We start from the raw sequence: 57491 nt of genomic DNA, 5'->3' as shown, positions 1-57491 counted from the left end.
AAGGGGCAAATTCCCCTCCCGCTTGCGGGAGGGGTTAGGGGAGGGGATGGCAGCCGCCAGCCCTACCCAGAGAACTTCAGCCCCTCCCCCGACCCCTCCCGCAAGCGGGAGGGGAGGAAAGAGGGAAGGGAACAAGGAACCGTGATGCGCTACCTGCCCCTTACCCCGGCCGACCGTCAGGCGATGCTTGGCACGATCGGCGCCCAGTCGATCGACGACCTCTTCGTCGACGTGCCCGAAAGCGCCCGCCTGAGCGGGCCGATCGCGGGCCTGCCGATGCACGCGTCGGAACTCGCGGTCGAACGCCACATGACCCGCTTGGCCGCCAAGAACCTCGCCGCCGGCGAGGCGCCGTTCTTCCTGGGGGCAGGGGCCTATCGCCACCATGTGCCGGCCTCGGTCGATCACCTCATCCAGCGCGGCGAGTTCCTCACCGCCTACACGCCCTACCAGCCTGAAATCGCGCAGGGCACGCTGCAGATGATGTTCGAGTTCCAGAGCCAGATCGCCCGGCTGCTGGGCTGCGACGTCGCCAACGCCTCGATGTACGACGGCTCGACCGCGTGCTGGGAGGCAATCTCGATGGCGCGCCGCGTCACCAAGCGCGGCAAGGCGATCCTCTCGGGCGGCCTGCACCCGCATTATGTCTCGGTCGCCAAGACGATGGCGCGCTTCACCGGCGACCAGCTCGTCACCGGCGTGCCGACGTTCAGCCCCGAGCCCGACACGCTCGACCTGATCAACGCGATCGACGCCGACACCTCCTGCGTCGTCGTCCAGTATCCGGACATTCTCGGCCGCATCGAGGACATGTCGGCACTCGCGGACGCCTGCCACGCCAAGAAGGCGCTGCTGATCGCCGTCGTCACCGAGCCGGTGGCGCTGGGGGCGATCAAGGCGCCGGGCGAGATGGGCGCGGACATCGTCGTCGGCGAAGGCCAGTCGCTCGGCGTCGGCCTGCAGTTCGGCGGGCCCTATGTGGGCCTGTTCGCCTGCTCGGAAAAGCTGGTCCGCCAGATGCCGGGCCGCCTGTGTGGCGAGACCGTCGACGCCAGCGGCAAGCGTGGCTTCGTGCTGACGCTCTCCACCCGCGAGCAGCATATCCGCCGCGAAAAGGCGACGTCGAACATCTGCACCAGCTCGGTGCTGTGCGCGCTCGCCATGTCGGTGCACATGACGCTGCTGGGCGAGAAGGGCCTGCGCCAGCTCGCCGAGCTCAACCATGTCGGCGCCAGCGCCGCCGCCGATCGCCTGGCCGAAGTGGACGGGGTGGAGCTGGTCACCGACCGGTTCTTCAACGAATTCACCCTGAAGCTGTCGAAGGAAGCGCGCCCCGTCGTCCGCCAGCTGGCCGACAAGGGCATCCTGGCCGGCGTGTCGCTCGGCCGCCTCTATCCGGGCGTCGAGGAACTCCAGAACGGCCTCGTCGTCGCGGTCACCGAAACCACCACGGAGGAGGACGTCGAGACGCTTGCCTCCGCACTCGAGGAGGTGCTGGCATGAGCACGATCAATCCGTCGGGCTGGCGCCCCACCACGCCGTCGCAGGGCGGCGAGAGCGCCGAGGGCACGTTCACCGGCAACCGCGCGCTGATGCTGGAAGAGGCGCTGATCTTCGAGATCGGTTCGGCCGACACCACCGGCGTCGATTTCGGCCAGGCCCCCGCGGGCAAGTCGCGCCTCGCCGGCATGGAGCGGAGCAAGCCGATCGGCCTGCCGGGTCTCTCCGAGCCGGAGACGGTGCGCCACTATACCCGCCTCAGCCGCCAGAACTATGCGATCGACCTCGGCCTGTTCCCGCTGGGCAGCTGCACGATGAAGCACAATCCGCGCCTCAACGAGCGGATGGCGCGCCTGCCGGGCTTCGCCGACATCCACCCGCTCCAGCCGGTCGATACCGTGCAGGGGGCGCTGGAGGCGATCGACCAGCTCGCGCACTGGCTGATCACCCTCACCGGCATGCAGGCGGTGGCGATGAGCCCCAAGGCCGGCGCCCACGGCGAGCTCTGCGGCGTGCTGGCGATCCGCGCCGCGCTCGACGCCAAGGGCGAGACCGCGCGCCGCATCATGCTGGTGCCTGAGTCCGCGCACGGCACCAACCCGGCGACGGCGGCGTTCGCCGGCTTCGCGGTGGAGGACATCCCGGCTACGCCCGAGGGCCGCGTGGACGTGGCGGCGCTCAAGGCGCGGCTGGGGCCGGACATCGCGGGCGTGATGATCACCAACCCGAACACCTGCGGGCTGTTCGAGCCGGAGCTCAAGGACATTTCCGACGCGGTCCATGCCGCCGGTGGCTATGTCTATTGCGACGGCGCCAACTTCAACGCGATCGTCGGCCGGGTGCGTCCGGGCGACCTCGGCGTCGATGCGATGCACATCAACCTGCACAAGACCTTCTCCACCCCGCACGGCGGCGGTGGCCCGGGTTCGGGCCCCGTCGTGCTGTCGGCGGCGCTGGCGCCCTATGCGCCGCTGCCCTTCGTCGAGAAGACCGAGGCCGGGTATCGCATCGTCGAGGAAGAGACTGCCGAGGAGCATCATGCCGGCACCTTCGGCCGCATGACCGCCTTCCACGGCCAGATGGGCATGTTCACCCGCGCGCTGACCTATATCCTCAGCCACGGTGCCGACGGCCTGCGCCAGGTCGCCGAGGATTCGGTGCTCAACGCCAACTATGTGCTGCGCGCGATGGAGGACGTGCTCGACGCGCCCTTCGCCAAGACCGGCCCGTGCATGCATGAGGCGATCTTCAGCGACAAGGGCCTGCCCGAGGGCTTCTCGACGCTCGACATCGCCAAGGGGCTGATCGACGAGGGCTATCACCCGATGACGGTGTATTTCCCGCTGGTCGTCCACGGCGCGATGCTGGTCGAGCCGACCGAGACCGAGAGCAAGGCGGCGCTCGACCAGTTCATCGGCGCGTTCCGCAACGTCGCGACGAAGGCCAAGCAGGGCGAGGCGGCGCTGAAGAGCGCACCGCACTTCGCCCCCCGCCGCCGCCTCGACGAGACGCTCGCCGCGCGCAAGCCGGTGCTGGCCTACAAGGACGCAGCCCCGGCCGAAGCGGCCGAGTAAGCCTCCGACCCGATACCCCCCGAGAGGGTCGCACACGCCGGCTGGAAGCCCCCGCTTCCAGCCGGCGTTTTGCGTCTGGGGCCGGGTCCGGGACACTTGCGGTCGCGACCGCTGCTCTGCATACAGTATGCGCCCGTCCGCACTGCGCCGGGTCCGCATGGGGGAAGCGGCAGGTCACGCGCCTTGGGCCCTCCTTCCTGCGGCTGGCCGACTCCTCTCCTCGGAAAGTCTCTCGATGCGCCTGATCGCCTGCTGTCTCCTGGCTTCCCTGACCGCCGGCACGGCGACTGCGCAGCAACGCCCGGTACTGACCGACGCCGACTATAGCCGCGCCGCGCACCAGCTGGCGCCCTGGACGGCGCCGCTGATCGACCATGCGGTGCGCTCGGCGCATTGGATCGATGCCCGCCGCTTCTGGTATGTCGACACCGACCACGGCGTGCCGACGATCCAGTTGGTCGATGCCGCCAAGCGCACCAAGAAGGCCGCCTTCGAGACCACGGCACTGCTCACGTCGCTCAACGCTGCCGGGCTGAAGGCGCAGGACGCATCGAAGCTCACCATCAGCGACTTCGCGCCGGACCTCGCAAAGAACAGTGCGATCCTCACCGTCGGCGGCAAGCGCTATGCCTGTGCGATGGTGCAGCCCTATGCGTGCAAGGAGTCGGCAGCGCCGAGCGCGGGGCAGATCGCCGGCTATCTGACGCAGCAGGGCCCGGCCGACGCGGTGCTCTCCCCGGACGGCAAGCGCGCCGCCTTCGTGCGCGACTGGAACCTGTGGGTCCGCGACATGGCGACGGGCGCGGAGCGGCGGCTGACCACCGACGGCGTCAAGGATTTCGGCTACGCGACGGACAATGCCGGCTGGAAGCATTCGGATCAGGCGATCGTAATCTGGTCGCCGGACTCCAAGAAGCTCGCGACCTTTCAGCAGGACCAGCGCAAGGTCGCAGACTTTTCCACCACCACGACCCAGGTCGGCCATTCGCAGGTCGACACGTGGAAGTACCCCTTCGTTGGCGACAAGGAGATCTTTCAGATCCAGCGCGTCATCGTCGATGTCGACGGGGCCCAAGTGATCCGCCTCAAGATGCCGGCCGAGCCGCATCGCTCCTCGCTGTGCGACGACGTGGTGTGCGGCGAGGGGCCGCAGGACATGCAATGGGCCAAGGACGCGAAGACGCTCGCGTTCGTCTCGACCTCGCGCGACCACAAGGTGGAAACCGTGCGCATCGCCGATGCCGCCAGCGGCGCGGTGCGGGACCTGTTCACCGAGACCGTCCCGACCTGGTTCGACAGCGGCTATAACGACGAGGGGATCAACTGGCGATATCTGTCCGAGCGCGGCGAGATCCTGTGGTGGTCGCAGCGCGACGACTGGGGCCATTATTATCTGTACAGCGCCGCCACCGGCAAGCTGATCCGCCAGGTGACCCAGGGCCAGTGGAATGTCGACCACCCGGTCTATATCGACGAGCGCAGCGGCAGGATGCTGGTGGCGGGTGTCGGGCGCGAACCGGGCACCGATCCCTATTACCGCAGCATCTATGCGATCGACCTGAAGGGCGGGGCGCCCAAGCTGCTGACGCCGGAGAAGCAGGACCATATCGCGTTCCCGTCCAGCGACGGGCGCTATTTCGTCGACATCTATTCGACGCCGCAGCAGCCGCAGACGGCGGTGCTGCGCCGTGCCGACGGATCGGTCGTCCAGCAACTGGCGAAGGGCGACGTGACGCGGCTGCAGGCGGCGGGCTGGCAGGCGCCGGAGAGCATCGCCGTCCAGTGCAGCGACGGCAAGACGCTCTGCCACGGCCTGTTGTTCAAGCCGGCGGGGCTCGATCCGCAGCGCAAATATCCGGTGATCGACTATGTCTATCCGGGCCCGTTCATGGGGACGATCCCGTCGCGGCAGTTCGCCGCGGCGCAAGGGGATGCAGGCGCGCTAGCGCAGCTGGGCTTTGCCGTGGTGGAGATCGACGCGCTGGGCACGCCGCGCCGGTCCAAGGCCTTCCAGGACTATTACTACCGCGACATGGGCAAGCAGGCCGTCCCCGACCAGAAGAGCGGCATCCAGGATCTGGGCAAGCGCTATGCCTGGCTCGACCTCGACCGGGTAGGGATCTGGGGCCATTCGGGCGGCGGCAATGCCACCGCGACCGCGATGTTCCTCTATCCCGATTTCTTCAAGGTCGGGATTTCGGAAAGCGGCAACCACGACAACCGCAATTACGAGGACGATTTCTACGAGAAATATCTCGGCCTGCTGGAGCGCCAGGGCGACAAGAGCAATTACGACCTGCAGGCCAACCAGGACATCGCCAAGAACCTGAAGGGCAAGCTGCTGCTGGCGCACGGGATGCTTGACGACAATGTGCCGGTATCGTCGACACTGCTGGTGGTCGATGCGCTGGAAAAGGCCAACAAGGATTTCGACCTCGTCCTGTTCCCCCGCGCGCACCACGGCTATGGCGACCAGTCCTATTACATGATGCGCCGCCGCTGGGACTATTTCGTCGAGAACCTGATGGGCGCTACGCCGCCGAAGGAATACAAGATCGAGCGGCCGGGCAACTGATGTCGACGCGCCCGGACCGCGATCGGCGTCGCGGTCCGGGACAGCGCCTGCAAACCGTGTTTTGACGCGGCCGTGCTTCCCCCTATGCTGCACCGCATCGCTCCCGGGGGGACTCCGCCATGCAGCTCGATACACCGCACCTCATCCAATATGGCATCACCGCACTGGTCGTGGGGCTGATCCTCGCGCTCCGCATCCGCCGCATGTCCAAGGCGCGGCCGCTGACCCTCGAGCGATTGTGGATCGTGCCGACGCTCTATGCGGTGCTGGTGGCGGCCTTGCTCCTGCAGGCGCCGCCGAGCCTCGGCGGCTGGGCGCTGTGCGCCGCCGCGCTGGCGATCGGCGCGGGGCTGGGGTGGCAGCGGGGCAAGCTGATGCACCTTTCGGTTGATCCCGCGACCCACCAGCTCAACCAGAAGGCGTCGCTGGGCGGGCTGCTGTTCATCGTCGTGCTGATCGCGGTCCGCTTCATCGGCAAGGCCGAGGGCTCGGCGCTGCACCTCAACGTGATGCTGCTGACGCAAGCCTTCGGCGTGATGGCGCTGGGGCTGTTCAGCGCGATGCGCGTCGAGATGTACCTCCGCGGCAAGCGCCTCCTCGAACAGGCGCGGGCGGCGGCATGAGCGACCGCGAACGCAGCTGGCTGGCTCCGCCCGAAGGCGTGCGGCGCCACGCGCCTGCGACGCTGCGTAATCGCGCGGCAATCGCGACGATGCTGGGCGAACTGCTTCCGGCCGCCGGTCGCGTGCTCGAAGTGGCGAGCGGCAGCGGCGAGCATTGCGCCTATTTCGCCGAGCATTTCCCCAAGCTGGAATGGCATCCGAGCGACCCGGACCAGGACGCGCTCGCCTCGATCGCGTCCTGGTGCGAGGGGCTGGCCAATATCCGCCCGCCGGTCGCGCTCGATGCGGCGGCGGCGACGTGGCCGGTGGCCCATGCCGATGCGATCCTGTGCATCAACATGGTCCATATCAGCCCCTGGGCGGCGACGCTGGGGCTGATGGCGGGGGCGGGGCGACTGCTGCCGCCGGGCGGCCCGCTGGTCCTTTACGGCCCCTATCGCGAAACGGGTGTGCCCACCGCCCCCTCCAACGAGGAGTTCGATCAGTCGCTGCGTGCGCGCGATCCGGCCTGGGGGCTGCGGCTGCTGGACGACGTGATCGCCTCGGCGGCGGCGCAAGGCCTGGTATTCGAGCGGCGGGTGGCGATGCCCGCCAACAACCTCATAGTGGCGTTTCGGCGTAGCTAGCCTGTCCGCGCGCCAGCTTCTGTTCGCGGTACACGATGTAGAGCCCGCTGGCGATGATCACCGGCGCGCCGAGCCAGGTCGAGAAGGTCGGGAACACGTCGAACAGCAGCCAGCCATAGAGCGTCGCCCAGATCAGACCCGAATAGTCCATCGGCACCACCGCGGAGACGGGCGCGAAACGCATCGCCGCGGTGAGCGCCAGCTGGCCGACGCCGCCGACCAGCCCGGTGGCGATCAGGATCGCCCAGGTGGCGGGATCATGGGGGCGGTAGTGGAAGGCGTAGATCGCGCCCAGCACCGGCACCGAGAGCAACGAGAACCAGAACACCGTGGTGCCGGCGCTTTCCGTCCGCGTGATCTGGCGCAGCGTGATCGCAACGATCGCGACGAACAGCGCCGCCATCAGCCCCACGAACGCGCCGAAGATCGGGATCGCCTCGCGCCCCGGCTGCACCACGATCAGCACGCCGACGAAGCCGAGGATCACTGCGCCCCAGCGATGCCAGCCGGTCGGCTCGCCGAGGATCAGCGCGCCGAGCAGCGTGGCGAAGATGGGGACGGTGAACTGGAAAGTCTGCGCCTCGGCCAGCGGCAGCAGGATCACCGCGCCGAAGGTGAAGATCATGCCGGTGAGACCCACCGCCGTGCGCCAGACATGTGCGCCGAAGCGCTGCGTCTTGAGCGACTTGAGGCCCGGGCCCATCGCCACCCACAGGGTGACCAGCGGCACCGCCCAGAGCTGGCGGTGGAACATCGTCTCGATCAGCGAGGCGCCGCGCAGTTCCGACATCTTGATGAGCGCCGACATGCTCGACATGCAGAAGATGGCGAAGAGGCGGAGCGCCAGGCCGGTGGCAATGCGATCGGGACGGGCTTCGGACACGGGGCGAGCGTTACGGACAAGCGATTGGCGCGGCAACCCTTTGCACTCGCCTTTCGGCACGTCGACTTGATTTGCCGGATTTGTTAGGCGGGGCGCGACTGCCCAACCCATGGCTGGAAAAAGGAACCGCAATGGCCTCGTTGAACAAGCTGATCTGGCTGCAACGGCTAATCGTGCGACTTCGCATCCGCTTCTACAATAAATTCTGGGGTATGGACATTCACCCGACGGTTCGGATCTCGAACACGGCGAAGCTCGACAAGACCTTCCCCAAGGGAATCCATATCGACGAATGGTCCTATGTCGCGTTCGGTGCGGCGATCCTGTCGCACGACATGACCCGCAACCTGAAGACCGACACCTATATCGGCAAGAGCTGCTTCATCGGCGCGCGCAGCCTGATTCTGCCGGGCGTCCGGGTGGGCGACGGCTCGATCGTCGCCGCGGGATCGGTGGTGACCAAGGACGTGCCGCCCAAGTCGATCGTCGCCGGCAATCCGGCGGTCGTGGTGCGATCGGGTATCGAAACCGATATCTGGGGCATCCTGCGCAAGCCCGGGGAACCCTATCTGCGCGATGCGCTGGTCAAATAAGCGGTTCGGCCTTGTCCTTGCCGCGTGCGCGCTCGTGACAGCCGGGATCGGCTGGCGCTTCGTGCCCGCGCTCCGTTGGGGTGGTGCTGCGGCGGTAGGGGCGACTCCGCCGCTCGGCCCCCTCGGCGGCACTTTGGCGGTACCGCGGGGCGGCACGATCCTCTGCGCGGGCGACAGCCTCACCTATGGCGCGCAGCGCTGGGGCGGCACGCTGCCGCCGATCCACGGCGCAGGCGCGCAGCGGGTCGCCACGCCCTATCCGGAGGCGCTGGCACGGGCGCTGGGCGGGCGGGTGACCGTGCGCAACCTGGGCTATCCGGCAGACACGGTGACGATGGGGAGCAAGCGCTGGGCGGCCGAACCCCGTGCCGATCTCGTGCTGCTGATGTACGGCACCAACGACGCCAATCCGCGCGGCTGGCGGACGGCGGTGCCGATCGAAACCTATCGGGTGACGTTGGCGGGCCTGATCCGCCGGTATCGCGCGCAGGGCACGCAGCTGCTGGTGCTCGCGCCGCCGCCTGCCGGAACGGCCTATGCGGAAGCCGCGATTGCGCCGTACCGCGCAGCGGCAAGGGCGGCGGCGGCGGCCGAAGGGGTGGCGTTCGCCGACCCGGCTTCGTTCCTGCAAGACATGCCCGTACCGCTCCAGGCCGATGGGCTGCACCTGCGGGCCGAGGCGACGGCGCGGATTGGCGAGGGGCTCGCGCGGCGGATTAGCGTCCGCTGAGCCTTGCGGTTCAGCCGAGCAGTCGCGCTACGACGACCGCGAGCGAATCCTGCCACGGCGGTGCGCGATAGCCAAAGGTCTCGGCGAAGCGCGTGCAATCGAGCCGGGAGTTGGCCGGGCGCCTGGCCGGGGTGGGGTAGCCCGAGGTCGGGATGCCGGCCACCTCGGCGGTCGGGCCGCCATGCTTCGCGCTTTCGGCGAAGATCGCGCGGGCGAAATCTGCCCAATTCGTCTCGCCCGATCCGGTGAAGTGGTAGAGCCCGCTGGTCGTGCCTTCGCGCTGCCAGTGCTCGACCACCGTGAGGATCGCCGTAGCGATATCGAGCGCCGAGCTCGGGCAGCCGCGCTGGTCCTCGACGACGTTCAGCGCATCACGGGTTTCGGCGAGACGCAGCATCGTTTTGACGAAGTTGGCGCCGAACGGGCTGTACACCCAAGCGAGGCGCAGCACGGCATGCTCGGCGCCCGAGGCCTGCACCGCCTGCTCGCCGGCCAGCTTGGTCGCGCCATAGACGCCAAGCGGGCCGGTGGGGTCGTCCTCGCGCCACGGGCGGTCGAGGCTGCCGTCGAACACATAGTCGGTCGACAGATGGATGATCGGCGCGCTGATCTTCGCGCCCGCGCGCGCGAGCACGCCCGGGCCGTCGCCGTTGATCGCCATCGCCAGCTCGGGCTCGCTCTCCGCCTTGTCGACGGCCGTGTAGGCGGCGGCCGAGACGATCAGCTCGGGCTGGATCCGCGCCACCGCGGCTTCGATCGTTTCCGGCTTGGAGAGGTCGAAATCGGGATAGGTGGTGAAGACCAACTCGTGGCCTACTGCCTGCTCGGCCAGCGCTTGGGCGACCTGGCCGTCATGCCCGGTGACGAGGATGCGCATCAGGCGGTCGCGCCCAGACGCTCGCCGGCATATTTGCCGGAGCGGATCGGGCCCCACCACCATTCATTGTCGAGATACCAGTCGATCGTCCGGGCGATGCCGGTGTCGAAATTCTCCTCGGCCTTCCAGCCCAGTTCGGTCTCGAGCTTGGTCGCGTCGATCGCGTAGCGGCGGTCGTGGCCGGGGCGATCGGTGACGAAGGTGATCAGCTCGCGGCGCTTGCGGCCGTCGGCCAGCGGGATGCGCTGGTCGAGCATGTCGCAGATCGTCTCGACCACCTGCAGGTTCGTGCGCTCGTTGCGGCCGCCGACATTGTAGCTCTGGCCGACCTTGCCGGTGGTCGCGATGGTCGCCAGCGCCTTGGCGTGATCGTCCACATACAGCCAGTCGCGGATATTCTCGCCCTTGCCATAGACGGGCAGGGGCTTGCCCTCGAGCGCATTGAGGATGGTCAGCGGGATCAGCTTTTCGGGGAAGTGGAACGGACCGTAATTGTTCGAGCAGTTCGACAGCACCACCGGCAGGCCATAGGTGTGGCCCCAGGCGCGCACCAGGTGGTCGCTCGCCGCCTTCGACGCCGAATAGGGCGAGGAGGGATCGTAGGGCGTTTCTTCGGTGAAGATGCCGCTGTCGAACGGCAGGTCGCCGAACACCTCGTCGGTGGAGATGTGGTGGAAGCGGAACGCGTCGCGCTTCTCGCCCTCCAGCTCGCGCCAATATTGCAGCGCCGACTGGAGCAGCTTGAAGGTGCCGACGACATTGGTCTCGATGAACTCGCCCGGGCCGTCGATCGAGCGATCGACATGGCTCTCGGCGGCGAGGTGCATCACCACGTCGACCTGCTCCTCGCGCAGCAGCGGCAGGATCGTCGCGGTGTCGGCGATGTCGGCATGGACGAAGCGATAGTTGGGCGCGTTCTCGATCGCGGTCAGCGAGGCCGGGTTGCCGGCATAGGTGAGCTTGTCGAGATTGATCACCCGCGCGCCTTGGCGAACCAGATGGCGCACCACTGCCGAGCCGATGAAGCCGGCACCGCCGGTGACGAGGAAGGTCTGCTGCTGCATGGCTCAGCCCTGATAGAAGAAGGGGGTGTTGAACTCGGCGAAGGACGGTGCGACCGCGTCCTTGCCCGAAAGCACGGGCTCGACGCCGACGTCCGGCCAGGCGATGGCGAGATCGGGATCGTCCCAGCGGATCGCCATTTCCTCGTCGGGCGCATAGCGCGCGCTGACCTTGTAGAGGATCTCGCAATCGGGGACGAGCGTCATGAAGCCGTGCGCATAGCCGACCGGAATCAGCAGCTGGTTCCACTTCTCCGCCGACAGCTCGACGCCGACCCATTTGCCATAGGTGGGCGAGCCGCGGCGGATGTCGACCGCGACGTCGAAGATCGCGCCGCGCAGCACGCGGATCAGCTTGGCCTGGGCGAAGGGGGGCGCCTGCAGGTGCAGGCCGCGCACGGTGCCGGGCTGGGCCGAGAAGCTCTGGTTGTCCTGCACCCAACGCGCCTCGACACCCTCGGCGTCGAGCACCGACTGCTTGAACACCTCGGAGAAGAAGCCGCGATGATCGCCGTGCTTGGGCGGCGTGAACTCGATCACGCCGGACAGTTCGTGGTGGTGGACCTGGGTCATGCCGCGGCAACCAGCTTGCGCAGATAGGCGGCATAGCCGGTCTTGCCGAGCCCGGCGGCGCGCGCGAGCAGGTCCTCGGCGCCGAGCCAGCCCGCATCGAACGCGACTTCCTCGGGGCAGGCGATCTTCACGCCGGTGCGGTGCTCCAGCGTGCGGACGAACGAACCGGCATCGTGCAGGCTGTCGTGCGTGCCGGTGTCGAGCCAGGCATAGCCGCGGCCGAGCCGGGTGATATGCAGGTCGCCGCGCTCCAGATAGGTACGGTTGACGTCGGTGATCTCGAGCTCGCCGCGCGCGGAGGGCTGGATCGACTTGGCGATGTCCACCACGTCCTTGTCGTAGAAATAGAGGCCGGTGATCGCCCAGTTGGACTGGGGATTGGCCGGCTTTTCCTCGACGCTGGTGGCGACGCCCGTCTCCGGATCGAACGCGACCACGCCGTAACGCTCGGGATCATCGACATGATAGGCGAACACATTGGCGCCGCCCTGCGACGCCTGATCGGCGGCGGCCTTGCAGCGCTCGCCCATCTTTTCGCCGTGATAGATATTGTCGCCCAGGATCAGCGCGCTGGGATTGTTGCCGACGAAATCGGCGCCGATCACAAAGGCCTCGGCCAGGCCGTTGGGCGAGGGCTGCTCGGCATAGCTGAGGTTGATGCCGAAGGCCGAACCGTCGCCGAGCAGCGCCTGGAACATCGGCAGGTCGCGCGGCGTCGAGATGATCAGGATGTCGCGGATGCCGGTGAGCATCAGCACGGACAGCGGGTAGAAGATCATCGGCTTGTCATAGACGGGAAGCAGCTGCTTCGAGATCGACAGCGTTGCGGGGTAGAGGCGCGTGCCGCTGCCCCCCGCAAGGATGATTCCCTTCATTCGATAATCCCCCATGGTGCGGACCCGGCCGCAACGACAACGAAACGAGAAACGGAAGCCGGGCCGCTGTCAATCCTTGGGCGGATCGATCCTGCGGCCCGGCGACGTGCGTGGATCAGAACGCGTTGGAGTGGACGATCACCCGCAGCGTCTTGAACAGGATGGTGATGTCGCGCCAGATGTCCCAGCCGTCGATATATTCCATATCCGCCTGGAGGCGGTTGGTCAGGTCGACGCGGCGGTCGGTGGCACCGCGGAAGCCGCGCACCTGCGCCAGGCCGGTCATGCCGGGCTTGAGCGTGTGGCGGTGCCAGTAGCGCTCGTCGATTTCCCAGAACAGATGGTCGGCGGCGCGCGAGCCGAGCGCGTGCGGGCGCGGGCCCACAACGCTCATGTCGCCGCGCAGCACGTTGAGCAGCTGCGGCAGTTCGTCGATGCTGGTCTTGCGGATGAAGCGGCCGACCTTGGTGATGCGATCATCGTCGCGGCTGGCCGAGACATTGCCGTTGGCATCGCACAAGGTGACGCGCATCGAGCGGAACTTGAGGATCTTGAACAGCCGGTTGCCGCGGCCGACGCGGTCCTGCGCGAACAGCACCGGGCCGGGGCTCTCCAGCTTGATCAGGATCGCGACGAGGATCATCAGCGGGGCAAGCGCCAGCACCGCGGGCACGGTGATCGCCAGGTCGAGCGCGCGCTTCTTGGCGCGGTTCGGCATGCTGAGCGGGCCTTGCGAGACGACCAGCGTATCCTTGCCGTCATAGGAGTCGACACCGATCGCGCCCAGCGCGTTGAACTGGGGGACGAGGATCTCGCCCTTGATGTTCATGCCCTTGAGCAGCAGCGCCCAGACCGCACGATGCTCCTCGGTGCAGGCGACGACCACGCGATCGAAGCCGATCACGGTGGTGCCGAGGCGGTGGAGCATCTGCGGGTCGCGCGGGTTCGGCGTCAGGTTGATGATCCGCGCGTCGAGCGCGACCGCGTCCCCGGCGACGTCGAGCGCCACGCCATCGACGATCACCAGCTCGTCGAGCAGCCGCCCGCCGGTCGCCGCGCGGACGTGGCGGCGGAACACCAGTCGGCCGGTGATGAGGAAGAAGAGCGAGAGCAGCGTACCCTCGGCCAGCTGCACGCGCGACAGCGGCAGCTCGGCGGTGAGCAGGTAGCTGCCGAGCAGCACGACGAAGACCGAGAAGAAGAACGCCGAGAAGATGTTCTTCACGCCGCTCACCGGATGGCGCAGGCAAGCCAGTGAATAGGTGCCGCTGGCAAGCGCGGTGCCCAGCGTGATCGGCAGCAGGAAGACGCCGACGTTGATGCCGGCGAGCGACAGCCAGTTGCCGTCGCGGGTGCAGGCGGCGAGATAGAAGGCAGCAAGGATCGCGATGCTGTCGAGCAGCAGGAGCTCGGTATATAGCACCATGCGCAGGGTCGAACGCCGCCAGACTGGAGCGATCGACCGGTCGATCCGGGCATGCGCCCGAAGCTGCTCTTCAAAGGCGCGCTGTGCTTCAAAAGCGTTCATGGCCTCACCGGGCTCCCTCAACGGAATTTGCACGCTGACAGCGGCCGAGTCGGCCTGTTGCACTGCATTATAATGAGACGGCTTGCGATGCGATAGTCTCGGTATCGATCAAATGGTCTGTTTTCGGGACCGGGATTCAACAAGATCGCACCCTGGATTGTTGGTCGTGACGAGAGCCTAACCCGCACGAACGCGCGAAGCCCGTGCAAATATCCCTCCGAAACCGACACTATTTGCCGTATTTTCGGGGCTGAGCGACCGAACGCGACTTATCCCCAGGATTGTGGTCGGATCAAGGGCGGGGATGCGGCGGCAGCAGCCAATGCGCCGGTTTGTTCGCGCTTGCAGCGCGATTTCGGCGCTAAATTGTTGCGGTGCACCCCAATATCCCCTCGGCCCGTCGCTGTCTTTTTCGGGGAGACCGTAGCGAGGCCGACTTAAGGATCGTCTAACCAGGCAAGCGAGCGGCGCGCCGCGCCTACGCATAAACCACAGAAACATCTCGATTAATCGAGTCTTTACCAGCCTTCTTCATCATGGCCTCGACGAGTAGCGCCATGGAGGCAGAGTTCCGGAAATGACACGCGACGAAATGCAGGCGACCCTGCAGAGCGCTTTTGCGGGCCCGTCGGCCGCCGAGCGCGAGGCCGAATTGCGCGAATCCGGGCTGGTGGCGCTGTCGCTGCTGCTTGGCGTCCATAATATCGCTATCACCCCCGAACAGCTCCGCCATGCGCTGGGGCATGGCGAATCGCCGACGATCGACGACCTGATCCTGCTCGCCAAGCGCCAGCAGGGCGTGCGCGCCAAGGCGGTGGACGTGCCGCGCGGCGGCCTTGCCCGCCAGCCGCTGCCTGCCATCGCCGACGGCCCCGAGGGCTGGTTCGTGATCGGCGGCCTTACCGAACATGGCGTGATCATCCAGCGCCCCGGCCATGCGCCCGAGCAGGTTGATCGCGACGGGCTCGATTCGCTCTGGTCGGGCACGCTGGTGCTGCTCACCACCCGGGCGGTGGCGGGGCGGCCGCTGCGCTTCGGCTTCTCCTGGTTCACCGCGCAGTTCAAGCGCTACCGCCGACTGTTCCTCGAGGTGCTGGGGGTCACCTTCGCGCTCAACCTGCTCGGCCTCGCCGCGCCGCTGCTCTTCCAAAGCGTGATCGACAAGGTACTGATCCACAACAGCATGAGCACGCTGAGCGTGCTCGCCTTCGCCTTCCTGATCGTTTCGGTCTGGGAAGTGGCGCTGGGCTGGATCCGCACCCGACTGTTCACCGAGACGACGCAGAAGATCGACGTCGAGCTCGGCGCGCGGCTGTTCCACCATCTGCTGGCACTGCCGCTCAGCTATTTCGAGAAGCGCCGGGTGGGCGACACCGTCACCCGCGTCCGCCAGCTCGAGACGATTCGCGAGTTCCTGACCAACGCCTCGCTCACCGTGCTGGTCGATCCGCTGTTCACCCTCGTCTTCCTCGCTGCGATGCTGTTCTATTCGCCGATGCTCTCGGTGATCGTGGTGGCGTCGCTGGTGCTGTACGCGATCGTCTCGTTCAGCATCGCGGGTCCGCTGCGCGCGCTGGTCGAGGACAAGTTCGAGAAAAGCTCGGCCAGCAACGCGCTGCTGGTCGAGAGCGTGTCGGGCATCCACACGATCAAGGCGACCGCGGTGGAACCGCACTGGCAGAATGGCTGGGAGCGCCAGCTCGCCGCCTATACCGGCGCCTCGCAGCGGCTGATCAACACCGCCAATACCGGCAGCCAGGCGATCGAGCTGATCTCCAAGCTGAGCTTCGCCGCGATCCTGTTCTTCGGCGCGCAGGCGGTGATCGGCGGCGCGATGAGCGTCGGCGCGCTGGTGGCGTTCAACATGTTCGCGCAGCGTGTCTCGGGTCCGGTGATCCGCATGGCGCAGCTGTGGCAGGATTTCCAGCAGGTCCGCATCGCGATCGAGCGCCTGGGCGACGTGCTCAACCATCCGGTCGAGCCGCGCCCCGCCTCGGCGGCGACGCTGCCGGTGCTGCACGGCGCGATCCGCTTCGAAAATGTCAGCTTCCGCTATGCCGAGGACCAGCCGCCGGTGCTGAGCGACATCACGCTCGACATCCCGGCGGGCAGTTCGCTCGGCATCGTCGGTTCCTCGGGCTCGGGCAAGTCGACGCTGGCCAAGCTGCTCCAGCGACTGAACCTGCCGAGCAACGGCCGCGTGCTGGTCGACGAGGTCGATGTCGCGCAGCTCGATGCGTCGTGGCTGCGCCGCCAGATCGGCGTGGTGCTGCAGGAGAACCTCCTGTTCAGCCGCACGATCCGCGAGAATATCGCACTGTCCAACCCCGCCATGCCGTTCGAGCATGTCGTGGCGGCCGCCCAGCTTGCCGGCGCGCACGACTTCATCCTGCGCCAGCCGCGCGGCTATGACACCGAGATCGTCGAGCGCGGCGTGAACCTGTCTGGCGGCCAGCGCCAGCGGCTCGCCATCGCCCGCGCGCTGGTCGGCAATCCGCGCATCCTGGTGTTCGACGAGGCGACCTCGGCGCTCGACGCCGAGAGCGAGGAGCTGATCCAGAACAACCTGCGCGCGATCTCCGCCGGCCGCACCCTCGTCATCATTGCCCATCGCCTGTCGGCGGTGCGCGGCTGCGACCGGATCATCACGCTCGAACAGGGCCGCGTCGTCGAGAGCGGCCGTCATGACGAATTGCTGCGCCTGGGCGGCCGCTATGCCGACCTGCACCGCCGCCAAAGCGGCTTCGGGGAGATTGCCGCATGAACGCCGTCGTCACCATGCGGCCTCGCGGCCCGCTCGCCCGGCTCCGCGGCACCGTGCTGCCCGCGCGCAGCACCGACTATGACACCACCTTCCTGCCCGCCGCCCTCGAGATCATCGAGCGGCCGGTGTCGCCCACCGCGCGGCTTACCGCCAAGGTGATGGTGGCGGGGTTGGCGATCACCACCGCCTGGCTGGCGATCGGCAAGGTCGAGGTCGTCGCGCCGACGCAAGGCCGGATCGCGCCGATCGGCGAAACCAAGATCGTCCAGTCGCCCGAATCGGGCATCGTCCGCCGTATCCTGGTGGGCGAGGGGCAGAAGGTGACCAAGGGCCAGGTGCTGGTCACGCTCGACCCGACCATGTCGGCGGCGGAGGCCAACCAGGCCAAGGTCGCGCTGCTCAGTGCGCAGCTTGAGGTCGCGCGCAACCAGGCAATCGTCGACGCGCTCGACGGCAAGGGCTTCCACTTCGTCGCCCCCGCCGGGGCCAGCCCGGCCGAAGCGGCGACCCACCGCGACCTCGCCCGTGCCCGGCTCGGCCAGATCGAGGCGGCGTATGCCGGCGGCCGGTCGGACAGCGGCGCTGCCGTCTCCGCCGCCGCCGAGGCGCAGGCGCAGGTGCAGAAGCTGGAACAATCGCTGCCGCTGCTCGAACAGCAGGTCGCCGCCAACGAGGCGATGGCCGCCAAGGGCTATGTCTCCAAGCTGCGCGTCGTCGAGCTGCGCCGCCAGCTGATCTCCGAGCGCCAGGACCTGGCCGCCGCACGCGCCAGCGTCGCCAAGCTGGGCCAGCAGTCGCACAGCGCGAGCAGCCTTTCGGCCAAGACCCGCGAAGAGGCACGCGCGCAGGTGCTGCAGGATCTCGTGAAGGCCGAGGGCGAGGTGCGCGGCCGCAGCGAAGACGTTGCCAAGGCGAGCCTGCGCAGCAGCTTCCGCGAGCTCCGCGCGCCGGTGAGCGGCACCGTCTCGCAGCTCCAGGTGCATACCGAGGGCGGCGTGGTGGAGGGTGTGAAGCCGCTGCTCTCGATCGTGCCCGACAAGGCGCGGCTCGAGGCCGAGGTGATGATCGACAACAGCGACATCGGTTTCGTCCGCACCGGCATGCCGGTGAAGGTCAAGCTCCAGGCCTTCCCGTACACGCGCTACGGCATGATCCCCGGCACGGTGGTGGGCATCAGCCCCGAGGCGGTGCAGGTGAAGGATGGCCAGCCGCCGGTCTACAAGGCGCGGATCGCGCTGGACCGCAACTACGTGAATGCGCACGGCGCGCAGGTGCCGCTGCGCCCGGGGATGATCGCGAGTGCGGATATCGTCACCGGCAAGAGGACATTGCTCAGCTATCTGGTCGGCCCGGTGCTGGAGACGGGGAGCGACGCGCTGCACGAACGGTGAGGCGAGGGGCAGGGCGGTAGCGCGCGTCGCTACCGCCAAGGCTCCAGCCGACCGGCGCGGCTGAGCAGGTCCAGCACCTCCGCGACCTGCGCCGGTGCGGCGGCTTCAAGCGCCGCCGCGTCGTCGCCCATCAGCGCGCGCATCTGGGGGCGCGCGAACGTCAGATCGATGAACGTGGCTGCAACCGGCAGCGCGCGGGCCATGGCCTCCGGCGCCGGATCGGGATGGCCCAGCATCGCCGTCGCGGCGCGCGCGATAGCGACGTCGCGGCCCATTTGATCGGCGAGCCGTGCCAGGTCGGGCATACGGTGCGCCGTGGTGAGCACTACCCGCATCAGCGCGACCACCTCCGGCCGCAGCGAGTGCGCCAGGATCGATCGGGCCGTCTCCGCCAGCCTGGCTTCGAGCGGCAGGTGCCACGGGATGTCGATCGAGGGCGCGAGCGCCGCCGCGACATGCTGCCGCACCACCGCCGTGAACAGCGCCTCCTTGTTGGCGTAGCGCGCATAGATGCTCGCCTTGCCCGCGCCCGCCAGCGCGGCAATCTGGTCGCAGCTGGTCGCGTCGAAACCCTGCCGAAGGAACAGGCTCGTCGCCGCGTCCAGGATGCGACGATCGACCTCGCCGGCCTTGTCCGCCGGCGGGCGGCCGCCGCGGCGACGTGGCGGATTGTCGTGATCGGAGGGGGAGGGGTCCGCAGTCATCGGAATCTCCTAATCGCGTCCTGTCCAAAAGTGAACTAGACGGTACCGTTCAGTTTATGTAGGCAGCGTGCATGACCAACATCGTTCTGGCCGGTGCGACCGGCGACCTGGGCCATCGAATTGCCATCGCGCTGACCAGGCGGGGTGCCGCAGTGAAGGCCCTTCTCCGCAGGGGCACAGCCGACGCCCGGCAGCAGCAGGTCCGCGCCACCGGCGCGGTGCCGGTGGAAGTCGCCTTCGACGATCCGGCGGCGCTGGCGGACGCCTGTGCCGGTGCCGCCTGCGTCGTCTCCGCGCTCAACGGCGTGGTGCCGACGATCCTGGACGTGCAGGGCCGCCTGCTCGACGCGGCCGTGGCGGCGGGCGTGCCGCGGTTCATGCCGTCGGACTTCTCGCTGGATTTCACGCGGACGCGACCGGGGGACAATCGCAACATGGACCTGCGGCGCGCTTTCATGGTGCGGGTCGATGCCGCGCCGATCCGCGCAACCTCGATCCTCAACGGCGCCTTCGGGGAGCTGCTGACCGGCGAGGCGCCGATCGTGCTGCACAAGCCCCGCCGCATCCTGTGCTGGGGGGATCCCGGCCAGCCGTTCGACTTCACCACCAAGGACGATGTGGCGGACTATGCCGCCGCGGCCGCGCTCGATGCCGATGCACCGCGCTTCCTGCGGATCGCCGGCGACGTCGTCAGCCCGCGCGATCTCGCCGCGCGGATGACGCAGCTCGAGGGGCGGCGCTGGCGCACCTTCCGCGTCGGCGGGCTCGGCCTGCTCGGTGCGCTGATCCAGGTCACGCGTGCGCTATCCCCGGCGAGCGACGCGCCGTTCCCGGCCTGGCAGGGCATGCAATATATCCGCGACATGTCGAGCGGGCGCGGCAAGCTGATCGGGCTCGACAATGATCGTTACGGCAAGACCGACTGGACCAGGGCCCGCGACATCCTCGCACCGACCGTCTGACCCTCATGGGAGCCCCCGACATGACCGATACGATCGAACCCTTTCACTTGGCCGTGCCGCAATCCGATCTGGACGATCTCGCCCGCCGCCTCGCCGCGATCCGTTGGCCCGATCCTGAGACGGTGGACGACACCAGCCAGGGGCCGCCGATCGCCAAGCTCCAGGCGCTGGTCGCGCGCTGGCGGGACGGGTATGACTGGCGCGCGTGCGAGGCGATGCTCAACGGCTGGGGCCAGTACCGCACCATGATCGACGGCCTCGGCATCCACTTCCTCCACATCCGCTCGCCCGAGCCCGAGGCGCTGCCGCTGCTGATGACGCACGGCTGGCCGGGGTCGGTGCTGGAGTTTCGCGACGTCATCGGGCCGCTGACCGATCCGGTCGCGCATGGCGGCAAGGCATCCGACGCCTTCCACCTCGTCCTGCCGACGCTGCCGGGCTTCGGCTTTTCGGACAAGCCGACGGGGACGGGCTGGGACATCGGCCGGATCGCAGCTGCCTGGGCGGTGCTGATGCAGCGGCTCGGCTATGATCGCTGGGCGGCACAGGGCGGGGACTGGGGCGCGGCCGTTACCACCACGCTGGGCCATATGGCGCCGCCGGGATTGGTCGGCATCCATCTCAACATGGTGCTGTTCCAGCCGACCGAGGCGGAGCGCGCCGGGGCGGACGCGGCCGAACGGCAGATGCTGGCGGATGCGGCGCGCTACGACCAGCAGTTCGCCGGCTATTTCAAGCTCCAGTCGACCCGGCCGCAATCGGTGGCCTTCGCGCTGGCGGATTCGCCGGTGGGGCTGGCCGCCTGGATCTATGCGCTGTTCCAGGACGTGTCGGACAGTGGTGGCGATCCCGAGCAGGTCTTTGCGCTCGACGCGATGCTCGACGACATCATGCTCTACTGGCTGCCCAATGCCGGGCCGAGTTCGGCGCGCCTCTACTGGGAGGCGGCGCAGGCGATGCGGCGCGGGGGCTTCCCGATGGCGCCGATGGCGATCCCGGCCGGCATCAGCATGTTCCCGGGGGAGCAGCTGCGGCTCTCGCGGCGCTGGGCCGAGGCGCGGTTCGCCAGGCTGGTCCATTTCGGCGAGCCGGAGCGTGGCGGGCATTTCGCGGCACTGGAGCAGCCGGCCCGCTTTACCGAGGAAGTCCGCCGGACCTTCCGCACCTTGCGCTGATGGAACGCACCGGCACGGTGCCGCTGCCAGGGAGGGGGCGGTGCCGAGCACCGTCCCCCCGCTGTATTCAGGACCCGGCCTGGTGGTGGGGTTCGATCGCCGCGGTCATCTGCGTGCCGAGCAGCGGGCGCAGCACCCGCGGATCGAGCACCTTGACCAACTCGCGCGCGAAATCGAGGTTCGCCGCCAGACCTTCCGCTGCCTCGCTGTTGACCGTCGAGATGCGCACCAACACGCCGTCGACGATCCAGCCGGCCATCTGGCTCTTCAGCCGCGCCATCAGCTGTTCGTTGCCCGACTGGGGCAGATATTCGCCCACCCGCGCCCAGTAGAGGATCTGCTCGGTGCGGTTGTAATTGGTCGCGGTCAGCGCGCGGCCCGGGATCGCCACCTTGTCGGCGACCGGGATCATTTCCGGATGGCTCTCCAGCACGGTGAAGCCGAAGAACGGGTAGCAGACCTCGGGCCGGTGCAGCTGGAGCAGATCGGTCTGGGCATTGCCATAGGCGATCAGCAGCATCACCGTGGTGCCGTCGGGCCGCGAAAAGGCGCGGCTGACCACCTGGTTGTACAGCTTGTCTTCCAGGCTGCCTTCGCGCGGTGGCGCGATCAGGGCGCCGGTATCCTCCGCCTTCCACTGGCCGAACGCCTTGGGCATCAGCGTGTCCAGCTTGGTCGCGCCGAGCAGGTCCATGCGACGGCGCGGCTTGAGGCCGAGCGAGGCGCCGGCCGCGGCGAAGCAGGCGCTGCCGATCAGCAGGTCACGCCGGTTGAACATGGGACCTCCGACGCAGGAACAACTGGGCCTGCTCGACCGCCCAGTCGATCGCGAAGATGCCGAGCAGCGCCACCACGAACATCACCATGCCGGTGGAGACGTGGAGGAAGCTCTGCGCCGCCTCGTCACCCATATGATAGGTGATCAGCACCAGGATGACGATGCGCAGGATGTTGGTGAACACCGCCACCGGGATGACGAGTGCTGCGATGAACAGGGCGTAGCGCCAGGACGGCTTGTTCTTGATGTAGATGTAGAGCAGCGTCACCACGACCAGGCTGGAAAGCGAGCGAAGGCCCGAACAGGCATCCTCGACCAGCAACTGATAGGGGCCGACGAACAGCGTCACGCCCTGGCGCAGGATCGGATAGTCGAGCCACGACAGGAAACCGGTCGCGGCATAGGAGACGAACTCCTTGAGCGGCGCCGTGACCCGGTCGACCGCCCAGCCCGGCGGCGGCACCAGGAAGAACAGCCACAGCACCGGGAACCAGGCCGCACGCAGCGCCCGTCCACCGAAACAGAGATAGCCCGCGCTGATCACCGCGCCGACCAGCCCGAAGGTCTCGATGCTGATGAAGTCGAAGATCCGGCCCAGCGCATAGATCGCCAGCGCCGCGAGCAGTGCCAGCCCGCCGATCGCGAGATTGCCCGGCGCGCGCAGCGCCTCGATCGAGCTGCGCTGGCGGGCGAGCATCCAGGCGCCGGTGGCGAGCACGATCGGGCCGTGCACGCCGCCCTCGGCGCTCCACACCTGGCGGCCCAGGGTGATGAAGGTCGGGATAGCCAGCGCCAGCAGGCCGGCGATGGCAAACCAATAGCCACCGCCCGTCCTGCCTTGCTGCCGCTCGAGAGCGGTCGCGGTCATATGGTCCAAATCAATATCCGTTCAGCACGCAACCGACGACGTTGGTACGGTCTGCACGCAATGTACGGGTGAGCGTGTTTACGTCGCGTATATAGCTGTTGTCCTTGCGGGCGACGATCATCGCATAGCCGGCGACGTTGGCGACGCGCTGCGCATCGGCGCAGGTGTTGGCAGCGGTCGTGTCGAAGATGGTGATGTCGAACTCGCGGAGCAGCTGCGTCGTGACGTCGCGAAACTGTTCGGACGAGAGCAGTTCCTGCGGGCTGTGCTCGACATGGCCGGCGGGAATGACCGAGAGCTGGTCGAGGCCGGTCGGGTGGATGATCGAGGCGAGCTCGACTTCGCCCGACGCGAGATAGTCGGCCAGACCCGACTTGGCCGGATCGATCCCGAAGGCGGGGCCGACGGCCGGCGCGCGCAGATTGGCATCGACCAGCGCGGTCTTGATGCCGATCTGGGCGAGCGCGGTCGCCAGGTTAATCGCGATGAAGCTGCAGCCGGCGCCTTCGGCGGCGGCGCAGATCGCCAGTGCGCGGCGCCCCTCGCGCAGGTGCTGTGCGATGATGCGGGTGCGCAGCGCGCGGATCGCTTCGGCCTCGATCCCGGTGGGGTCGGACAGAACGAGCTGATATTCGAGCGCAGCGGTGGTGTCCGGCGTCGTCGGAACGGCGCTCGGACGATCGCCTTCGGGCAGCGGTTCGGGCGTGGTCATCGCGTCCATCAGTTTACTGCAGCTCCGTGCGATTCGGCGGTTTCGCCGAGAGTTTCATGGGCGCGGCGCAGCCGGGCGGCGAGTGCGGCGCGGCTCTGCACCACGCCCAGCACCGGCGCGTCGACGGCGGTTTCGAGATCCTCGGGGCTGCGCACGCGGCGGCCGAGCAGCTCGACGAGCAGCGCGATGAGCAGGCCCAGGCCCAGGCCGAAGCCCGCGGCACCGCCGATGATCATCGGCACCTTGGGATAATAGGGGCTGTCCGGCGCGCTGGCTTCGCTCAGCGTCGACATGCCGGTGTCGTTGCTGCTCGCCTCGAGGCGAAGATCGGCGACGCGCTGTGCGGCCTTCATGTACTGGTCCTGCTTCAGCGTCACGTCACGCTGCAGCTGGTTCAGCTGGTCCACGTCCTGCCGGTTGCCGAGCACGCGGGCGCGCTGCGCGTTGGCCGCGCTCTGGAGCTGGCTTTGCGCCGAGCCGGCGCCGCCGCCGGCCTGGGCACGTTCCTGCGCCGCCGCCTTGGCATAGACCGCACGCTGGCGCTGGAGCGCCTGGAAGGCCGGGTGGTTCGGGCCGAGATTGGTCGCGGCCTGCTGGATCTGCTGGTCGATCTGCGCGAGCTGGAGCTGCGCCGGGCCCATGCCGCCGCCCACGGCCGGTGCTGCCGGTACCGCGGACTGGCCGGTCAGCTGGGTGAGCTTCTGCGTATCGAGGTCGGAGCCGGTATCGGTGAGGACGATGCCCGACTTCTTGACGAAGGCGGTGCGCGCCTCGACCGCGGCGAGCAGCGCCTGGCGCGCCGATTCCGCCTGCTGGGTGTACCAGTCGGCCGACTTGGCTGCCGCCGCGCGCTTGTTCGCCAGCGACTGGGCGAGGAACGCGGTGCGGATCATGTTGGCGATCCGCTCGGCACGATCGGGCGAGCTGTCCGAATAGGAGATCTCGAGGATGTTGCTCCCCTCGATCACGCTCGCATTGGTGTTGCCGATGATCTGCTTGGCCAGCCAGCGACGGATGTCGCCGGTGGCCGCCGCGGGCGAGGCGTTGAACGCGGCGATGTTCGCCGGGTCATTGGCCCAGCCCAGTTCGTCGACCACGCGGCCGGCGGTGGCATAGTCCTCGATCAGCTCGGTCTGGGTCTGCACATAGGCGCGCATGAACTGCGAGTTCATTACCTGCCCGGTGACCGGATCCGGCTTGAAGGTGTCGAGCACCAGCCGGGTCGTCGCCCGGTAGCGCTCGGGCAGGAACTGCACCACCAGCGTGGCGGTGGTGACGCAGACGAGGAACGCCGGGAGGATGATCCACCGGCGCGCCCAGAGAATGCGGAAGAATTGAATGATGTTCACTGATGCGCCTCGTCCGCTGCCAACATTGCCTGGATCAGAACAACCGCTCGCCGATGACGATCGTGTCGCCCGGCTTGATCGGATCATCCATCTTCAACTTGATCTCCTGGCCATCGCGCGTGACCTTGATCCGCTTGATCGAGCCGGCCGGTCCGAGACCGCCGCCCTGCGCGACCGCGCGGCGGAGAGTCATGTCCGCCCGAATCGGATATACCCCAGGCGCGTTGACTTGACCATAAATGTAGAAACGCTCCACTTCGGGCACGAAAACCTTGTCGCCGGCGGCGACGGTAGGATCGTCCTGCGGCCCGCCCTGGGCGAGCTTCTTGTAGTCGAGCTTGAGATTGGTGCCGTCGGCGCGGGTCAGCATCACGTAATCGGCCGCGTCGGGCTTGAGGCCGCCGGCGCGCGCGATGATCTCGGAGACGTGATAGCCGCGGTCGACCGGCTGCAGACCGGCCGAACCGACCTGGCCGAGCACGGTCACATAGTTGCTCACGAAGGTGACGATGTCGACGCTGACGATCGGCTTGGCATAGTAGCCGCCGGCCTTCAGCAGATCCTCGACCTTCTTGACCAGCGTGATCGCCGTTTCGCCCTTGGCCTGCACCGCGCCCAGATAGGGCAGGGTGATCGTGCCGTCGGACTGGACGCGGGCGCGGGTCTTGAAGTCGCTCTGGCCGAGCACGTCGACCTCGAGCACGTCGTCAACCCCGATGACGTAGCCAACCGGCGCCGATCCGGAGGAGATCGGCGCGGCCGGGGTGCTGGTCTGCACCGGCGTCGCCGGCGCCTGCTGCTGCGGCTGGGCAGCGGCGGGGCGCGAACGTGCTGGGGCAGCGGGACGGGTCGTGGCAATTTGCGCCGCAGCAGGCGCCGCGAGCGCGGTCATGCCGGCGAGCGCCGAGACGAACATAAACCTACCCTTATCGTACATGTATTCGGCCCTTGTCAGAGCGCCAGCGAGGCCGTGAGATTGACCTTCTTGGCGTGGTATTTGAAAAGCCGGAGATTCGACGTCCGTTCGTCATAGCCCGCACCCAGCACGAAGCGCAGGCGCTGAGTCGCGTCGTAGGATGCATTCGCACCCACAGACAACATGTTGTCGTTGCCCGAAATTGGGGCACCGACGAACCGCGTCGACGAAGCATAGTCGCGCCACGTCTTGCTGGCGAACAGCGAAACCTTTGTGCGGCTGGTGATGTCGTGCGTGACCGTCGCGGACAGCGCGGTCATGATCTCGTAGCTGACGAAATAGATCACCGACGGCTGCGCCGCACGCGACCCGGCAAGCTGCACGGTGAACAGGTCGGCGTTGTAGAGCGCCGAAAGATCGAAGCCGATGCCGGAGAAGCTCTCGGTACCCGGCAGCTTCGGATCTACCTTGGTGTAGTTGACCGATCCGCGGAAGTTGAAGCGGCTCGATACGTTGCGCTCGAGCTGGACGCCCGCCGCATAGTTCTTGATGCCGTCGCGACCCGCGCCGGCGGCGTCCGGGCGGTGGACGTACACGCTGTCCGAATAGCGGCCGAACACCGAGATCGTGCCCAGCGAAGGCGACTGAAGCCCGAGCTGCGCGGTGAAGGTGTCGGTATCCGAGTCGGCATATTTGCGGGTGGCCTGGCTGTTGCGCACTTCGGTGCGCGAATAGCCCAGCGTCGGACGCAGGCCATAGGGGCCGCCGCAGCCGATATCAGCGCTGTAGCGCCGCGATTCTTCGGTGTTGTTGAAGCTGTTCGGCGCATCGAGCACATACAGGCTCGACAGGTCGCTGATTCGGCTCTGATAGCCGATTTCGCCGTGCACGAGGCAGGAGGCCAGTCGCTGGTCGGCGCCGCCGGTCAGCGAGATGTTCTCGCGGTTCAGGTTGGTGTATTTGCCATAGAACCGATAGCCGATCGAACCGGCGAGATAGGTGGTGCCGCTTGCCCGCGGCAGCACGACATTCAGGTCGAGGGACGGGGCCGCAAGCACGTCGTCCGCACCGCCGCCGCCGCTGATCCGCGGATCGTTCACGACGACATTGTCGTTATATTCGATCAGCGCGCTTGCCCGCACGTCGATTTGCCGCCCGCTGGTGCTCGGACGCGGCGTGAATGCCGTGCGCTGTGCCAATGCGGGATCGGTCCATGCTGCAGTCGCGAACAAGGCGACCATGCCGCAGGATAGCGTGAAACGGCCAGTAAGGCGCGCTTTTTCAGCCTTTTGAATGTCGTGTTCTCGCACGATGGTCCCCCCGGGTGCTCGCTTCATTATCAATGGCCTCCAATACAAGCAACCGGATCAACGCCTTGGCAAAGGCGCCGGAACCTGCCCTGGCCCTGTCCCCCGACCGTATTTCCTTGCGAAAAAACGTCGAGCCAAGCGCAAACTCCCATTTCGAGGCGGTGGTTGCTTAACGGCCTGTTATCACATTCGCGAGCATCTAGCGAGTTGCTGCGCGCACTGCTAGTGCAGGTGCGAACGCCGCTGGGAAGTCCTTCGATTCCTGCGGTGAATGGAAAGGACATGCATGCAGACGCCATATGATTGGGTCACAATCGCGATATTCGCCGGCCTGATCGTTATCTTCCTGCAACGTTCGCAGGCCGATTCGGTTGTCCGCGACACCATGATCAGCTATTTACCGCCGGCGATAGGCTGCGCCGTCGCGAACTATTTGGGGAACGAGGACTATCATGTCTTCGCGATTCTCACGATTGTTCTGGTGCTTGCGTATATCGCGTTCGTGATCAAGCCGTACGAGTTCATCAAGCGTCGCTGAAAAAGCGATTGCCGATTCGCGAAGAGGATGTCCTGAGGCGCGAGCCCAGGTTCGCCCCGGCTTGCCGGCGGCATTTTTTTAAAGAGGTGGTCGAGTGGCTTTAGGTTCCGCGCTGAAGTTCTTGTGGCCCTTCGGGCGCCGCGAAATGTCTGACGACGAAGGCTATCTCCCGATCGCTGCGACCGTGGTGCCGCATCGGGACGCGCATGGCGCGAGCCGGCTGCGCCCCGATTTCCCGACCTTCCGCGCCTCGGCACTGGATCGCCCGCTGGATCGCCGCCGCGAGGAGCGGCGCGAAATCACCCGGGCGCGCTTCGCCCTGGCGACCTATTTCACCCCGACCCAGCCGGTCGCCGACCGTTCGAGCTTTGCCGGCCGCCTGGGCGTGCTGGCCCGGCTGATCTCGGCGATCGAGGGGCAGCGCAGCCATGTCGTGCTCTATGGCGAGCGCGGCATCGGCAAGACCTCGCTGCTGCACGTTCTGTCCGACGTGGCGCGTGAATCCAGCTACATCGTCAGCTACGCGACCTGCGGCTCGAACGCGAATTTCTCCGATCTCTTCCGCGCGGTGCTGCAGGACGTGCCGCTGCTGTTCCACCGCGAGGTTGCCCCCAATGCCGGTGAGGCGGAGAGCGGCGGCAGCCTTGCCGACCGCCTGCCCGCGGGCAATTTCGGTGCTGGCGAACTCGCCGATCTGTGTGCCGACATCACCGGCACCCGCGTGCTGATCGTTCTCGACGAATATGATCGCGTCGAGGACACTGCTTTCCGCCAGCAGGTTGCCGAGCTGATCAAGAACCTGTCGGACCGCGCTGCGCGGGTCCAGCTGGTGATCGCCGGTGTCGCGTCCAACCTCCAGGAACTGATCGGCTATGTGCCGTCGATCCGCCGCAACGTGATCGGCCTGCCGATGCCGCGACTGGAGGAAACCGAAGTTCAGGAGATGATCGCGCTGGGCGAGACCGCGTCGGGCGTGCGATTCGATCCGAACCTGACCAGAATCATCCACCTGCTTGCGCTGGGCTCGCCCTATTTCGCACGGCTGCTGTGCCACCATGCCGCGGCCGAGGCGCTCGATCAGGGCAGGCTCACCGTCGACCAGGGCCATCTGCGCCGCGCGCTCGATGCCGCGATCGTCGAGATGGAAGGGCGGATGGCGCCGCGGACCGTGCTGGAGATGCGCAAGTTCGTCGGCGGCCGCTATGATCCCCTGCTCGCCGCGCTGGGCGAAGCATCGCGCTCGATCGACGGCTGGTTCGGCGGTCGGGCGGTGGTGGAGCTGCTGCCCGGTGCGCCGATCACCGCGCAGCAGGTCGAGCAGGAACTGGCCGGGCTCACGACGCAGCTGGGTCTCGAAACCGAGATGCAGGACGGTGAGCGCCGCTTCCGCTTCACCGATGACACGCTGCCGATCTATCTGTGGCTGATGGTCGGCCGCCTGCGGCTCGACAGTGGCACGCTCGAGGACGTGCTCGCGACGGTGTGATCCTGCCGGGGAGGGGGCAGGCGCCCCCTCCCCGAAACGCGCTCAGATCGGCAGGCCGATCGCCTGGAGCAGGCCTGCACCGCCGCGCCAGAAGCGAAGCGCGATCAGCGTCCCCAGCGCCTTGGCGCGCGCGCCCTGGGTTTCGGGGGTGCGCAGGATCCGTGCATAGTCGGAGGGGATGAAGGCGGGCTGCATCGCCGAGCGCGCCACCCAGCGCAGCCGGCCGCGCGGCTGCTCCAGGCTGAGCAGGAACAGCTCGCGCTGGATGCGGCGCGTCTTCTTGAGCATCGCGTTCCAGTCGGGCCGGGGCGGATGCCCGACCGAGGCTGCGCCGCAATAGTCGATCTTCATCCCCATGCGGATCGCGCGGTTGCACCATTCGATGTCTTCGGAGACGCCGGTACGGAAGCCGCCGATGCGCTCGAAGTCCGCGCGCATCACGAACAGGTTCGCGGTGACGGTGAATTGCGACTTGCGGACATAGCTTTCATTGTCGAACGCCAGCGCCAGCTCGACCGCGGCGCTGCCGGTGAGCTTGCCCTCCGGGGGCAGCACGAACATGTGGCCGCCCAGGAAGGTGCCCGGCTGCACCATCGCCGCGCCGGCCGCCAGCCAGCCCGGCTGGGCGACGCAGTCGCTGTCGATGAAGGCGAGGATCTCGCCGCGCGCCTGCGCCGCCGCACCGTTGCGGGCGGGCCCGGCGCCCTTCTCGGTCACCGTCACCACGCGCGCGCGACCCGCGACCACGGCCTCGACGGCAGCGAGGCCGCAGGGCGAGGCATTGTCGCCGACGATGATCTCGTAGGCGTCGCGGTCGATGGTCTGCCGGTCGATCGAATCGAGGCAGAGCGCGAGCCCGTGGAGATCGTTGTAATGGGGCAGGACGACGCTGATCCGGGGCGTGCTCACCGCTTTTTCGCTCCCCAGCCCGCGAACAGCTCGCGCAGCCGGTTGGCCAGCGCGGTCTGGTCGGTGGTGGCCAGCTTCGGCTCGGCCGCCTTGGCGGCGGCGACGGCCTCGCCGAGCTTGGTCTCGTCGCGGACGCTCTGCAGCAGGCCGCGATCGGCGAAGGTCTGGGAGATCTCCTCCTGGTGGTCGTCATAATGCTCGCCGAGGTCGAAGCGGCGCGGGAAGGAGATGACGCGGCAGCCCGCGCGCAGCGCGGTGACCAGCGAGCCGCTGCCGCCATGGCAGATCACCATGTCGGCATCGCGCAGCAGCAGCTGCAGTTCATCGAACGGGATGGTCCGGCAGATCTCGACATCGGGGATGCCCGGGTCTTCGAGGTCCTGGTCGCCATGCTGCAGGATCAGCTTGCCCGGCAGCCCGCCGGCGCGCTTCAGATCGAGCACCGCCTTGACCAGCCGCGGGAAGGGCAGGGTGGCGCCGACGGTGGCGAAGGTGAGTTCCTGCTTGGGCGGGCGCGGGGTGTCGAGCATCCGGAACGGATCGAACAGCTCCGCATCGGGCCAGATCTTCTTGAGCGCGGGCGACTGGACGAAGGTGATCGTCGCGACCGGCTTGGCCATCTTGCCGAAGGCGGACGGGTGGTGAAAGCGCGCGAAGCTCTCGACATGGACGAACTTGGCGCCCGACAGCTTGGCGATCAGCGCGGTGAAGAATACCGCGCCGGCGCCGGTCGAGATCACGACGTCGGGCTTCTGCCGGCGGACGATCGCCAGACTTTGCCGGAAATTGCGCCACGCGCCGCCGAGCATGTGCAGCGGATGCCCCAGTCGCGCCTGGCCGAGCGCGTAATGCTCGACGAGCTCGACCGGGTGCTTCTCGCCCAGGCTGCGGCCCAGCGCGGTATCTTCGGTCACGAAGAAGTAATCATGCTCCTTCCAGACCGGTTCCAGATCGAGGATCTGGCGCAGATGGCCGCCGCCCGAGGCGGCAAGGCACACCTTGAGCGGCCTGCCCGCATTTTGTTCCGTCGCGGTCGCGTCTGCCATGTCATCCCCTTCGTACCATCTGTCTCCCGGCGGGAGCCATGCTGCACTGCCAACACTATTGCGGATGCCCGCCCGCCCGAATAGGTTCAAGTAGAAGTTTGTGCCGTGCGCAATTCCGTGCCGGCGGGGAGGTTTTCATGAAGAAATGGTTCCTGGTGACGGCGGCGGCTGCGGCTGCGCTGGCCGTATCCGGATGCGGCAGCAAGGACGGCAAGCTCGACAAGGGCCAGGTCGTCGCCAGCGTCGACGGCGACGAGATCACCATCTTCGAGCTCAACGCGGAAGTGCAGGCTGCACAGGCGCCGGCCGGGACCGATCGCAAGCTGGCGGAGCAGCTTGCGCTGCAGCGCATCATCGAGCGCAAAATCCTCGCGAAGATCGCGCGCGAGCAGAAGCTGGACAAGACTCCGGCCTTCCTGATCCAGCAGCGCCGCGCCGACGAGCTGATTCTGACGACGATGCTGCGCGACAAGATCGCCGGCGGCGTCGCCCAGCCCACCGAAGCCGAGATTACCCAGTATCAGGCGGCGCATCCGGACCGGTTCGCGCAGCGCAAGATCTACACGGTCGAGCAGATCCTGTTCCCGCCGCCCAGCTCGGCAGACAAGTTCAAGCAGTTCGCGCCGCTCAAGACCCTCGATCAGCTCGCCGCCAAGCTGACGGCCGACGGCACCCAGTTCCGCCGTGCGCCGACCCAGCTCGACTCCGCCGCGTTGCCGCCGGAGATCGCCGGCAAGATCGCGGCGCTGCCTGCAGCGGAGATGTTCATCCTGCCGACCCAGCAGGGGCTGACCGCGAACGTGATCACCGCGACGACAGTGCAGCCGCTGCCCGCCGACCAGGCGCATGATCTGGCGCTGAACGCGCTGCGCAACGAGCGCTTCAGCAAGGCGGCCGATGCGCAGCTCAACGAGCGGCTGAAGAAGGCGCGGGCGACCGTGAAGTACCAGCCCGGATATCAGGCGCCGCCGCAGATGCAGGGCGGCGCAGCTTCGCCGGCGGCGAGCCCCGCGGCGCAGTAAGACATGGAAGGGGTGGGGCCGTGCGGCACCACCCCGCTTTTTCTTGCCGGGCTCCAGCTCAGCTGCGGCCCTCGTTCCCGGTGCGATAGCCGTACCACCAGCGCTGCCGCTGCCGGACAATCGGGGTCCACGCGCGGCTCACCGTCGTGAAGCGCTCGCGCTTGCCCGGTATCACGCCGGCCAGCAGCTTGCCGAGCGCAGCATATTTGAGCGCCGCAAGCCAGATCCCCCAGCCCGCTACGACAGCCCCCGTGGGGCTGTAATGCTTGCGGGCATAGTGCATTCGCCCGATCGTCATGAACATGATCCGTCCGGGGGAGAGCGAATGGCCGCTGCCCGCGTCGTGCATGACCTTGACCTCGGGGTTGACCAGCACGGTGTAGCCCTTGTCTCGGATGCGTTTGAACAGGTCAACTTCCTCCGAATAGAGGAAGAAGCTCTCGTCGAAGCCGCCGATCTCGCGCCAGACATCGGCCCGGACCATCATGAACCCGCCGTTGAGCACGTCAACGGGTCCATGTGCCGTGGCGTCCGCAGGCAGACCGCCGCGGCGCAGACGGCCGGCCGATACCACCGACAGTACGAAATCGCCGGGGGTGGGTAGCGCCAGGAAATTGGCAGCATCGAGATTGCCTGCCGGGTCGTAGGAACGGCCGCCCCAGGCGGCAGCCTCCGGCGTCGCCTGGGCAAAGGCCACCAGCCGGTCGATCGCGCCGGGCTGCGGCACGGCGTCCGGGTTGACCAGCAGGAGCAGCGGCGCGCGCGCATGGGCAGCGCAGCGATTATTGCCCGCACCGAAGCCAATATTGCCTTCGGAGGGCACGATCCGCACCTGCGGCAGCTCGGCGCGTACCAGCACTTCGGTATCGCCGCCGCCATTGTCAATCATCAGGATCTCGTGCGGCGTGGTCGGCGCAGCGGCGGCGATCCCGGCCACGCACTGCCGAATGAAATCGGTCGAGTGATAGGCGACCACCAAGACGGAGACGTGCGGCGTTGCTTCGGTGCTCATGCGCACAGCTCTATCGGCAAAGCGTTGCAGCGTCGAGACGCCATGGCTGCCGAAGCACCGGCGAACGAAACGGTCGCCGCGGACGATGAACAACGGTGCGGCGGGGCCCGTTAAGTATTTTTACACCACGCAATTACACCACTTATTTCATGCCGTTGTGGCAGTTTTGGGCGTGAGGGAATCACGCGTCGATTTGGGGTCGACGAGTAACGTAAGGGTAGCTCAACATGCCGGTTGTCACTAATCAGGCCGCGCTCGACGCGGCGATCAAGAACGCGAAGAGCGGCGATGTCATTCTGCTCGCGCCGGGGACGTACAGCTCGATCACGATGACGTCGATCAATCCGGCGGCCAACATCACGATCCAGTCGCTGGATACGAACAACAAGGCGGTGGTGGGCTCGGTGTGGCTTACCAATTCGAGCAACGTCACGCTGAAGGATTTCAACGTCGTCCGCCCGACGATGCCGACCGACGAATTTGCCGTTGCCAACCGGGTGCTCAACTCGAGCAACGTTACCCTCGACGGCGTGCATTTCAGCGGCGGTACCGGCGATCCCAGCAATGCATTGGGTGTCGGCCTCAGCATCCGCGGCGGCACGAACAACAAGATCGTCAACTCGTCGATCGACCATTTCGTGCTCGGCATGGACGTGCGCGGCGTCAACACGATGCTCGTCCGCGGGAACTATTTCCACGACAACCGGCGTGATCACAGCAACTACTCGGAAATGACGAACGTCATCATCGATGACAACAAGTTCGAGGGGTTGTACCCGATCAACGAAGAGCATCCCGATGCTATCCAGTTCATGACCACCGCGCGCGCATACGGCAGCAGCAACATCACGATCACGAACAATGTTGTGCTGCAAGGGGGTGGCCGCGGCACCCAGGGATTCTACATCCAGGACGAAGTCGGCACCATGCCGTACAAGAACGTCACGATCGACAATAATCTGATCTACCTGAGCGGGATGTACCATGGCATCAACGTGATGAATGGCCAGAACGTCAAGGTTACCAACAACTCCGTCCTGTCCGTCGCCGACGAGAAGTCGACCTGGATTCGCGTCGAAAACGTGACGGGCACGGTCGCCAACAATCTGACCGACCAGATCATCAAGGCGGGCACCAATACGCTGACCGAATCGAACAATATCGAACTGGTCAACAATCCCGCCGTGATGCGGCAGATCACCGGGCTCAACCTGGGCGCCAAGGCGACGATCGCCAGCCTGATGTACGACAATGCCGCGTACAAGGTCGGCTATCACACCGGCAAGAATCTCACCGGAAGCGCCAGCCAGTTCGCCAGGGAGGTCACCGCCGAACTGGCGCTGCCCAAGCCTGCGGTAGCGCCCAAGCTGCTCCTCGACCTGACCTTCGGCGCGCAGGGCGTGGTCGACGCGTCGAGCTGGAGCACGGACGAGCCGTCGGCGCCGCTGACGGCCGGCCAGGTCACCAACGGCATGCTGAACGTCAAGACGGGCTCGGGCATGGAGTTGTCGCGCGGCACTTCGCGCCAGCTCTTCAATCTTTCCGCCTTCACCCTGAACTTCGACATGAAGCGCAGCGGCCAGACCGCACCGGCGGGGCAGATCATCGGCATCTACAAGAGCTGGAACATCGCGTTGCGCGCCGATGGCGAGCTGGTGTTCACCATGACCAACGATGCCGGTGTCACGTCGACGATGACGACCAGCGGCGCCAAGATCACCGATACGGCCGTGCACAAGATCGCGCTGAGCTACCAGAGCGGCGGGACCTCGACCCTGTACGTCGACGGCAAGGCGGTCGGCTCAGCGAAAATGACGGGCGCCACGCGCAAGCAGGAGTCCTGGGGCCTTTATGTCGGCAACCAGTTCACTACGGCCTTCACCGGGGCGGTGGGTGACATCGAGATGCGCGATACCGCCCTCAGCCAGTCGCAGATCCTTGCGCTGAACGCCGGCAGCGCGCTGAGCAATCCGGTTACCGCGGCGGACACGCTGAAGGTGATGGTGGCGAAGGGCGTGGCGGACAGCGCCGCAGCGCTGGCTGGCAGCACCGCCTGGGGCGGTGCGATGGCCTCGCCGGCGACGCTGACCCTCACCAGCGCTTTCGGTACGACCGGCAATTCGCAGTCGGCGCTTGCCACGGCGCTCGCTACCGCAAGTGCGAACGGATCGCTCTACACTAGCAGCGCGCCGTTCTCGATGCTCACCACGCCGCGATTGGCGTCGCTCGACCTGTACCATAGCTGAGCCGGGCCGCCCCCAGGCGGCTTGCCCCGTGCGATCGCTTGTCTTAAGCGCGGGGCATCTTCTTGGGGGCGCTCGCTTTGAAGTTTGAGAACTTTCATCTGCGCGGCGTGCGCGGCCAGATGGTGATGGGGTTCGGGGTGAAGGGCCTCGGCGCGGTCACCAGCTTCCTCTTCACTTGGCTGCTCGCCCGTACCGCGGGTGCGGCAGGCGTCGGTGCGTTCGGCGCCTCGCTCACCACGGTACAGATGTGCGTGATCCTGTCGCTGCTCGGGCTCGACGCGATCCTCGTCCGCTCGGTATCGGTCAACCTCTCAATGGAGAAGACCGGCCGCGCCCGTGCTGCAGCGCGGCATGCGATTCGCATGGCGACCTCCGCGGGAATCGCGCTGGCCACGATCATCGTGATCTTCCACTGGCAGATCGCGGCCGAGCTGATCGGCAGCCCCGCGATTGCGCAGAGCCTGATGGTGCTCTCGCTGATCATCCCGATCATGGTCTATTGCCGGCTCGTCTCGACGGTGCTGCGCGGGGTGAAGTGGATCGGCCTTTCCCAGTTCATCGACGGACCGTTGACGACGTCGTTCGGCAGCCTGGTGCTGGGCGTGGTGTTCGTGCTGGGGCTGCCGGTGAGCGCAATCTTCCCCTCGCAGCTCTATCTGGTGGGCTGGATCCTCACCGCGGCGGTGGCGACCTTCCTCTATGCGCGGGCGGTGCGCTCCTGGGCCCCGCATGAGCCGCTGGACGAATCGCTGCTCAAGCCCGGCTTCATGATCCTCGTCGCCAACGCCAACAACCTGTTCACCGACTGGTTCGCGACCATTCTGCTCGCGGCGACGCACGGGCCCGCGGAGGCCGGGCTGTTCCGCGTCGGCTATCAGATCGCGGCGACGCTCAAGCTGTTCTCTGCGACGTCTGAAACCATTTTGCAGCCGGTCTTCGCCGTCGCCTATCGGCAGGGCGACCTCCGGCGGATCGGCAGAATCCTGCGGCTGACCATCTTCGGGCTGCTGCTTGCCTCCGCGCCGCTCGCGATCGGCGTGCTGGTGGTGCCGCAATGGATCATGCGGATCTTTGGTGCGCAGTTCACCGCAGGCGCCACCGCGATGCAGATCATGGTGCTCGGGCAGGTATTCAGCCTGGTCTTCGCGGCCAGCGGCAGCGTGCTGATGATGGCCAGCCGCGAGCGTCTCACCGTCGTGCTGACGACGATCTCGGCGGTGATCGGCACCATACTCGCCTTGCTGTTCATTCCGCCTTATGGTGCATTGGGCGCTGCGGTGGCGATCCTGGGGCCGTTGCTGTTCTTGCGTCTGGCGTCCATGATGGCCGTCCGGCGCCTTGGTGTTCCGATTTTCTGAGGAGGCTTGGTTGGCAGGGGCGGTGCGACGTTCGAAGACGATCCTCGGCCTCGGGGCGCTGCGCCTCGACGCGCCGCTTCGGGGATTGCTGCGCCCCGGGCGGGACGTGCTGCCCGTCTATCACCCTGAGCGTGCCGGCTGGTCGGTAGCGCTGCGCAAGGGCGCGCTGTTCACCGCGATCGTCCTGCTCGCTTTCGTGTACGGCGTGATGGTCGCGATCCTGCCGCCGTCGCTGCTGGTCGGCGCGGCCGCGCCGCTGGGGCTGCTGGCGCTGCTGGTGGTCTGGGCACTGCCCGAGGCGCGGGCAGCGCCGACGCGCGCGCTCAAGCACGCCTATAGCGCGTTCGTGCTGTTCATGATCCTGTGGCCGAATTACCTCGCGATCGCGGTGGCCGGCCTGCCCTGGATCTCGATGCGACGGCTGGTCGGCCTGGTGCTCAGCGCGCTGCTGATGATCTGCCTGTCGACCTCCCGGCCGTTTCGCAAGAGCATGGCGGAGGTTTTCCGCGCTTCGCCCTGGCTGGGCCGGTTGCTGCTCGGCTTCCTCATCATTCAGTTCCTCGCGTCGATCTTCTCGATCGCGCCGAGCGAGACCATCGGCCGCTGGGTCAACGCCACCTTCACCTCGACGGCGGTGTGCTTCACCACGATCTGGCTGTTCGGGCCTGGCGGCAAGACCGTGCCCTGGCTGGTCAACCGCCTCGCCCTTGCGGTCTTCGTCCTGATGGTGATCGGCGTCTTCGAAGCGCGGGCGCAGCACGTGCTGTGGCTCGAGCATATTCCCAGCTTCCTGCGGATCGAGGACGCGGTGCTGCAGCAGCTGATCCAGCCGCACATCCGCAACTGGTACCGCGTCGTCACCACCTACACGACACCGCTCGCTTATGGTGAGCTGCTCGCGCTGACGACGCCCTTCATCCTCTATCGCATGGTCAACGCGAAGACCTGGACGCTGCGGCTGCTGTGGCTGGCCTTCGACGTGTTCATTTTCTACTCGGCGGTGCTGTCGACCGCGCGGCTTGCCCTCGTCGGCTTCCTGACCGCGCACGCGCTGTTCGGACTGCTCTGGGGGCTGCATCGCTGGCGCAACGCCCGCGGCGACATGATCGGCATCTCCGCAACCATGATGTATCCAGCGGTGCTGGTCGCGCTGGCGCTGGCGGTGCTGTTCGTGCCCGCGCTCCACGTGCGCGTATTGGGGGGCGGCGCGGCGCAGGCGAGCACCGATGCGCGCAGCGCGCAGTTCCACATGGCGGTGCCGGTCATCGCCCGACGGCCGCTGCTCGGCTATGGACCGGGCCAGGGCGGCGGCGCGATCAACTGGCGTACGCCGGACGGTACGCTGACGATCGATCTCGGCTTCGTCGCGCTTTGCGCAGACGTCGGCGTGTTCGGGCTGCTCGCCTATCTGGGCATCCTGCTGCTCTCGATCGTCAGCCTCATCCGTGCAGGCCTGCGCGACTTCGCTTCGACGTTCCCAGCGGAGTTTGCGATCGCGATCGCATTGACGGTGCTCATCTCGACGCGCATCGTGCTCGCGCAGGGCGACAACGATCCCCTGTTCATGCTTTTGTTCGGACTGTCCTTGGCGATGCTGTACAAGGCGCGCCAACGCGATCGGGGAGATCGCCTGCCAGTGGGGAACGACGCGAACGGCGGGCGCGCACACTAGTCCGTTTCCACCGCCTATGGGGGGAGAAGCTTGTGATCGATGTCACGCGCAGGGCCGCGGTCGGCGGGCTGTTGGTCGGCTCCTTTGCGCCGGGTGCCTGTTCCGGGGCCAGTTCGGCGAGCGGTGCGGCCCCGGGGGGGCGCGGGAACGGGCTGCGGCCGGGGCGGCGCTGGAACGGCACGGCCGGCAGCGGCGGGACACCGCCGGCGCAGAGCGACATGCCGCGCGGCACCCTCGTTCCGGACGAGCGCTTCATCGGGGGCTTCTCGGCGGCACCCGGGCAGTGGGTGCATGGCGAAGGCATTCGCATCACCGCGCTCGGCCTGCCGCCCCAGTCGGCTGACAGCAGCGAGATCAACTACTTTAAGGAAGCGGTTTTCTACCTGGAGGGGAACAGCGTCACCGTCACCGAGTGGAGCGTCAACCAGACGCCGGTGCGGATGTACGACGGGCGGATGGTACCGCAGGGATCGATCGGCTTCTCGGTAGAGATCGGCGCGGGGGACGGGCCGGTTACCGCGGGCGACGCCATCCTCTATTGTTATCTGCGCGGCGAACACGGGCTGGAGCGCCGCATCGAACTTCCGCTGGTGATCAATGTCGACCGCAGCCTGGATGCGAAGCGGCCGACCCGTTTCGTCGATCCGATCGACGGCGACGATAGTGCCGCCGGCACCCAGACCGCGCCGTGGAGGACGATCGGTCGGGGGCTGTGCGATCGCGGCGTCGGTGATGGCGGGCTGCTGATCCTTGCACGCCCTGGTCGCTATGTCGAAGATCGCAACAGCATCCCGGGCATGCGCCGGATCGACAATGTCCGTACCATCGAAGTGAAGCCGGCCGAGGGGCTCCGCGCCGACCAGGTGGTGATCACACGAAGCGAGCGCTACCTGCCCGATGCGCGCTGGATCATCAACGCGCGACGGGTGCATTTCCATGGCCTGACCGTCGATCTCTCGAAAATCCCCAGGATCATGGGCGCGCAGAGCACCCAGATCGGCTTTTTCGGCTGCCAGCTGCTCGATCGTGGGCGCATGTATGGCGACAAGGATGCGGTGGGGCGGAGCATGGGCCTCAACCTCGGCAATGGCGATCCGCGGCGTCGCGATACCTATCCCGTCTTTCCCTATGCGGGCCAGGGCTTCTATCTGCTGGAAACGCTGTTCGACGCGGCGGCGCCGATGGGCCCCCGCCTGTTTCGCAACGTTACCGCGACGCTGACCACGGACAGCCTGCAGGGCGGCTCGGGCTATGACGATGTCGTGATCGACGGCTATGACGCGACGATCGGCCAGCCCGCGCCCTCACGGCTCCATCTGCCAGCGACGCTGACGATCGAAACCGTCGCGCGCGATGGGCAGGGCAATATCGCGCTGACCGTGCGCGACATGGGCGGCATGGCGCCGATGAAGAAGCAATGGGACCTCAAGGTCCGCGCCGTGTCCGGCGCGGCGACGGGCGGCAAGCCCCTGGCGCTGCTCCTGTCCGATCCCGCCGCGCGCCGCATCGTTGTCGAGGGCGACATGGCTGGCAGGCTGTCGCCGGGCGACGAGATCATGTGCTACCAGATCTGGCACGCCGACTTCATGCAGCAGGGCGGTGTGGTGAAGCCGGGCCAGCGCGGCATGCACAACCTCACGATCTTCCGCTACCGCGCCGAAGGGCCGACGGCGCAGCTGTTCCTCACCCAGGGGCTGGTGGCGCTGCAGCCCGGCACGGTGATCACCACCAGCGGCACGGCGTTCCGGGTGTTCAGCCCGGCCGGGCAGAACGAGATCCTGCCCGACGACCTGCTGCAGCTAGTGGAGGGAGGCGGCCCGCCGGGGGAGTATCGTATCGTCAAGAGCTTCGATGCCGCCACCGGCACGGGGGTGCTGATGGATCCGTTCAGCCGCGACCAGACCAATGTGCCGATCGCACGTTCTAAGGCCGTCACCGATTTCGTGATGGCCCTGTCGATCCTGCGCAAGACCGGCAGTGACTGGGAGATGGGGCAGTTCCAGCACGGTCACCGCAACTTCCTGCTCGCGCAGAACACGTTCATCAGCCAGCCGCTATGCCTCAGCTTCCGCAACAAGGGGCCGGGGCACGGCCACCGCAATCACGTGCAGCTCTTCAACCTGTGCAGCCGCATCGATGCCGACCTGCCCGAGATGCCGCGCTGGGGGCTGCGGATCGAGCATGCCCATCTGCTGGGAGGCAAGCCGCGCGGCAAATTCGGTCGCGTGCGCGAGGTCGCGCTCAGCTTCGGTGCGCAGCAGCGCTACCAGCCTTCGCGCGAGCTGCTGCGGATCGGGCGCAAACCGCTGATCCCCTTCGACAGCTTCGGCAATCCGGTGGACGCCGATTCCGCAGTGGGCGCGCTCTCCGTGTGACGTCGGCGAGCGCCGGCCCTTGCGTCGGCGCGCTTCTGCGCTAAGCGCTGCATCATGATCAAGCACGCCCTTTCCGTCACGCGCGACGGCGATTTCGCGCAATGGTACCAGACCGTCATCAGCGAAGCCGACATGGCCGAGGATTCGGGCGTGCGCGGCTGCATGGTGATCCGGCCCTGGGGCTATGGCATCTGGGAGCGCATCCAGCGCCTGCTCGACGATCGCATCAAGGCGACGGGGCACGAGAACTGCTATTTCCCGCTGTTCATCCCGCTTTCCTATTTCGAGAAGGAAGCCGAGCATGTCGACGGCTTCGCCAAGGAAATGGCGGTCGTCACCCATCACCGCCTCGTCCAGAAGGACGGCCGGCTGGTCCCCGATCCCGAGGCGAAGCTGGAAGAGCCGCTGGTCGTCCGTCCCACTTCGGAGACGGTGATCGGGGCGGCGATGTCGCGCTGGGTGCAGAGCTGGCGCGACCTGCCGGTGCTGATCAACCAATGGGCCAACGTCGTCCGCTGGGAAATGCGCACCCGCATGTTCCTGCGCACCGCCGAGTTCCTGTGGCAGGAAGGGCATACCGCCCACGCCACGGTGGAAGAGGCGCAGGAAGAGACGCTCAAGATGCTCGAGGTCTATCGCAGCTTCGCCGAGGATTGCCTGGCGATGCCGGTGGTCGCGGGCGAGAAGCCGGAGAATGAGCGTTTCCCGGGTGCGGTCTCGACCTTCTCGATCGAGGCGATGATGCAGGACGGCAAGGCGCTGCAGGCCGGCACCTCGCACTTCCTGGGCACCACCTTCTCCTCGGCGCAGGACATCAAGTTCCAGAATTCGGAAGGCCAGTTCGAGCTGGCGCAGACGACCAGCTGGGGCGTCTCCACCCGCATGATCGGCGGGCTGATCATGGTGCATGGCGACGACGACGGCCTGCGCGTGCCGCCGATGGTGGCGCCGTGGCAGATCGTGATCGTGCCGATGCTGCGCGACCAGCCCGAGGACGCGGCGACGATCGAATACTGCAAGTCGCTCCAGGTCGAACTGGCCAAGCTGACCGCGCTGGGCGAGCCGGTGCGCGCGCTGCTCGACCTCAAGGCGGTCAAGGCGCAGACCAAGCGCTGGGGCTGGGTGAAGAAGGGCGCGCCGATCGTGATCGAGGTCGGCGGGCGCGACGTCGCTGGCGGCAATGTCTCGGTGATCCAGCGCAACAAGCTCTACCGCGAGGACGGCAAGCTCGATTCGCAGATCATGCCGCGTGGGGATTTCGTGGCGGAAGCCGCGGCGATCCTCGAGAGCATCCAGCAGGGCCTCTATCTCGATGCGCGCGAGCGGCTGGACAGCAACATCCGCCGCGACGTGACCGACTTCGACGGCCTTGCCGCGATGTTCGCGGATTCGGTGAAGTTCCCCGGCTGGGCCGAGGTGAACTGGGCCAAGCCGACCGGCACCGAGCTCGACGCGGTGGTCGAGCGGCTGAAGGCGCTCAAGCTCACCTTCCGCAACGTGCCGGGTGGTGCGGCGCCGGCGGAGGGCACCTGCCTGTTCACCGGCAAGCCGGCGGTCGAGCGCATCCTGGTCGCCCGGGCATATTGAGTTTTAGATCCTCCCCGGAACGGGGAGGGGGACCGCCGCCGAAGGCGGTGGTGGAGGGGGAGTACAGCGGGCGAGTCCGGTGTGGAGGCCCCCCTCCACCATTCGCTGGCGCGAATGGTCCCCCTCCCCGTGCCGGGGAGGATCTTCATTGACGCTGCGCCGCCATCCAGTAACCACCCTGTTCCCGTAGGGGGAGCAAGCGCATGCGGGTGGTACTGGCAACGCTGGGCACGTTGGGCGACGTGCACCCGTTCATCGCATTGGCACTCGGCATGCAGGCGCGCGGCCACGTGCCTGTGTTCGCGGGGGCAGAATCGGTGCATGGCATCGCCGAGCGGCACGGCATCGAATTCCACCCCGTTCGTCCGGATGGACCCCAGCTGATTGCCGATACCGGCATGGACGAGGGCCAGATCGCGCGGGCAATCGCCACCGACTTCGATTTCATCGTCAACCGGGTGCTCGTTCCCTATGCCGAGGTGACGCTGGCGGACCTGCAGCCGGTGGTCGCCGGCGCCGATATGGTGCTCGCCAGCAGCTTCTCGATCCACGCGCGGATCGCGGCGCAGGCGGCAGGGGTGCCGCTCGCCTCCGCGCTGCTCCAGCCGATCACCTTGCTCTCGGCCGAGGACCCGCCGGTGCTTACCCGCGGCGAGACGGCGCTGGTGACGCTGCGCCGCTGGTTCGGCCCGGGCGCGGTCCGGCCGCTGCTGCGGCTGGCCGAGCGGCGCTACGCCAAGGGGCTCAGGCCCTTCGCCGCCATGCGCAAAGCCGTCGGCGCCCCGCCCTTCGCGGGGAACGAAGTGCTGGCCGGGCCACTCGCGGTGGACCGAGCGATCGGTCTGTGGTCGCCCGCCTTTTTCCCTGCGCCCGGCGATGTCCCGCCGAGCTTCGCGCAGACCGGCTTCGTCTTCTACGATGGCGGGTTCGCCGGGGAGGGGCTCTCCGCCGAGATCGAGGCGTTCCTGGCGGCGGGGCCGCCGCCGCTCGTTTTCACGCTGGGCAGCATGGCGGTCTATGCCGAGGACGGCTTCTATGCGGCCAGCGCCGAGGCGGCGCGGCGGCTGGGGCGGCGGGCGGTGCTGCTGGTCGGCGAGGATCTGATGGAGCGGCACCGGCATCTCGCTGGCGATACGGTGCTCGTGGCAGGCTATGCGCCGCATTCGCAGATCTTCCCGCGTGCCGCCGCAGTGATCGGCCATGGCGGTATCGGCACCACAGGCCAGGCGATCCGCGCCGGGGTGCCGCAGCTCGTCTGCCCGATCTTCGGCGACCAGTTCGACAATGCCGCGCGGATCGAGCGCGCCGGGCTGGGCCTGTCGCTGCCGAAGCGGCGCTACACGTCCGCGCGTGCATCCGCCGCCATCACGCGGCTGCTGGCGAGCGCCACCATCGCCGAGCAGGCGCGAAAAGCGGGGATGGCGATCGCCGCGGAAGACGGAGTGGGGCGGGCGCTCGACGCACTGGGACTCGGCAAGCTCGGCTGAGCGAATCGAGTCGCGCAGCTACCGCGCGGCACCCGATATCGCGTGCTTCCGGCACCGCGCCGGTCCCGTTTCGCAGCGAACCATGGTTACTGCGGAACCGAATCGTCCCGTTCCGCGTCACTCGGGAAAGCCGATGGCGCGGGAATGGCCCTGATTGATGGTAAACGCGCTTTTCATCATCCAAAACCAACCCCATAACGGCGTAAGAGGGGCCGGTCGGGACGGCCCGATGGAGCAGAGGACGGCTGAGCGGTGACCGCATTATCACGTTTCCCGCGTTTCTTCGTGACCAGCCCGTCGCCCTGTCCGTATCTGCCGGGACGCCAGGAACGGAAGATCTTCACCGAACTGTCGGGCGACCATGCCGGCGAACTCAACGATGCGCTGAGCCGCATCGGCTTTCGCCGCAGCCAGTCGGTCGCGTACCGGCCGAGTTGCGCGGGCTGCACGGCCTGTGCTTCGGTGCGGGTGCTGACCAGCGGGTTCGAGCCCAACGCCACCCAGCGGAAGTTGCTCAAGCGCTACAGCGATCTCGAAGTCACCGCCTGCAAGCCCTGGGCGACCGGCGAGCAGTACGAACTCCTCAAGCGTTATCTCGATTCGCGCCACCCCGGCGGCGGCATGGCGGCGATGGACGAGAGCGACTATGCCGACATGGTCGAGCAGTCGCCGGTCAGCTCCTATGTGATCGAATATCGCGAGCCTCCGGTCGACGGTCAGCGCGGCCGGCTGGTGGGGGCGTGCATCACCGACCAGCAGGGCGACGGCCTGTCGATGATCTACAGCTTCTTCGTCACCGACGACGAGACGCGGTCGGGCATGGGCAACTACATCATCATGGACCACATCCTGCGCGCCCGCGCGGCGGGGCTGCCCTATGTCTATCTCGGCTATTGGGTGAAGGGCAGCGCGCGGATGGCCTACAAGACGCGCTATCGCCCGATCGAAGTACTCGGGCCGACGGGCTGGTCGCTGCTGGTGGACGAGGATGCGGTGGGCGCGATGCCGAACGCCATGGCGGCGGCGCTGGCTTGAGGGGACGTTTGTTCAACTAGCCTCCACTGTCATCCCCGCGAAGGCGGGGATCCATTGGCGCTGAACGCCCGGTTCTTTCCCTGAACGTCCTGGCAAATGGATTCCCGCCTTCGCGGGAATGACGGTCGTAAATCGCCGGGGGAATAAAGGAAGCTGCCGCGCTATTCCTCGTTCCCCAGCCGATCGACGTGCAGGTCCACCGCCAGCTGTTCCTCGCCATGCCCGATCCGGTGCCCGGCGACGGCCGCGGCGCCTTCGGAATCGAGCCCGACCGCTACCCGCACATAGCCGTCGTCGGGCGACAAGCCGGTGACCGGATCGAACGCCACCCAGCCGAGCCCCTGCACCCAGGCCTCGCACCAGGCATGCGGCGCGCACTGGGCATCGCCGTCGAGATGATAGCCCGAGACATAGCGCGCCGGTGCCTCCAGCGTGCGTGCGGCGGAGACGAACATCTGCGCCACATCGCGCGAGGCCTCGGCCTTGCCGGCAAAGGCCTCCGCCGCCGTGAGCCCGGTATCGGGCACGTCGGGCACGCAGCGGAAGCGGGCGTGGAGCGCCTGGTTGAGCCGGTGCAGCCGCTCGATCGGATCGCTGGTGCCTGCGCTGACATCGGCCGCGAACGCCGCCAGCTGCGGACTCGGCGCAGTGCGCGGGGTGGTGCGCAGGAACAGGGCAGGGGGTAGCGGCTCGGGCGTCCCGCGCAGCACGCCGGCATTGTCCTGGGTGAGCACCTCGCCGGTTACCGCGATCTCGATCGCCTCGATCGGGCCCTCGGCGTAGAGCATGGTCACGGCATTGCCATATCCGTCGACCGCGTCGCGCAGCCGCGCGTCGCAATCGACCCCGACCATCCAGCTCACCACCGTCTGGTGCTGGGTGTCGCACGGCGTCAGCCGCAGCATCTGGACGATCCGCGCCTGCGGCTGGGTGAAGCGGTAGACCGAGCGGTGTTCGACGGCGATGCGCATCAGAGGAACCGGAACTGGCGAGCGATCGCGCCGTCGAGCAGCGCGTTCTCGGTGATGAAAGCCTCCAGATATTCGTGCAGCCCGCCGACGATGATGTCGGGCGTGCGCGCCTTCTGGACGCGGGCGAGCCGGGCGCGGGCCATGCGATCGGCCTCGCCCTGCAGGCCCGTGCGCTTGGCGAGCTGGCTGAGCAGCGTCACCGTCTCTTCCACGCAGGCCGCCAGGCTGCGCGGCAGCTCGGCGCGGCTGACCAGCAGGTCGATCACATTGTCCGGCCGCAGCCCCTCCGAATAGAGCCAGCGATAGGCGGTGACCGCGGAGACGGTCTGGAGGATCGTCGTCCACTGGTCGCGATCCACCGCGCCGCCGACGCTCTCGCCGGCGGGCAGCAGCAGATGGTATTTCACGTCGACCAGCCGGGCAGTGTTGTCGGCCCGCTCGATCGCGGCGCCGAGCTGGATCAGCAGCGTCGCCTCGTTGCGCATCATCCGGTGGATCGCGCCTTCGAAGCCGCGGGTCTCGCCCTTGACCTGCTCGACCAGGTTGAGCGTCTCGGTGGCGCCGCCGGTCGAGGCGCGGTTGGCGAACAGCCACCAGGCGCGGTTGATCGCCGTCCACGCCTCGCGGGTGAGCGCGGTGCGCACGGCGCGAGCGTTGTTGCGCGCCATTTCGAGGCAGCGGGTGATCGAGCCGGGGTTGCTCGCCTCCAGCGTGAGGAAGCGGGCGACATGCGTCTGGGTGGCAGGATGGCCGGTTTCGGCGAAAAGTTCGTCGGTATAGCTGACGGTGAGCGCGCTCTGCCAGGCGGCCTCGCCGGCGGGGCGGGCGGAAAGCGCGTCGAGGCGGATCGTCGCCTCCACCAGCCGCGCGATGAAGTCCGCACGCTCGACATAGCGGCCGAGCCAGTAGAGCGCGGCGGCGGTACGGGAGAGCATCATCATGCGATGGTCTCCTTGAGGTTCCCCTCCCGCTTGCGGGAGGGGCTAGGGGAGGGACTGACGTGGAAGAAGTGCTGGAACGATCCAGCCCCTCCCCCGACCCCTCCCGCAAGCGGAAGGGGAGCGCAGACTGCGGCGTCTAGAAACTCCCTCATGCCGCATTCCCCAGCAGCACGAAGCTGTCCTTTGTCCCGCCCCCCTGGCTGGAGTTGACCACCAGCGACCCTTCGCGCAGCGCCACACGGGTCAGCCCGCCGGGGACGACGCGCACCTTGTCGCTGCCGGTGAGCACGAAGGGGCGGAAGTCGACATGCCGCGGGGCCAGGCCCTTTTCGGTCAGCGTCGGCACCGTCGACAGCGCCAGCGTCGGCTGGGCGATATAGCGGTGCGGCTCGGCGATCAGCGCGGCGCGGAAGGTCTCGATCTGCTCGCTGGTGGCGGTGGGACCGACCAGCATGCCGTAGCCGCCCGATCCGTCGACCAGCTTCACCACCAATTCGGGAAGGTGATCGAGCACGTACTTCAGCGCCTGCGGCTCGCGGCAGCGCCAGGTCTCGACATTGGGCAGCTTGGCCTCGCCGCCCGAATAGAAGCGGACGATCTCGGGCATGTAGCTGTAGATCGCCTTGTCGTCGGCGATGCCGTTGCCCGGCGCGTTGAGCAGCGCGACATTGCCCGCGCGATAGGCGGCGATCAGCCCCGGCACGCCGAGCAGCGAGTCCGGGCGGAAGACCAGCGGATCGAGGAAGTCGTCGTCGATGCGGCGATAGATCACGTCCACCCGCACCCGGCCGGCGATCGTCTCCATATACACGACGTCGTCGTCGACCACGAGATCGGCGGCCTCGACCAGCTCGACGCCCATCGAGTCCGCAAGGAAGCTGTGCTCGTAATAGGCGGAATTGAAATGCCCCGGCGTCAGCACGACGCACACCGGCCGCGCGCGGCCGAGCGGCGCGACCGAGCGCATCGTCTCCAGCAGCATGTCCGGATAGCTGTCGACCGGCGCCACGCGGAAATCGCGGAACAGTTCGGGGCACAGCCGGATCATCGCCTCGCGATTCTCCAGCATGTAGGAGACGCCCGAGGGCGTGCGGGCATTGTCCTCCAGCACGTAGAATTCGTCGGCGCCGGTGCGGACCAGGTCGATCCCGCAGATATGCGCCCACACCCCGTGCGGCGGCCGGATGCCGGCGACTTCGGGGCGGAACTGCTCGTTGCGCAGGATCAGCTCGGGGGGGAGAATGCCTTCGTCGAGGATGCGGCGGGCGCCGTAGATGTCCTCCAGGAAGGCGTTGATCGCCTCGACGCGCTGGACCAGCCCCTCGCTCAGCTTCTGCCATTCGCGCTGCAGGAACATGCGGGGCACGATATCGAAGGGGATGATGCGCTCGGCGGCGTCGCTGTCGCCATAGACGGCGAAGGTGATGCCCAGCTGGCGAAAGGCGGCCTCGGCGGATTGCTGGCGGCGTTGTAGCTCGTCGGGGGGCGTGTCCGCGATCCATTGCGACAGCGCGGTGAACGCCTCGCGCGGCGCCTCCGGACCGCCATGTCCCCAAATCTCGTCGAACGCCCCCGGTGATCCCATCGAAGCTCCCAAACGCCCGTGTGACCGAATGGCTGCATGCTGCAATGCTTCGTTGCGCTGCACAAGCCGGGAATGCGCAGCTTCGCGCATCGGCGGATTTTTAACGGCGGGCGTGGCAGGATGCGGGCATGTCGCTCTTCTTGCTCGCGCTTGCCGCCGCCGCGCCGTTCACCATCGCAGAGACGGGGCAGGGCTATCCGACGCTTGCCGCCGCCGTCGCCTCGGTGCGGGACGGCACCGCGACGATTCTGATCGCGCCCGGCACCTATCACGAGTGCACGGTGCAGGCGGCCGGGCGGATCACCTACAAGGCGGTGCAGCCGGGCACCGCGATCTTCGAGCGCACCGTGTGCGAGGACAAGGCAGCCTTCGTGCTGCGCGGGCGCGGATCGGCTGTGGACGGCGTGGTCTTTCGCAAGTTCCGCGTGCGCGACGGCAACGGCGCGGGCATCCGAATCGAGATGGGCGACCTGACCGTCACCCGCTCGACCTTCCTCGACAGCCAGGAGGGCATTCTCGGCGGGGGGCACCCGACCGTGCGCAGCATCACCATCGATCGCTCCAGCTTCGCCGGGCTAGGCCAGTGCGACGAATCGCCAAACTGTTCGCATTCGGTGTATCTCTCGGTCGACGGGCAGGTGACGATCACCCACAGCCGCTTCGAGCGCGGCACCGGCGGGCACTATGTGAAGCTGCGCGCGCGGCGCGTGGTGATCACCGGCAACAGCTTCGACGACAGCGCGGGGCGCAAGACCAACTATATGATCGACCTGCCGGAAGGCGGCACGGGCACGATCGCGCAGAATATGTTCGTGCAGGGGCCGGCGAAGGAGAACCGTTCGGGGCTGATCGTCGTCGCGGCGGAAGCGCGAACCTATCCGACCGACGGACTGAAGGTGGAGGGCAACACCGCCGGACTGGCGCCGGGGGCACCGGCGGACCCGGCGTTCGTGGCGGATCTGTCCGGCGGCCGGATCACGGTGGCGAACAACCGGCTCATGGGCATGCGCGCGTTCGAGAAGCGGTAAGCCTCTCCGTCTGCGCTCCCCTCCCGCTTGCGGAAGGGGACGGGGGAGGGTGTGTGAGGGTAGCGGGCGAAGGCGCTGTAGAAAGAGCCGCCACGTCATACCCTCCCCTAGCCCCTCCCGCAGGCGGGAGGGGGATTTGAGGGGCGTTACTTGCAGCTGTCGCCCACGCCCGCGTCGATATCCAGGCAGCGCCCGTCGATCTGCACCGGCACCGGCACCTTGATCAGCGCGGCCAGCGTCGGCGCGATGTCGACCGTTTCCACCGACAGCGGCTGTTCGAAGCCGGTCATGCCCTTGCGCCAGAACAGAATCGGCACGCGGCGGTCATAGTCCCAGAAGCTGCCATGCGTCGCGACATAGCCTCCCACCGGATCGAGGATCGGCGTTACGCGCGGCTTGAGTGCGACGATCAGGTCGCCCGAGCGCTCCGGGTTGTACGAGGCACGGGCGCGCTCCAGCAGACTCCAGGTTTCCGGCGGGGTATGAACGATCGGCGTCGCTTCGATCTGGGCGCGGGTGAACACCGCCTGCACCTGCGGGTTCGCGGTATAGAGCTTCACCGCCTCGGCCAGCACCGCGGCGCGCTTGGCCTGCGGGACCGACGGCGTGACGTAGACGTCGCCGCCCGGGCCGCCGACCAGCACCGGGCCGGTCAGCCCCAGCTTGCCCGCCAGAGCGCGGCTGATGCCGGTGGTGGTAACCTCGGGCGTCACGCGCTGCTCAGTCGGTGCGGCATGTTCGCGGTGGCGTTCGGGCAGGTCGTGGCCGCCATGGTCGGCGGTCAGCACCACCTGATAGTCGACCTTGGTGCGATCGAGCGCGTCGAACAGCCGGCCCAGCGTCTGGTCGAGCGACAGCAGCTGCAGGCACATCTCGCTGCCTTCGGTGCCATAGCTGTGGCCGACATAGTCGGTGGCCGAGGCGCCGAGGATGAGCAGATCGGTATGGCCCTGCTGGCCGAGCTTCATGTCGCTGGCGAGCTTGGCGCCGAGCGCCAGCACCGCATCGTCGATCTCGGGCGAGGCGCGGAACGCCTTGGCGTCCCCCGCGGCGCGGGCGAAGCGACCGTCGCCGACGGTCTTGTTGCCGCCGACCGGGATGGCGCGGCTGCGCGCCTGGCAGAAGCCGGGCAGATCGAGCGCAGGCTGCGCCTCGGCGATGCGTGCGGTGGTCGCGGCGTTGATCTTGGTCACCGCCTCGGGGGCCGTGCGGCCGGCGTAGGACACGAACGCCTTGCCGTCCCACCACCAGAGCTCGTCGACCTTGTGGCCGCCCATCATCACCGCGGCGCGGTCCTTGCCGGCGACCGACACGACGCGCGACTGCGGATCGGCCTGCTTCATCCACTCGCCCAGCGTCGGCACCTTCAGATGCTTGTCGGAGACGGTGTAGTGGTTCGAATCCGAGCCCGGCACGGTCTCGTCCTCGGCGCAATAGACGGTCTTGTCGGCGCGCGGCGCGGCGAAGTCGGTCCAGTCATTGGCGATGATCCCGGTGCGCGACGGATGGTCGCCGGTGAGGATCGTCGAGTGGCCGGGGCAGGTCTCGGTCGCGGCGTGGCTCTGATAGCCCGCCGGGAACACCGCGCCGGTCATCAGCCGGGCGAAGCCGCTGGTGAACTGGCTGCGATATTCGGCGAACAGATCGGCCGAGAACTGGTCGACCGAAATCACCACCACCAGCTTGGGCGGCGTCGCGGGCAGTGCGGGCGCGGCTGCCGGTGCGCTCTGCTGGGCGAGGGCGGGGGTGGCGGCCAGCGCGAGGGCGGCGAGGGGGGCAAGCAATTTCATTCGGGGCCGGCTCCGGGCACGGGTGGACGTTGGTACACCCAGCTATTGTCGAACGCGGCGAACTGGGCAAGGACGGCGCCATGGCCCAGCTTCGTTTCGCTTTGATGTCGCTCCTGCTGCTCCTGCTCGGCGGCACGCCCGCGATGGCACAAGGGTTCGCCAAGGGCCCCCATGTCCGAAGCGAATTGGTGGCGGAGACGGCGACCGCGAAGCCTGGCAGCGACGTCACGCTGGCGCTGGTTTCCACGCCCGATCCGAAATGGCATGCTTATTGGCAGAACCCCGGCGATGCCGGCCTGCCCGCCGAGGCGCATTGGACGCTGCCGGCCGGCACCACCGCCGAGACATTCCGCTATCCGGTGCCGCAGCGGCTGCTGATCGCCGGGCTGATGAACTATGTCTATGAAGGCACCTTCGTCCGGCTGACGACGCTGCACATCCCGTCGGACGCCACGGGCGTGCTGCCAGTGAAGCTGAAGCTCGATTATCTCGTCTGCACGGATACGCTGTGCGTGCCCGAAAAGGCGGAGCTGGAGACCAGCCTCACCATTGGCGACGGTGCGATCGACCGGGTGACGCGGGCGAAGTTCGATGGCTGGCGAGCCAAGCTGCCCAAGCCGCTGAGCACCCCGGCGACCTTCCAGGCCCAGGGCGGCACGCTCCGGATTGCGGTGCCCTATCCGGCGGGGGCGGCGGCCAAGGACGTCTATTTCTACCCGCTGACCGCCAACGCCGTCGACTATGCCGCACCGCAGACCGTCACCCGCGACGGCGACCGGCTGGTACTCGAGACCAAGGTCCGCACGGCACCGGCTGCGCTCGAAGGCGTGCTGGCGATCGACGGGCAGGGGCTGATCGTCACCGCCAAGCCCGGCACCGTCGCTGCGGCTAAGCCGGCGGCGACCCCGTGGCTGGCGGCGATCGGTGCGTTCTTCGCGGCGGTGCTCGGCGGGCTGATCCTCAACGTGATGCCCTGCGTCTTCCCGATCCTCAGTCTCAAGGCGCTGAGCTTCGCCAAGGCAAACAACGATGCCGGCAGCCCGCGCGCCGAGGCGCTTGCCTACACCGCCGGCGTGGTGGCGGTGTGCCTGGCGCTGGGCGGATTGCTGCTTGGACTGCGGGCGGCGGGGGCGACCGTGGGCTGGGCGTTCCAGCTGCAGGATCCACGCGTCATCCTGGTGCTGCTGCTGCTGGTTGCTGCCATCGCCTTCAACCTCGCCGGGCTGTTCGAGATCACCACGCCCGCCTTCGTCAACCGCGCGGCGAGCAAGGGCCATGGCGGTGCCTTCGCCACCGGCGCGCTGGCGGCGTTCATTGCCACGCCGTGCACCGGGCCGTTCATGGCCTCGGCGCTGGGCGCGGCGCTGGTGCTCCCGTGGTTCGCCGGGCTGGCGATCTTCGGCGGGCTGGGGCTGGGCATCGCGCTGCCGTTCCTGCTGCTCGGCTTCGTACCGGCCTTCCGGCGCAAGCTGCCCAAGCCGGGGGCATGGATGGCGACAATGCGGCACATCCTCTCGATCCCGATGTTCCTCACCGCGCTGGCGCTCGCCTGGGTGCTGGGCAAGCAGGCCGGGGTGGACGGCATGACCATCGGGCTGGCCGCGACACTGCTCGCCACGCTCGGCCTGTGGTGGGCAGGTGCCCGGCAGGCCAAGGGCCGCAGCCGCGCCTGGCTGCCGGCGGTGCCGCTGGTGCTGCTGGCGCTCGGCGGCGTCGTGCTGGTCCGTCCGGCCGCGGCGGGCGGCGCACCCGCCGCCATGGCCGGGGCGCAGCCGTTCAGCGAGACCCGCCTCGCCGAGTTGCGGGCGCAGGGGCGGCCGGTCTTCGCCTATTTTACGGCCGACTGGTGCCTGACCTGCAAGGTCAACGAGAAGGCGGTGATCGAAACCGCCGCCGTCGAAAAGGCGCTGGCCGATGGCAAGGTCGCGGTGCTGGTCGGCGACTGGACCAATGGCGACGCCACGCTCGGCCGCTTCATCGAGGCGCACAACCGGGCGGGCGTGCCGCTCTACCTCTGGTACAAGCCCGGGCAGGACTCCCCCGAAGTGCTGCCGCAGGTGCTGACCCAGGACCTGCTGGCAAGCCGCGCAAAGGGCGGGTGAGGGCGTTCCACCTGCCGTCATCCCGGCGGAAGCCGGGATCCATTCGCCGCTCGGCTTCAGCAAGAGCCGAAAGGGAAACCCCAATGGATTCCGGCGTTCGCCGAAATGACGCGGTTGGGGAGCGGCCACCCTCTCACCGCAGCGTCTTGATGATCCCCGAGAAATCCAGCGCGGCGCCTTCGCCCTCGACGAACGCGGCGTAGAGCTGCTCGGCGCGCTCGCCCATCGGCACCTGCGCGCCGACGCTTGCCGCCGCTTCCAGCGCCAGCTTGAGGTCCTTGAGCATCAGCGGTGCGGCGAACCCGCCTTGATAGTCGCGGTCGGCGGGGGTCTCCGGGCCAACACCGGGGACCGGGCAATAGCTCGTCATCGACCAGCTCTGGCCCGAGGAGACCGAGGCGATGTCGAAGAAGCGCTGCTGATCGAGCCCCAGCTTCTCGGCGAGCGCGAAGGCCTCGCAGGTCGCGACCATCGTCGCGCCGAGGATCATGTTGTTGCAGATCTTGGCCGCCTGGCCCGCGCCGCTGGCGCCGGCATGGATGACGGCCTTGCCCATGTCCTCGAGGAACGGCTCGGCGCGCTCGAACGCCGCCACCGCGCCGCCGACCATGAAGGTGAGCGTGCCGGCCGTCGCCGCGGCGATCCCGCCGGACACCGGTGCGTCGACCGCCAGCAGCCCGCGCTGGGTCGCCGCCTCGGCGACACGGCGGGCGGTGGCGACGTCGATCGTCGAACAGTCGATCAGGATCGCGCCCGCCTCGGCATGGTCGAGCAGCGTCTCGGTGTAGAGCGCCTCCACATGCCGCCCGGCGGGCAACATGGTGACGATCGCCTCGGCACCGGCGATCGCCTCGGCGGTGTTCGCGGCGGGCAGGCAGCCGGCCTTCTTCGCGCGCTCCAGCGCTTCCGGGGACAGATCGAAGGCACGGACGTCGTGGCCGGCCTTGGCGAGGTTCGCCGCCATCCCGCCGCCCATGTTGCCGAGGCCGATAATTGCTACGCGTGCCATCTGCTTCCTCTCAAATTTCCCCTCCCGCTTGCGGGAGGGAGCATGGGGTCGGTCATGCCCCGGCATGACCTGAAAAGCGCGGGGCGCTTTTCACCCCGTGCTGGGAGGGGATGACGGTTGCGCCTGCCCTCCACTCTCCATTCCAGCCCCTCCCCCGACCCCTCCCGCAAGCGGGAGGGGAGCGCATGGGGAGTGGTTCAGTGCCTCAACGCCCCGTCCAGTTCCCCGGACGCTTCTCGACGAACGCGGTCATGCCTTCCTTCTGGTCCTCGGTGCCGAACAGCGCGTGGAACAGGCGGCGCTCGAACTGTACGCCCTGGGCCAGCGTCGTCTCGAACGCCACGTTGACCATCTCCTTGTTCGCCTTCACCGCCAGTGGGGGCATCGCGGCGATCGTCGCGGCGGTCTGCACCGCTTCCTCGACCAGTTCGGCGGCGGGCAGGATGCGGCTGACCAGCCCGGCGCGCTCGGCCTCGGCGGCGTCCATCATCCGGCCGGTGAGGCACATTTCCATCGCCTTGGCCTTGCCGACAGCCCGCGTAAGCCGCTGCGAGCCGCCCATGCCGGGCGAGACGCCTAGCTTGATCTCGGGCTGGCCGAACTTGGCCGTGTCTGCCGCGAGGATGAAGTCGCACATCATCGCCACTTCGCAGCCGCCGCCCAGCGCATAGCCCGACACCGCCGCGATGATCGGCTTGCGGGTGCGGGTGAAGGCGTCCCAGCCGGCGAAGAAGTCATGGCCGTACATGTCGGCGAACCCTTGCGCCTGCATCTCCTTGATGTCGGCGCCGGCGGCGAAGGCCTTCTCGCTGCCGGTCAGCACCGCGCAGCCCTGCGACGGGTCGGCATCGAAGGCGCGCGTCACGTCGAGCAGTTCGGTCAGCACCTGGCTGTTGAGTGCATTGAGCGCCTTGGGCCGGTTGAGCGTGATCAGCGTGACGGCGCCGCGCTGTTCGACGAGGAGGGTTTCGTAGGAAGACATGGGGTTCTCCGTTCAGGGCGCCCAGGCCGCGTCGGCGGACAGGGGGGCGAAGATGGCGTCGATCGCGGCGCTGTCCACCGCGTCCGGGGTGGCGGGAGACCAACGCGGGCTATTGTCCTTGTCGAGGATCACGGCGCGTACGCCCTCGGCGAAATCGGGCAGGCGGCAGACGCGGGTGGCGACGGCAAATTCTTGCGCCATCTCGGCCGCGAAGTCCGGCATCGTGCGGCCTTCGCGGACGATCCGCAACGAAACCTTGCAGGCTTGCGGCGACTTGGTGCGCAGCGTGGCGAGGGTCGCGGCTGCCCACTCGCTGTCCTCGGCTTCGAGCGCGCCGAAGATGTCTTCGACGGTGTCGCCGGCGAAAAGCCGATCGATATCGGCGTAATGCGCGAGGATCTTGGCGATCGGCGGTTCAATCGACAGATCGTCGAGGATCGCCAGCGCCTTGTCCGGCGCGGTGGTGATCTGCGCCTTGGCCGAGGCCAGCGCCTCGGCGGGGAGGTAGTGGGTGGCGAGGCCGAGCGCGAGGCATTCGGCGCCGTCGAGCCGGTGCCCGGCCAGCGCCAGATACTCGCCCATCCGCCCGGGCAGGCGCGAGAGATACCAGCCGCCGCCGACGTCCGGGAACAGGCCGATGCCGGTCTCGGGCATGGCGAACTTGGTGTTCTCGGTCGCCACCCGATAGCGCGCCGGCTGCGAGATGCCGACACCCCCGCCCATCACGATGCCGTCGGCAAAGGCGACGATCGGCTTGGGATAGGTGAACAGCCGGTGGTTGAGCCGGTATTCGGTGCGGAAGAAATCCGCCGCTTCGGCGCCATCGCTCGCGCCGCTCTCCGCGATCATGCGAATGTCGCCGCCGGCGCAGAAGCCGCGGCCCTCGGCATGGTCGAGCAGGACGATGTGGACGGCGTCATCCTGCTCCCAGGCGTCGAGCGCGTCGAGCATCGCCTGGCACATGGCGGTGTTGAGCGCGTGGAGGGCCTTGGGGCGATTGAGGCGGATACGAGCGACGGCGCCTTCGATCTTCGTCAGGACGTCGCTCATTCGCGCACCAGCTCCCGCCCGACGATCATCCGCATCACCTGGTTGGTGCCCTCGAGGATCGAATGGACGCGGAGATCGCGCCAGAAGCGTTCGATCGGATAGTCCATCAGATAGCCATAGCCGCCGTGCAGCTGCAGCGCACGATCGACCACCGCCGAGCCGGTGTCGGTGGCGAGGCGCTTGGCCATGGCGGCGAAGCGGGTCTTGTCGGGCGTGCCGGCGGTCACCTTGGCGGCGGCGAGGTAGAGCAACGCGCGGGCGGCCTCCAGCTCGGTCGCCATGTCGGCGAGCATGAACTGGGTGTTCTGGAAGTCGGCGATCGCCTTGCCGAACTGGCGGCGCTCCTGGGTGTAGCGCACCGCTTCGTCGAGGCAGCGCTGCGCGCCGCCGAGCGAGCAGGCGCCGATGTTGAGCCGCCCGCCGTCCAGCCCCATCATCGCGATGCGGAAGCCTTCGCCCTCGGCACCGATCAGGTTCTCGACCGGCACGCGGACGGAATCGAAGTTCACCTGCGCGGTGGGCTGCGAGTGCCAGCCGAGCTTGCGTTCCTGCGCGCCGAAGCTGACGCCGGGCATGTCCTTCTCGATCACCAGCGCGGAGATGCCCTTGGGGCCGTCCTCGCCGGTACGGACCATGGTGACATAGAGGTCGTTTTCGCCGCCGCCCGAGATGAACTGCTTGGTGCCGGTGACGATGTAGTGGTCGCCGTCCCGCACCGCGCGGGTCTTGAGTGCGGCGGCGTCCGAGCCCGAGCCGGGTTCGGTGAGGCAGTAGCTGGCCAGCCGGTCCATCGTGACGAGGCTGGGGAGATACTTGTCCTTCACAGCCTGCGCCCCGAAGCGGTCGATCATCCAGGCGGCCATGTTGTGGATCGAGATGAACGCGCTGGTGGACGGGCAGCCATAGGCCATCGCCTCGAAGATCAGCGCGGACTCGAGACGCCCGATGCCGATGCCGCCCGATTCCTCCGAGACATAGATCGCCGCGAAGCCGAGCTCGGCGGCGGCCCGAATCGTCTCGCGCGGGAAGAGGTGCTTCTCGTCCCATTCGGCCGCATGCGGGGTGATCGCATCGGCGGTGAACTTCTGCGCCATCTCCTGGATCTGGCGCTGGTCGTCGGTGAGGTCGAACTGGTGGGTCATTCGAAATCCCAAGCGAAAATGGTTTTCAGATCGCAGCGGCCTGGGTCTTCGCCTTCCTGGAAAAGGATGACCCGATCAATCGCCGCCAATTGTGCTGCCGAAAGTGGGTGCATGGATTTAAAATAGGCCGCACCCTGCCGGCCGTTCCAGATCGCGACTTGATAGATGCCG

Annotated in this window: 48 protein-coding genes (1 of these 48 only partly in view); 23 read left to right on the top strand and 25 right to left on the bottom strand. The window is 67.6% G+C overall.

What is annotated here, in order from left to right; translation table 11 throughout:
• Nucleotides 1-144: 144 nt before the first annotated feature.
• The 5 genes from gcvPA to QZ670_RS19075 all read left to right on the top strand — a co-directional run bounded on the left by gcvPA (nt 145) and on the right by QZ670_RS19075 (nt 6898).
• A complete protein-coding gene (gcvPA, locus tag QZ670_RS19095; protein ID WP_294258565.1) occupies nt 145-1503 on the top strand; it encodes an aminomethyl-transferring glycine dehydrogenase subunit GcvPA in 1359 nt (452 codons plus the stop codon).
• Nucleotides 1500-3074, top strand: a complete 1575-nt coding sequence (gene gcvPB, locus QZ670_RS19090) for an aminomethyl-transferring glycine dehydrogenase subunit GcvPB (RefSeq protein ID WP_294258563.1) — start codon at nt 1500-1502, stop codon at nt 3072-3074. Before gcvPA ends, gcvPB begins: the two co-directional genes overlap by 4 nt.
• 235 nt (nt 3075-3309) lie before the next feature.
• Nucleotides 3310-5649, top strand: a complete 2340-nt coding sequence (locus QZ670_RS19085; protein WP_294258561.1) for a DPP IV N-terminal domain-containing protein — start codon at nt 3310-3312, stop codon at nt 5647-5649.
• A 119-nt stretch (nt 5650-5768) separates the two neighbouring features.
• The gene (locus QZ670_RS19080; protein ID WP_294258559.1) at nt 5769-6272 is read left to right on the top strand and encodes a CcdC protein domain-containing protein; all 504 of its coding nucleotides are present in this window, start codon (nt 5769-5771) and stop codon (nt 6270-6272) included.
• Nucleotides 6269-6898, top strand: coding sequence for a DUF938 domain-containing protein (locus tag QZ670_RS19075; protein ID WP_294258556.1), 630 nt, complete (start codon nt 6269-6271; stop codon nt 6896-6898). Before QZ670_RS19080 ends, QZ670_RS19075 begins: the two co-directional genes overlap by 4 nt.
• Here the strand turns inward: QZ670_RS19075 and QZ670_RS19070 are convergent.
• The gene (locus tag QZ670_RS19070) at nt 6873-7781 is read right to left on the bottom strand and encodes a DMT family transporter (protein WP_294258553.1); all 909 of its coding nucleotides are present in this window, start codon (nt 7779-7781) and stop codon (nt 6873-6875) included. The genes QZ670_RS19075 and QZ670_RS19070 overlap by 26 nt on opposite strands.
• 131 nt (nt 7782-7912) lie before the next feature.
• Here QZ670_RS19070 and QZ670_RS19065 point away from each other — a divergent pair, with 131 nt between their 5' ends.
• Both QZ670_RS19065 and QZ670_RS19060 read left to right on the top strand, forming a co-directional pair.
• The gene (locus QZ670_RS19065; protein ID WP_121074530.1) at nt 7913-8374 is read left to right on the top strand and encodes a DapH/DapD/GlmU-related protein; all 462 of its coding nucleotides are present in this window, start codon (nt 7913-7915) and stop codon (nt 8372-8374) included.
• A 34-nt stretch (nt 8375-8408) separates the two neighbouring features.
• Nucleotides 8409-9104 carry an SGNH/GDSL hydrolase family protein gene (locus tag QZ670_RS19060; protein WP_294258545.1) on the top strand — a complete coding sequence of 232 codons (696 nt, stop codon included), beginning with the start codon at nt 8409-8411 and terminating at the stop codon, nt 9102-9104.
• A gap of 10 nt (nt 9105-9114) precedes the next feature.
• Here QZ670_RS19060 and rfbD read toward each other — a convergent pair whose 3' ends face one another.
• From rfbD to QZ670_RS19035, 5 genes are all read right to left on the bottom strand, one after another.
• Nucleotides 9115-9981, bottom strand: coding sequence for a dTDP-4-dehydrorhamnose reductase (gene rfbD, locus QZ670_RS19055; RefSeq protein WP_294258544.1), 867 nt, complete (start codon nt 9979-9981; stop codon nt 9115-9117).
• Nucleotides 9981-11045 carry a dTDP-glucose 4,6-dehydratase gene (rfbB, locus tag QZ670_RS19050; protein WP_294258542.1) on the bottom strand — a complete coding sequence of 355 codons (1065 nt, stop codon included), beginning with the start codon at nt 11043-11045 and terminating at the stop codon, nt 9981-9983. The genes rfbD and rfbB overlap by 1 nt, the downstream gene beginning before the upstream one ends.
• A gap of 3 nt (nt 11046-11048) precedes the next feature.
• Entirely contained in the window at nt 11049-11615 is a 567-nt protein-coding gene (gene rfbC / locus QZ670_RS19045) for a dTDP-4-dehydrorhamnose 3,5-epimerase (RefSeq protein ID WP_294258540.1), read from the bottom strand.
• A complete protein-coding gene (rfbA, locus tag QZ670_RS19040; RefSeq protein ID WP_294258537.1) occupies nt 11612-12490 on the bottom strand; it encodes a glucose-1-phosphate thymidylyltransferase RfbA in 879 nt (292 codons plus the stop codon). The genes rfbC and rfbA overlap by 4 nt, the downstream gene beginning before the upstream one ends.
• A gap of 115 nt (nt 12491-12605) precedes the next feature.
• Complete coding sequence (locus QZ670_RS19035) at nt 12606-14018, bottom strand: exopolysaccharide biosynthesis polyprenyl glycosylphosphotransferase (protein WP_294258535.1); 1413 nt, start codon at nt 14016-14018, stop codon at nt 12606-12608.
• A 577-nt stretch (nt 14019-14595) separates the two neighbouring features.
• Here QZ670_RS19035 and QZ670_RS19030 point away from each other — a divergent pair.
• Both QZ670_RS19030 and QZ670_RS19025 read left to right on the top strand, forming a co-directional pair.
• On the top strand, nt 14596-16782 hold the full coding sequence (locus QZ670_RS19030; protein WP_294258533.1) for a type I secretion system permease/ATPase: 2187 nt from the start codon (nt 14596-14598) through the stop codon (nt 16780-16782).
• Entirely contained in the window at nt 16779-18173 is a 1395-nt protein-coding gene (locus QZ670_RS19025; RefSeq protein ID WP_294258532.1) for an HlyD family type I secretion periplasmic adaptor subunit, read from the top strand. Before QZ670_RS19030 ends, QZ670_RS19025 begins: the two co-directional genes overlap by 4 nt.
• Nucleotides 18174-18202: 29 nt before the next feature.
• Here the strand turns inward: QZ670_RS19025 and QZ670_RS19020 are convergent, their stop codons facing one another.
• Entirely contained in the window at nt 18203-18877 is a 675-nt protein-coding gene (locus QZ670_RS19020) for a TetR/AcrR family transcriptional regulator (protein ID WP_294258530.1), read from the bottom strand.
• A gap of 71 nt (nt 18878-18948) precedes the next feature.
• Here QZ670_RS19020 and QZ670_RS19015 point away from each other — a divergent pair, with 71 nt between their 5' ends.
• Both QZ670_RS19015 and QZ670_RS19010 read left to right on the top strand, forming a co-directional pair.
• Nucleotides 18949-19839 carry an NmrA family NAD(P)-binding protein gene (locus tag QZ670_RS19015; protein ID WP_294258528.1) on the top strand — a complete coding sequence of 297 codons (891 nt, stop codon included), beginning with the start codon at nt 18949-18951 and terminating at the stop codon, nt 19837-19839.
• A 20-nt stretch (nt 19840-19859) separates the two neighbouring features.
• Nucleotides 19860-21014 (top strand): epoxide hydrolase family protein, encoded by a 1155-nt coding sequence (locus QZ670_RS19010; RefSeq protein ID WP_294258524.1) that lies wholly within the window; start codon nt 19860-19862, stop codon nt 21012-21014.
• 67 nt (nt 21015-21081) lie between these two features.
• Here QZ670_RS19010 and epsI read toward each other — a convergent pair whose 3' ends face one another.
• The 6 genes from epsI to QZ670_RS18980 are packed head-to-tail and all read right to left on the bottom strand — an operon-like array spanning nt 21082 to nt 26878.
• Nucleotides 21082-21792: an exosortase-associated protein EpsI, V-type gene (epsI, locus tag QZ670_RS19005; protein ID WP_294258519.1), complete on the bottom strand. Its 711-nt coding sequence runs from the start codon at nt 21790-21792 to the stop codon at nt 21082-21084.
• Entirely contained in the window at nt 21776-22660 is an 885-nt protein-coding gene (gene xrtV / locus QZ670_RS19000) for an exosortase V (protein WP_294258515.1), read from the bottom strand. The genes epsI and xrtV overlap by 17 nt, the downstream gene beginning before the upstream one ends.
• A gap of 10 nt (nt 22661-22670) precedes the next feature.
• Nucleotides 22671-23381 carry a CpsD/CapB family tyrosine-protein kinase gene (locus QZ670_RS18995; RefSeq protein ID WP_294258513.1) on the bottom strand — a complete coding sequence of 237 codons (711 nt, stop codon included), beginning with the start codon at nt 23379-23381 and terminating at the stop codon, nt 22671-22673.
• On the bottom strand, nt 23381-24721 hold the full coding sequence (locus QZ670_RS18990) for a Wzz/FepE/Etk N-terminal domain-containing protein (protein WP_294258511.1): 1341 nt from the start codon (nt 24719-24721) through the stop codon (nt 23381-23383). The genes QZ670_RS18995 and QZ670_RS18990 overlap by 1 nt, the downstream gene beginning before the upstream one ends.
• Before the next feature lie 34 nt (nt 24722-24755).
• A complete protein-coding gene (locus tag QZ670_RS18985; protein ID WP_294258508.1) occupies nt 24756-25637 on the bottom strand; it encodes an SLBB domain-containing protein in 882 nt (293 codons plus the stop codon).
• A gap of 35 nt (nt 25638-25672) precedes the next feature.
• A complete protein-coding gene (locus tag QZ670_RS18980; protein WP_294258505.1) occupies nt 25673-26878 on the bottom strand; it encodes an outer membrane beta-barrel protein in 1206 nt (401 codons plus the stop codon).
• 355 nt (nt 26879-27233) lie between these two features.
• Between QZ670_RS18980 and QZ670_RS18975 the strand changes: the two genes are divergently transcribed.
• Nucleotides 27234-27485, top strand: coding sequence for an XrtV sorting system accessory protein (locus QZ670_RS18975; RefSeq protein ID WP_294258502.1), 252 nt, complete (start codon nt 27234-27236; stop codon nt 27483-27485).
• 145 nt (nt 27486-27630) lie between these two features.
• A complete protein-coding gene (locus tag QZ670_RS18970; protein WP_294258500.1) occupies nt 27631-28971 on the top strand; it encodes an ATP-binding protein in 1341 nt (446 codons plus the stop codon).
• Nucleotides 28972-29013: 42 nt separating this feature from the next.
• Here QZ670_RS18970 and QZ670_RS18965 read toward each other — a convergent pair whose 3' ends face one another.
• The gene (locus QZ670_RS18965; RefSeq protein WP_294258497.1) at nt 29014-29880 is read right to left on the bottom strand and encodes a glycosyltransferase; all 867 of its coding nucleotides are present in this window, start codon (nt 29878-29880) and stop codon (nt 29014-29016) included.
• Complete coding sequence (welK, locus tag QZ670_RS18960; RefSeq protein ID WP_294258494.1) at nt 29877-30926, bottom strand: beta-1,4-glucuronosyltransferase WelK; 1050 nt, start codon at nt 30924-30926, stop codon at nt 29877-29879. The genes QZ670_RS18965 and welK overlap by 4 nt, the downstream gene beginning before the upstream one ends.
• A 137-nt stretch (nt 30927-31063) precedes the next feature.
• Here welK and QZ670_RS18955 point away from each other — a divergent pair, with 137 nt between their 5' ends.
• Nucleotides 31064-31948 carry an EpsD family peptidyl-prolyl cis-trans isomerase gene (locus QZ670_RS18955; protein WP_294258492.1) on the top strand — a complete coding sequence of 295 codons (885 nt, stop codon included), beginning with the start codon at nt 31064-31066 and terminating at the stop codon, nt 31946-31948.
• A gap of 58 nt (nt 31949-32006) precedes the next feature.
• On the opposite strand, the gene QZ670_RS18950 is transcribed toward QZ670_RS18955, so the two are convergent.
• The gene (locus QZ670_RS18950; protein WP_294258488.1) at nt 32007-32960 is read right to left on the bottom strand and encodes a glycosyltransferase family 2 protein; all 954 of its coding nucleotides are present in this window, start codon (nt 32958-32960) and stop codon (nt 32007-32009) included.
• A gap of 227 nt (nt 32961-33187) precedes the next feature.
• Between QZ670_RS18950 and QZ670_RS18945 the strand changes: the two genes are divergently transcribed.
• The 7 genes from QZ670_RS18945 to QZ670_RS18915 all read left to right on the top strand — a co-directional run bounded on the left by QZ670_RS18945 (nt 33188) and on the right by QZ670_RS18915 (nt 44720).
• Complete coding sequence (locus QZ670_RS18945) at nt 33188-35206, top strand: LamG-like jellyroll fold domain-containing protein (RefSeq protein ID WP_294258486.1); 2019 nt, start codon at nt 33188-33190, stop codon at nt 35204-35206.
• A 77-nt stretch (nt 35207-35283) separates the two neighbouring features.
• On the top strand, nt 35284-36564 hold the full coding sequence (locus QZ670_RS18940) for an oligosaccharide flippase family protein (RefSeq protein ID WP_294258484.1): 1281 nt from the start codon (nt 35284-35286) through the stop codon (nt 36562-36564).
• Nucleotides 36565-36586: 22 nt separating this feature from the next.
• Nucleotides 36587-38236 carry an O-antigen ligase family protein gene (locus QZ670_RS18935; protein WP_294258482.1) on the top strand — a complete coding sequence of 550 codons (1650 nt, stop codon included), beginning with the start codon at nt 36587-36589 and terminating at the stop codon, nt 38234-38236.
• Between the two features lie 32 nt (nt 38237-38268).
• Entirely contained in the window at nt 38269-40611 is a 2343-nt protein-coding gene (locus tag QZ670_RS18930) for a hypothetical protein (RefSeq protein ID WP_294258480.1), read from the top strand.
• A 54-nt stretch (nt 40612-40665) separates the two neighbouring features.
• Entirely contained in the window at nt 40666-42198 is a 1533-nt protein-coding gene (locus tag QZ670_RS18925; protein WP_294258477.1) for an aminoacyl--tRNA ligase-related protein, read from the top strand.
• Nucleotides 42199-42401: 203 nt separating this feature from the next.
• The gene (locus tag QZ670_RS18920; protein ID WP_294258474.1) at nt 42402-43685 is read left to right on the top strand and encodes a glycosyltransferase; all 1284 of its coding nucleotides are present in this window, start codon (nt 42402-42404) and stop codon (nt 43683-43685) included.
• 252 nt (nt 43686-43937) lie between these two features.
• Complete coding sequence (locus QZ670_RS18915; RefSeq protein ID WP_294258470.1) at nt 43938-44720, top strand: arginyltransferase; 783 nt, start codon at nt 43938-43940, stop codon at nt 44718-44720.
• 161 nt (nt 44721-44881) lie between these two features.
• Here QZ670_RS18915 and QZ670_RS18910 read toward each other — a convergent pair whose 3' ends face one another.
• The 3 genes from QZ670_RS18910 to QZ670_RS18900 form a co-directional block, all read right to left on the bottom strand.
• Nucleotides 44882-45691, bottom strand: a complete 810-nt coding sequence (locus QZ670_RS18910; RefSeq protein WP_294258468.1) for a transglutaminase family protein — start codon at nt 45689-45691, stop codon at nt 44882-44884.
• Nucleotides 45691-46626: an alpha-E domain-containing protein gene (locus QZ670_RS18905; protein WP_294258653.1), complete on the bottom strand. Its 936-nt coding sequence runs from the start codon at nt 46624-46626 to the stop codon at nt 45691-45693. Before QZ670_RS18905 ends, QZ670_RS18910 begins: the two co-directional genes overlap by 1 nt.
• Before the next feature lie 154 nt (nt 46627-46780).
• Nucleotides 46781-48217: a circularly permuted type 2 ATP-grasp protein gene (locus QZ670_RS18900; RefSeq protein WP_294258466.1), complete on the bottom strand. Its 1437-nt coding sequence runs from the start codon at nt 48215-48217 to the stop codon at nt 46781-46783.
• A 128-nt stretch (nt 48218-48345) separates the two neighbouring features.
• On the opposite strand from QZ670_RS18900, the gene QZ670_RS18895 reads away from it, so the two are divergent.
• Nucleotides 48346-49245: a right-handed parallel beta-helix repeat-containing protein gene (locus QZ670_RS18895; protein WP_294258463.1), complete on the top strand. Its 900-nt coding sequence runs from the start codon at nt 48346-48348 to the stop codon at nt 49243-49245.
• A gap of 146 nt (nt 49246-49391) precedes the next feature.
• Here QZ670_RS18895 and QZ670_RS18890 read toward each other — a convergent pair whose 3' ends face one another.
• Nucleotides 49392-51035, bottom strand: coding sequence for an alkaline phosphatase family protein (locus tag QZ670_RS18890; protein WP_294258462.1), 1644 nt, complete (start codon nt 51033-51035; stop codon nt 49392-49394).
• Between the two features lie 80 nt (nt 51036-51115).
• Here QZ670_RS18890 and QZ670_RS18885 point away from each other — a divergent pair, with 80 nt between their 5' ends.
• Nucleotides 51116-53137 (top strand): thioredoxin family protein, encoded by a 2022-nt coding sequence (locus tag QZ670_RS18885; protein WP_294258460.1) that lies wholly within the window; start codon nt 51116-51118, stop codon nt 53135-53137.
• Nucleotides 53138-53270: 133 nt separating this feature from the next.
• Here QZ670_RS18885 and mmsB read toward each other — a convergent pair whose 3' ends face one another.
• The 5 genes from mmsB to QZ670_RS18860 form a co-directional block, all read right to left on the bottom strand.
• A complete protein-coding gene (gene mmsB / locus QZ670_RS18880; protein ID WP_294258457.1) occupies nt 53271-54212 on the bottom strand; it encodes a 3-hydroxyisobutyrate dehydrogenase in 942 nt (313 codons plus the stop codon).
• 139 nt (nt 54213-54351) lie between these two features.
• A complete protein-coding gene (locus tag QZ670_RS18875; protein WP_294258454.1) occupies nt 54352-55128 on the bottom strand; it encodes an enoyl-CoA hydratase in 777 nt (258 codons plus the stop codon).
• Between the two features lie 12 nt (nt 55129-55140).
• A complete protein-coding gene (locus QZ670_RS18870) occupies nt 55141-56178 on the bottom strand; it encodes an enoyl-CoA hydratase/isomerase family protein (RefSeq protein ID WP_294258452.1) in 1038 nt (345 codons plus the stop codon).
• Complete coding sequence (locus QZ670_RS18865) at nt 56175-57320, bottom strand: acyl-CoA dehydrogenase family protein (protein WP_294258449.1); 1146 nt, start codon at nt 57318-57320, stop codon at nt 56175-56177. Before QZ670_RS18865 ends, QZ670_RS18870 begins: the two co-directional genes overlap by 4 nt.
• Nucleotides 57317-57491, bottom strand: the final stretch of a protein-coding gene (locus tag QZ670_RS18860) for a hypothetical protein (RefSeq protein WP_294258650.1). It continues 263 nt past the right edge of the window; 175 of the gene's 438 nt are visible here — the last part of the coding sequence; its start codon lies beyond the right edge, outside the window — the gene reads right to left on this strand; it ends in the stop codon at nt 57317-57319. Before QZ670_RS18860 ends, QZ670_RS18865 begins: the two co-directional genes overlap by 4 nt.

This window comes from uncultured Sphingomonas sp. (assembly GCF_913774285.1).
Lineage (GTDB): Bacteria > Pseudomonadota > Alphaproteobacteria > Sphingomonadales > Sphingomonadaceae > Sphingomonas.
The sequence above is the reverse complement of the archived record's forward strand: the minus strand, read 5'-3'. Positions and strand labels throughout refer to the sequence as shown.

Bases quoted from the DNA above. Each gene is read 5' to 3' on its own strand.
- gcvPA (WP_294258565.1), top strand. From the start codon at position 145: ATGCGCTACCTGCCCCTTACCCCGGCCGACCGTCAGGCGATGCTTGGC.
- gcvPB (WP_294258563.1), top strand. From the start codon at position 1,500: ATGAGCACGATCAATCCGTCGGGCTGGCGCCCCACCACGCCGTCGCAG.
- QZ670_RS19085 (WP_294258561.1), top strand. From the start codon at position 3,310: ATGCGCCTGATCGCCTGCTGTCTCCTGGCTTCCCTGACCGCCGGCACG.
- QZ670_RS19080 (WP_294258559.1), top strand. From the start codon at position 5,769: ATGCAGCTCGATACACCGCACCTCATCCAATATGGCATCACCGCACTG.
- QZ670_RS19075 (WP_294258556.1), top strand. From the start codon at position 6,269: ATGAGCGACCGCGAACGCAGCTGGCTGGCTCCGCCCGAAGGCGTGCGG.
- QZ670_RS19065 (WP_121074530.1), top strand. From the start codon at position 7,913: ATGGCCTCGTTGAACAAGCTGATCTGGCTGCAACGGCTAATCGTGCGA.
- rfbD (WP_294258544.1), bottom strand. From the start codon at position 9,981: ATGCGCATCCTCGTCACCGGGCATGACGGCCAGGTCGCCCAAGCGCTG.
- rfbB (WP_294258542.1), bottom strand. From the start codon at position 11,045: ATGCAGCAGCAGACCTTCCTCGTCACCGGCGGTGCCGGCTTCATCGGC.
- rfbC (WP_294258540.1), bottom strand. From the start codon at position 11,615: ATGACCCAGGTCCACCACCACGAACTGTCCGGCGTGATCGAGTTCACG.
- rfbA (WP_294258537.1), bottom strand. From the start codon at position 12,490: ATGAAGGGAATCATCCTTGCGGGGGGCAGCGGCACGCGCCTCTACCCC.
- QZ670_RS19035 (WP_294258535.1), bottom strand. From the start codon at position 14,018: ATGAACGCTTTTGAAGCACAGCGCGCCTTTGAAGAGCAGCTTCGGGCG.
- QZ670_RS19030 (WP_294258533.1), top strand. From the start codon at position 14,596: ATGACACGCGACGAAATGCAGGCGACCCTGCAGAGCGCTTTTGCGGGC.
- QZ670_RS19025 (WP_294258532.1), top strand. From the start codon at position 16,779: ATGAACGCCGTCGTCACCATGCGGCCTCGCGGCCCGCTCGCCCGGCTC.
- QZ670_RS19020 (WP_294258530.1), bottom strand. From the start codon at position 18,877: ATGACTGCGGACCCCTCCCCCTCCGATCACGACAATCCGCCACGTCGC.
- QZ670_RS19015 (WP_294258528.1), top strand. From the start codon at position 18,949: ATGACCAACATCGTTCTGGCCGGTGCGACCGGCGACCTGGGCCATCGA.
- QZ670_RS19010 (WP_294258524.1), top strand. From the start codon at position 19,860: ATGACCGATACGATCGAACCCTTTCACTTGGCCGTGCCGCAATCCGAT.
- epsI (WP_294258519.1), bottom strand. From the start codon at position 21,792: ATGTTCAACCGGCGTGACCTGCTGATCGGCAGCGCCTGCTTCGCCGCG.
- xrtV (WP_294258515.1), bottom strand. From the start codon at position 22,660: ATGACCGCGACCGCTCTCGAGCGGCAGCAAGGCAGGACGGGCGGTGGC.
- QZ670_RS18995 (WP_294258513.1), bottom strand. From the start codon at position 23,381: ATGGACGCGATGACCACGCCCGAACCGCTGCCCGAAGGCGATCGTCCG.
- QZ670_RS18985 (WP_294258508.1), bottom strand. From the start codon at position 25,637: ATGTTCGTCTCGGCGCTCGCCGGCATGACCGCGCTCGCGGCGCCTGCT.
- QZ670_RS18980 (WP_294258505.1), bottom strand. From the start codon at position 26,878: ATGGTCGCCTTGTTCGCGACTGCAGCATGGACCGATCCCGCATTGGCA.
- QZ670_RS18975 (WP_294258502.1), top strand. From the start codon at position 27,234: ATGCAGACGCCATATGATTGGGTCACAATCGCGATATTCGCCGGCCTG.
- QZ670_RS18970 (WP_294258500.1), top strand. From the start codon at position 27,631: ATGTCTGACGACGAAGGCTATCTCCCGATCGCTGCGACCGTGGTGCCG.
- welK (WP_294258494.1), bottom strand. From the start codon at position 30,926: ATGGCAGACGCGACCGCGACGGAACAAAATGCGGGCAGGCCGCTCAAG.
- QZ670_RS18955 (WP_294258492.1), top strand. From the start codon at position 31,064: ATGAAGAAATGGTTCCTGGTGACGGCGGCGGCTGCGGCTGCGCTGGCC.
- QZ670_RS18950 (WP_294258488.1), bottom strand. From the start codon at position 32,960: ATGAGCACCGAAGCAACGCCGCACGTCTCCGTCTTGGTGGTCGCCTAT.
- QZ670_RS18945 (WP_294258486.1), top strand. From the start codon at position 33,188: ATGCCGGTTGTCACTAATCAGGCCGCGCTCGACGCGGCGATCAAGAAC.
- QZ670_RS18925 (WP_294258477.1), top strand. From the start codon at position 40,666: ATGATCAAGCACGCCCTTTCCGTCACGCGCGACGGCGATTTCGCGCAA.
- QZ670_RS18920 (WP_294258474.1), top strand. From the start codon at position 42,402: ATGCGGGTGGTACTGGCAACGCTGGGCACGTTGGGCGACGTGCACCCG.
- QZ670_RS18910 (WP_294258468.1), bottom strand. From the start codon at position 45,691: ATGCGCATCGCCGTCGAACACCGCTCGGTCTACCGCTTCACCCAGCCG.
- QZ670_RS18905 (WP_294258653.1), bottom strand. From the start codon at position 46,626: ATGCTCTCCCGTACCGCCGCCGCGCTCTACTGGCTCGGCCGCTATGTC.
- QZ670_RS18900 (WP_294258466.1), bottom strand. From the start codon at position 48,217: ATGGGATCACCGGGGGCGTTCGACGAGATTTGGGGACATGGCGGTCCG.
- QZ670_RS18895 (WP_294258463.1), top strand. From the start codon at position 48,346: ATGTCGCTCTTCTTGCTCGCGCTTGCCGCCGCCGCGCCGTTCACCATC.
- QZ670_RS18890 (WP_294258462.1), bottom strand. From the start codon at position 51,035: ATGAAATTGCTTGCCCCCCTCGCCGCCCTCGCGCTGGCCGCCACCCCC.
- QZ670_RS18885 (WP_294258460.1), top strand. From the start codon at position 51,116: ATGGCCCAGCTTCGTTTCGCTTTGATGTCGCTCCTGCTGCTCCTGCTC.
- mmsB (WP_294258457.1), bottom strand. From the start codon at position 54,212: ATGCCGGGGCATGACCGACCCCATGCTCCCTCCCGCAAGCGGGAGGGG.
- QZ670_RS18875 (WP_294258454.1), bottom strand. From the start codon at position 55,128: ATGTCTTCCTACGAAACCCTCCTCGTCGAACAGCGCGGCGCCGTCACG.
- QZ670_RS18870 (WP_294258452.1), bottom strand. From the start codon at position 56,178: ATGAGCGACGTCCTGACGAAGATCGAAGGCGCCGTCGCTCGTATCCGC.
- QZ670_RS18865 (WP_294258449.1), bottom strand. From the start codon at position 57,320: ATGACCCACCAGTTCGACCTCACCGACGACCAGCGCCAGATCCAGGAG.